The organism is Saccharicrinis sp. 156, assembly GCF_050589685.1.
Classification (GTDB): domain Bacteria; phylum Bacteroidota; class Bacteroidia; order Bacteroidales; family Marinilabiliaceae; genus Saccharicrinis.
This window is the reverse complement of sequence record NZ_JBNGOS010000027.1, coordinates 57,672-99,868: the sequence shown is the minus strand read 5'-3', so window position 1 is coordinate 99,868 and position 42,197 is coordinate 57,672. Positions and strand designations below refer to the sequence as shown.

At 39.1% G+C, this 42,197-nt stretch carries 23 protein-coding genes (1 of these 23 only partly in view); 10 read left to right on the top strand and 13 right to left on the bottom strand.

Features of this window, described 5'->3' with window-relative positions:
- Nucleotides 1–484: 484 nt before the first annotated feature.
- The 5 genes from ACRD64_RS16910 to ACRD64_RS16890 all read right to left on the bottom strand — a co-directional run bounded on the left by ACRD64_RS16910 (nt 485) and on the right by ACRD64_RS16890 (nt 8,902).
- Nucleotides 485–601, bottom strand: a complete 117-nt coding sequence (locus ACRD64_RS16910; RefSeq protein ID WP_430934635.1) for a hypothetical protein — start codon at nt 599–601, stop codon at nt 485–487.
- A 40-nt stretch (nt 602–641) separates the two neighbouring features.
- Complete coding sequence (locus tag ACRD64_RS16905) at nt 642–830, bottom strand: hypothetical protein (RefSeq protein WP_430934634.1); 189 nt, start codon at nt 828–830, stop codon at nt 642–644.
- Nucleotides 831–915: 85 nt separating this feature from the next.
- A complete protein-coding gene (locus ACRD64_RS16900) occupies nt 916–2,460 on the bottom strand; it encodes a sulfatase family protein (protein ID WP_430934633.1) in 1,545 nt (514 codons plus the stop codon).
- Between the two features lie 941 nt (nt 2,461–3,401).
- A complete protein-coding gene (locus ACRD64_RS16895; RefSeq protein WP_430934632.1) occupies nt 3,402–7,331 on the bottom strand; it encodes a T9SS type A sorting domain-containing protein in 3,930 nt (1,309 codons plus the stop codon).
- A gap of 287 nt (nt 7,332–7,618) precedes the next feature.
- A complete protein-coding gene (locus ACRD64_RS16890; RefSeq protein WP_430934631.1) occupies nt 7,619–8,902 on the bottom strand; it encodes a serine dehydratase subunit alpha family protein in 1,284 nt (427 codons plus the stop codon).
- A gap of 478 nt (nt 8,903–9,380) precedes the next feature.
- On the opposite strand from ACRD64_RS16890, the gene ACRD64_RS16885 reads away from it, so the two are divergent.
- A complete protein-coding gene (locus tag ACRD64_RS16885) occupies nt 9,381–9,530 on the top strand; it encodes a PspC domain-containing protein (RefSeq protein WP_430934630.1) in 150 nt (49 codons plus the stop codon).
- A 127-nt stretch (nt 9,531–9,657) separates the two neighbouring features.
- On the opposite strand, the gene ACRD64_RS16880 is transcribed toward ACRD64_RS16885, so the two are convergent.
- On the bottom strand, nt 9,658–12,120 hold the full coding sequence (locus ACRD64_RS16880; RefSeq protein ID WP_430934629.1) for a hypothetical protein: 2,463 nt from the start codon (nt 12,118–12,120) through the stop codon (nt 9,658–9,660).
- Nucleotides 12,121–12,238: 118 nt separating this feature from the next.
- Between ACRD64_RS16880 and ACRD64_RS16875 the strand changes: the two genes are divergently transcribed.
- Nucleotides 12,239–12,424: a hypothetical protein gene (locus ACRD64_RS16875; RefSeq protein WP_430934636.1), complete on the top strand. Its 186-nt coding sequence runs from the start codon at nt 12,239–12,241 to the stop codon at nt 12,422–12,424.
- A gap of 352 nt (nt 12,425–12,776) precedes the next feature.
- Here the strand turns inward: ACRD64_RS16875 and ACRD64_RS16870 are convergent, their stop codons facing one another.
- The 7 genes from ACRD64_RS16870 to ACRD64_RS16840 all read right to left on the bottom strand — a co-directional run bounded on the left by ACRD64_RS16870 (nt 12,777) and on the right by ACRD64_RS16840 (nt 25,648).
- A complete protein-coding gene (locus ACRD64_RS16870; protein ID WP_430934628.1) occupies nt 12,777–13,580 on the bottom strand; it encodes an HD domain-containing protein in 804 nt (267 codons plus the stop codon).
- Nucleotides 13,581–13,659: 79 nt separating this feature from the next.
- The gene (locus tag ACRD64_RS16865; protein WP_430934627.1) at nt 13,660–14,757 is read right to left on the bottom strand and encodes an aldose epimerase family protein; all 1,098 of its coding nucleotides are present in this window, start codon (nt 14,755–14,757) and stop codon (nt 13,660–13,662) included.
- 272 nt (nt 14,758–15,029) lie between these two features.
- Nucleotides 15,030–16,538, bottom strand: coding sequence for an alpha-L-fucosidase (locus ACRD64_RS16860; RefSeq protein WP_430934626.1), 1,509 nt, complete (start codon nt 16,536–16,538; stop codon nt 15,030–15,032).
- A 3-nt stretch (nt 16,539–16,541) separates the two neighbouring features.
- A complete protein-coding gene (locus tag ACRD64_RS16855) occupies nt 16,542–18,065 on the bottom strand; it encodes an alpha-L-fucosidase (RefSeq protein WP_430934625.1) in 1,524 nt (507 codons plus the stop codon).
- 29 nt (nt 18,066–18,094) lie between these two features.
- A complete protein-coding gene (locus ACRD64_RS16850) occupies nt 18,095–19,591 on the bottom strand; it encodes an alkaline phosphatase D family protein (RefSeq protein WP_430934624.1) in 1,497 nt (498 codons plus the stop codon).
- A gap of 892 nt (nt 19,592–20,483) precedes the next feature.
- Entirely contained in the window at nt 20,484–22,067 is a 1,584-nt protein-coding gene (locus tag ACRD64_RS16845; protein ID WP_430934623.1) for a sulfatase family protein, read from the bottom strand.
- Between the two features lie 11 nt (nt 22,068–22,078).
- Nucleotides 22,079–25,648, bottom strand: coding sequence for a VPS10 domain-containing protein (locus tag ACRD64_RS16840; protein WP_430934622.1), 3,570 nt, complete (start codon nt 25,646–25,648; stop codon nt 22,079–22,081).
- Between the two features lie 186 nt (nt 25,649–25,834).
- Here ACRD64_RS16840 and ACRD64_RS16835 point away from each other — a divergent pair, with 186 nt between their 5' ends.
- From ACRD64_RS16835 to ACRD64_RS16800, 8 genes are all read left to right on the top strand, one after another.
- Nucleotides 25,835–29,998: a hybrid sensor histidine kinase/response regulator transcription factor gene (locus ACRD64_RS16835; protein WP_430934621.1), complete on the top strand. Its 4,164-nt coding sequence runs from the start codon at nt 25,835–25,837 to the stop codon at nt 29,996–29,998.
- 217 nt (nt 29,999–30,215) lie between these two features.
- Nucleotides 30,216–31,715, top strand: coding sequence for a sulfatase family protein (locus ACRD64_RS16830; RefSeq protein WP_430934620.1), 1,500 nt, complete (start codon nt 30,216–30,218; stop codon nt 31,713–31,715).
- A gap of 237 nt (nt 31,716–31,952) precedes the next feature.
- Nucleotides 31,953–34,406: a beta-galactosidase GalB gene (gene galB, locus ACRD64_RS16825; protein WP_430934619.1), complete on the top strand. Its 2,454-nt coding sequence runs from the start codon at nt 31,953–31,955 to the stop codon at nt 34,404–34,406.
- A gap of 645 nt (nt 34,407–35,051) precedes the next feature.
- Nucleotides 35,052–36,593 (top strand): alpha-L-fucosidase, encoded by a 1,542-nt coding sequence (locus ACRD64_RS16820; protein ID WP_430934618.1) that lies wholly within the window; start codon nt 35,052–35,054, stop codon nt 36,591–36,593.
- The gene (locus tag ACRD64_RS16815; protein WP_430934617.1) at nt 36,593–38,176 is read left to right on the top strand and encodes a sulfatase family protein; all 1,584 of its coding nucleotides are present in this window, start codon (nt 36,593–36,595) and stop codon (nt 38,174–38,176) included. Before ACRD64_RS16820 ends, ACRD64_RS16815 begins: the two co-directional genes overlap by 1 nt.
- 293 nt (nt 38,177–38,469) lie before the next feature.
- Nucleotides 38,470–39,600, top strand: coding sequence for a permease (locus ACRD64_RS16810; RefSeq protein WP_430934616.1), 1,131 nt, complete (start codon nt 38,470–38,472; stop codon nt 39,598–39,600).
- Between the two features lie 79 nt (nt 39,601–39,679).
- A complete protein-coding gene (locus tag ACRD64_RS16805) occupies nt 39,680–40,510 on the top strand; it encodes a cytochrome c3 family protein (RefSeq protein WP_430934615.1) in 831 nt (276 codons plus the stop codon).
- Nucleotides 40,511–40,787: 277 nt separating this feature from the next.
- On the top strand, nt 40,788–42,197 hold the 5' portion of the coding sequence (locus ACRD64_RS16800; RefSeq protein ID WP_430934614.1) for an alpha-L-fucosidase. Its footprint extends 114 nt past the window's final position; 1,410 of the gene's 1,524 nt are visible here — the first part of the coding sequence; it begins with the start codon at nt 40,788–40,790; its stop codon lies off the right edge, out of view.

Below are 42,197 nucleotides of genomic sequence, written 5' to 3'. Positions count from 1 at the left end.
TTGAAGTGATGCAACGAAGTGTCTTGTTTTAAAGTAATTTCAATGGGTAATAGAATTTCTAATGCATATTGCGGGTTAAAGATCAATAGCCTTGAATAGCTCCTGCTTCACCTACGGCAAAAAGCCAAGTTAAAATAACTGTTTACACATTTTAAGATATGACTAACAACATATAGTCTTTGGTTAATGATTATTTGTCCCTTTACCATTACAACAATAAATCAGTTGCCATTCTTAAATATAAGGATATAAAACAGATGTATTGTCTCTGCTATACCCAGTATTTCTCAGTGTTAAATTTAACCTTCTCTCAGTTCAATCGGATCTCCCATGTTGAATAATGAGCGTTTAATTTTTGATGCGCTAATTGTCCGGCTTCTGGCAGATATTTACAGTTAAACTAAAAGAGAGTTACGAAGTAATTTCTATCTATTCAATCGTAATTCTTAATTTGTATTGTCACTATACATCAACAAACACCCTTTTATATGGAGGGGCTATACGAATAAGCAAAGGTAGCATAGGAATTTATAGTCTTTGTTAAAATCAGATTCGCTTTTTTGCCCTTGGCGATACTGCCAACTATATCCTCCACACCCATGGCATAGACTTCATTAATTGTAGCTGCATCGATGGCTTCTTCATAGGTTCATTTTCATTTTAATACAAGCTGTAGCCACCACCAAATTCATATTTCCTGAAGGGGTGGGGCCTGGATTGTAACCCCTGGCCAAGTCATCGGCCAGCACCACAATTACGTTCGGCTGCTTTTGCGCAAATACATTGGCTATGGCCAAAAATAAAGTTAGCAGTAAGTTAGTTTTCTTCATCTTTCTATATATTATTTCTTTAGGAGCTGAGTAATTGTGTGTTGATATTCACAAAAAAACAAACACTGGTCATACATACTTCTTTTTACTTTGCTTTTTTCCGGGCCTCCTTCATTTCATCGTAAGTACCCGTCAGGTATGGCTTTTTATCTACAGCATTTGCACTTCTATCAAAGAGTATGGAATACTTTTTATAATCATGCTCGTCGATCACTTCCTTTTTTAAAAGTTTAAGATCAGCATCATATCTTTTTCGCATTTTCTTGAGCTGAGCGGCATATTCTGGGTTATTGATGACATTTTTCATCTCTAACCGATCTTTACCAACATTAAAAAGTTCTTCGGTAGGTTTCATTCTTTCATCAGCATACTGCCAGTAAATGTATTTCCATTCTTTAGAAACAATAGCCATCTCCTGAATTTCATCATTGCCCCACATATTTAAAAGGGTGATTGTTTTTCTTTTAATTCCGTTTTTCTTTTTCATTAAAGGAATCAAATTTTCACCATCCATATTATCCGGAATGGCTTCTCCTGCATAACTTAAAATGGTTGGCGCCATATCAATATTACCCGCTACTCGTTCCCTGACAACACCTTTTTGTTCTTTTGGTGCCCGAGGATCATAAATAATTAAAGGTGATTTTGAAGCTTCTTCGTATGGTAATACTTTACCTGCCAGGCTATGAGCCCCACAACTATAACCATTATCCGAGGTAAAAATAATAATGGTATTATCAGCTACTCCTAATTCATCCAATGACTTCCGAATCATACCCAAAGCGTAATCCACTCCATGAATCAGTTGATTGTATCCGCGGATTGCCTTTTGATAACTTTCTTCTGATTCTCTCCAAAAATCATACTCCTTATACTGACGTCCACTTTTAGCCTGAGGTGAAAGGTGCTCGCCATCTTCTACTCCATAATTATCAGGTTTCTGATATGTCTTGCCTTTATAAACTGCATCAAAATATACATCAGGTGTAAATGGAAGGTGAGGTGCTTTAAAACTGATAGACATACAAAATGGTTTACCACTAACTTTAGCATCTTTGATAAAATCATGTGCCCAGGCACCATACGCTCTGCTGCTATGTGGATACTTATCCGCATATTGAGCGATATACTTGTTTTTTTCAGTTTTATAGTTGGTCTGACCTAATCCGCCACCCCATTTGTCAAAAGCGTCTATCGGAAGTACATCCCAGTTTTTATCATCCCAACTTTGACCATCGGAAACTGCGAATCCAAATTTACCAGCAAATCCAGTGAAGTAACCAGCTTCTTTTAAAAGGACAGGATAGGACTTTTGAAACTTTTCAGTTTTTAAAGGACCGTGCATAAAATTACAACCCGTTTTATACTCGTACATCCCTGTCATAATAATGGCGCGGCTGGCCATACATATGGAAGTGGTATTGTAATAATTGGCAAAACGAACACCTTCTTTTGCCAATTGGTCCATATTGGGAGTTACGACCTGGTCGTTTCCATAACATCCGGTAGCGATTGCTGTTTGGTCATCGGTTAACAGAAAGATAATATTTGGTCTGTCTTGACCTGTGAGTTTAACACAGAACAATATTAAAAGACCAATTAAACCTTTTTTAAGTGAGTAATTCATCATTCTATTTTTTTAATTTGAAAATTAACATTAACTAACTGATTTATAAATAAATAATATTACACAAATACTTTTACACCCGTTAATTAAAGCTATTTAAGCTGTTTTTTTTACGCCCGACTCGCCCAAAGCAAATTCCCTTAAGCGTTTTAATTCCATTTCAAACTAGTTATTCCCTTTTTCTTGAGAAAAGGGGAAAACCTGCATCTATATCCGTAGGGAAAGGGTTTCAGTATGTTTCTGTATCTTTAAAAGTCCCCATCCCTCCGCTTACCGAGGAGTACTTCCCCCGGCCCAAAGCCAGGGGAAGAGCCATTATATATTGTAAATTATTAATGATGATAACCTAACCTTTATATTTAGTTGTTAACCAGAGATATAAGCTAATGTCATTTATCACGTAACTTATAAAAAAAGAATAACCTATAACCTCTGCTACGGCAAAAAATTATTCAATAAATTTACCAAGAATCCGGGTCTCCTTTCTTGTCTAAATTAATACCCGGAACCTAAATTAGCATTTGTACATGGCAACCTTTCTGACCATCCGGTTTCTTTTTACCATTTACTGAACCAGCCAGCGGAAGATAAACGGCAATTAGTAAGAAATGATTTTTTCATTTCATTTTAGTCGAATTTGAGTTTTACCTGCCTGTTACCCGTCTGTAGGAACGGACAGGGCAGAATATAGCCGTCAGGCTAAGGAATACTGTCATAATTAAAGCCAACAATATTACAGCTAATTTCTCAAACAACACACAGTCAAATATTTACTAAAAAATAACGAGATGTTGTTAATTGCAACCAAGCTTATTTTACATTATCTCATAAACTTACTATAAAATGAAGTGAAGAAGAATTTATAATTGGGGTATAACGGTAACAAGTTATACTAAAAAACGGTTCTGATTGATAATAAACCAGAACCGTATCAACTGGGAAATCTACTTTTTAATGAATTTATGATATGTTGTTAAGTCTTCTGTTTCGATTCGCAATAAGTAACAGCCATCTACTAATGAAGAGAGATCAATTCTAGTATCATTGGTTGTCAACATAGGATCTCCAGCCGAAGTAACAAGGGAATAATTGGCTTCTTCATTAATGCCTTTAACAAATAAAACTGATTCTGCCGGATTAGGATATATTACCAAACCATCCCGCCTTGGATATTTTACAGCCGTATCGATCTTTTTGACGGTTACTTGTACTGCAATCTCATCGCTACCCAAGCCGTTACCTACGTTTAATGTAAAAGTCATTACGGAATCGTTCTGAACATTAGGTGCTGTAAAGGTGACTTTGTATTTATTGATTTCAGCATCGGTCACCTCGGAAGGAACTGTCCAATCATACTCCAGTTGTGAACCGATTGAACCATGGGCATATAATGTAATTTCTTCACCCATGTTTACGGTAGCATCAGCACAAACAGCTTTCACCTCATCTGTTTTAATAATTCCCTTGTACCAGCCCGATCCCCATGCGGCGCTGTAAATAATATTTTCATTATAAGGGTCAAATTCAATGTCCACCATTTTATCGGGTTGGCCAAGGCCTTTGTTAATTCTTACCCATGTTTCACCATCATCTTGCGAGAGGTAAAAACCCGGATTTTTAAAAGTGCCTCCTACCTGACCGGCTGCATTTACCAATATAATATCCGAATTTACAGGAGAGGTTTCCACATGCCAAACATAAGGTGCCTCAAAGAAAAGTTCCCAGGTTTCTCCCTCGTCTTTACTTCTATAAACTCCTCCTGCACCAAAATCTCCAGTCCTGGCTCCGCATGAGATATACATATATTTTGTGTTTGGATCGATGTAGATGTTGTTTACGGATCTGATTGGAGAAGGAATAGTCATTTTACTCCAGTTTACAGCTTTGTCGGTTGATTTATACAAACCATAAGGGTCGTTGTTGCTCCATTGGTTTAAGGCAGCAAAAAGAGTCTCAGGGTTATCCGGGTGTAAAATAATCCTATTTACACTGCCTCCCGCAGGTATCCAATCGTTACTTGCTGTCCATGTGTTACCGCCATCTGTTGATCTATAAACGCCATATTCACCCATAGTAAGATCTTCGCCGGGACCTGAGTTTGTACCACAGGATATTGGTTTATATATGGCCGTGAAGTACATATTTTCAGGATTTACCGGATCAATTTTCAGACAATACTGACTGGCTGTGGCTTCCCACGAACCATTATCAGTATCAAATATCTGAACTACATTGTGCCATGTTTTGCCCCCATCCGTACTTTTTCTTAACCATCCTCTGTGTTCCTGGCGCCAGGCCAATATAAAAATAGTATTCGGGTCGTTAGGGTGTACTGCAACTGTGGAAACTGAGTGTGCTCCGTGGTTTCCGTTGATATCATGAACTTGTCCTTCTATTTGAGTAACAGCCACCGCATCTTTATCTGCATAATCTTCAATGTCGGCAGTTTGCCAAAGGCCGTGCTCGCCACTGCAAAGCAACATACGATCAGGAATACCGGTTTTTGACAGAATAAATCGTCCCGGTAGGTTACTGTCGCCCCGACCAATCCACGCACCACTTCCGGGTGAAGTTTCAATATCGTCTATTTGCTGCCAGCTATCTCCGCCATCAATTGAACGCTGTGTTTGCTGATTGATGCCAATAAACACATCACCATTAACATTAATGGCAAGGTGTCTGCAAGCCGATGATGATTCGAGCGATTCATCCAGTGAAGCTTGTAAGTGTGCAAAATCCACATTAGGTGTAGTTGTCATTCCTTTACCGGACCAATATCCCGCATCAGAACCGGCATGCCAATAGGTGCCATGTTTAGTTACTATTTTCCAGCTTTGTCCTCCGTCAGCGCTTTTCCAAATATCACCGGGGCCAAATGATTTATCATGCCTTTGGTTGGCAAAAAGGTAAATTTCGTTTTTGTTTTTAGGGTTTACCACCAAACGGCGAAAAACCTGTAAGGTGTTTGTTGGGAAATCTTTGGCAGCTATAATACTTTTATCTACACCTAACCAGTAAGCAATAAGCTTGTTGTAATTGTCTCTAAACGTACCGTTTGTAATTTGGTTGAAGTCCAGGCCTAAGTCTCCGGTAATGTTTGTCCAGTTTTCACCGCCATCGGTACTTTTAAATACACCTCCTTTTGTGGCTATGGTATTGCCACTTTGGGTATACACAGATTGTTCAACTGTGTAAAGAATATATTCTCCGGTTGAAGGGTCGTAATATTCATCTAAATCTTTTGGGAGATTATTGGGTAAACCTGTGTTGCTGGGATTCCAGGTGGTTCCGCCATCGGTACTTAAAAACATTCCCTGTCCGGTTGCAATCAATATCCTGTTCGAATTTTCAGGGTGAACCCTGATTCTTCCCACATCTAACATATCATCAATCCCGGTAGCTATTTTTTTGAATGTGGACCCTCCATCTGTGGTTTTAAGAATATAACCATAAGCAGAGATAGGCCGGTGTGTTCCCTGTGGATTAGCTGCTGACCTCCAATTTCCTTTCACATCCCAAAACCCTCCAGCACCAATATACCAGGTATTGTCATCGTTCGGGTCAATAACAACCCTGGAGTGTGCATTGTACCATGGGCTTTCAGCGGCGTGCGGAATGTAATAAATCTGTTTCCAGTTTCTTCCCATATCATTGGTAATAAACACCTTCCCTCGTCTTTCGATGGCTACCCCAAAATCAGGATTTGATTTTGAAAAGGTAAGGTCGTTAACCCGTTCCAGGTCCAAACCGTCACCATCAGAGTCTTTTAAGGTTTGCCATGTTTCCCCATTGTCCCAGCTACCATAGGCAACGTGCATATCAGGTCCCATAAACATCACCTCAGCTTCTGTTGGGTGGCACCAAAATTCTTCATTATAACCAGACATACCCGGGCCAAACTGTTTCCACTCCACTAAATCGCTTGATTCAACTCTTTCTTTTTGCAGTTTCTCCCAAAAGGTTAGTTCAGGTTCAGGGAAAGTATTTTTGAGCACCGCATAACCATTTGCAGTGTTCATTTCCCACACCAGGTCGAAATCAAAAGTGGGGTAATTGCTTTGCACCAACAAGGCAGCTGCATCCAGAGATGTCGCATCTGTTTCTGTGCCTCCTGAAGTAGAAGAATATACCGAATTAGTAGGTGATATGCCACCTTTCTCTGGATGAACAGATACGGTAGCATAATCGGTATTGGTTGAGCCATAAAAAGCAATGCGATTTATTTTATGCTCCCCCCTTGTGCAACCGACTACACCAGCGCTTCTCCAACTCGCAGAAACAGTAGAGGTACTGTAACAGTCTTCTACTGTGTTAGTGCCGCCTTCCCATAAAACACCGATTAATCCGCCGGTCCAACCACCGTTACAATTTATATTACCTCCTAAACTGTAACATTTTGAAACGATACCCCCATCTAATTGTCCTACAAGCGCACCTACTTTAGAACTATTCGTCCATGCTGTTACTGTAATGGAGGGATTGATAAGCCCTAGTTTCTCCAGTGTACCATTGAATGCGCCAAAAAGTCCTGTTCCATTTCTAACCACATCATATCCATCAGGTTCGCTGAAAACGGGAACGGGCGTTACGGTTAGGTTTGAGATGGTTTTAGCATTACCATTAAAATTACCTGTAAAGATAGAAGCCATTGAACCAATTGGGGTAAAACTTTTACCATTCATATCGATATTTTCGGTAAGGATAAAGCTTTTACCACTCCAATGCGCAGGTGTATTGGCTAATGTTACCAGCTGATCCGCCGTTGCAATTTGATATGGGTCATCCGATGTCCCGCTTCCTCCATCATAATTTTGGGCTTTTAGTCCCAACGATAGTGCTAATAACACTCCAATAAATAGTAAAGATATTTTCATTACAATCTCCTTTTAAGTCAACTTTCTATTTTAATTCTTTACAAAGTTGTAAGTTTCTTAACTAATGTTAAAGGAATAATTTGTTCTAAAAGGAGGTATATATGAGTTTTAAACCAAATTTTACCCCATATTTGGTTGGTGTTTAGTTGCAGTCGAGTTGGATTGTTTAGTATAAAGCAAACTATTTATCAACAAAAAGATAACTCTTCGATAATTTTAAGATTATATTTTATCTGTTCAAATAAATATTAAAAGAGAAAGATGATTGGAATAAAGAAGGGGACCATTTACTTCCCCAACATCATCTTAATAATCTCCTTATCTGTTTCTTTCATGCCTACACTACCTAGTCGGCCAATATTTTTAATCGTGTTTTCTACGCCCTTTTGAATAATACCGTCGCCACCATAAAATTGCTGACCGTTTTTATACATATGGTAACCCAATATCCCTGCTTCCACGGCTGAGGCAATTTTTCCTGCACAAGAAGGCTTGGCGCCATCACATACAATCCCCGAAACAATGGCCAGAGCGTTAACTATGGTATGCGCCACCTCTTTAAATCCGCCACCGCAAATCCATGTTATTCCTGCCCCCGCTCCTACTCCTGCCGAAACAGCACCGCAATAAGCCGACAAACGACCAATGCCTGTTTTCTGGTGGATAGTTACCAGATTGGATACTACCAAAGCACGGTATAAAGTTTCCTGTTCAACTTTAAGTTCCTTAGCATACTCAATAACGGGCACCGAAGTAGCCAATCCCTGATTGCCACTTCCGGAAACAATGACCACAGGCAGTTCACAGCCACTCATCCTGGCATCGGATCCGGCCGCCGCCAATGCTTTGGCACGTACTTTAATATCATCACTTCCCCAAGTGTCAAGCAATACAGAACCCACATTAGCTCCCCATTTACCTATAATACCTTCGTTTGCTATGGCCATATTATACTCTATCTGGCGCTGCAAAACATCTTTTACTTCCGCTATATCAACAGATTCGGCAAAATCTAAAATGTCCTCTACGTTCATGATAGAGCGGTCTGTTTTATGTGACGGACTTACATCGTCACAAGGGAGTGTGTTATGAACCGTTTCATCGTTTTTAGTGATACGAACAATATTGGTATGATAATGTGAAATTTGAACGGCAGCGCATGAATCTTCGGAGAACGCTTTAACAACTATATCGAAAATTAGCCCGCTTTTAGATGCTTTTACCGTTACTTCTTTAGAATCCAGAAATTCTTTAATGGCCTTTCTTTGGTTATCGCTAACCTTAGAAATTACCTCCAATGCCTTATTGGCATCACCTGCAATTATTCCGGCAATGGCAGCAGCTTCAATACCTTTTAAATTACCGGTATTGGGAACAACAACGCTCTTTACGTTTTTTATAATGTTATCACTTGCCTCTATCTCCACGCGTTGTGGTGTTTCTCCTAATATTTTTTTAGCTGCTGCTGCCGCATATGCGATAGCAATAGGTTCGGTACAGCCCATGGCAGGCATTAATTCTTCGCGCAAAATGTTAAGGTAAGCCGAATATCGTAAGTCTGTTCTTTCCATGCTAAATCATAAATTCATTATTATATCTATACTTGAAACCTATTTCACGGTCTCACTTATTAAGACATTCAAATACCGGAAAAGGGTGAATAAAAGGATGAAAATAACAGATGACTTTTGACAGGCTTTTAAATCTTAATAGATCGTTAATCCCTTTTCCCGAATATCCTGGCAAAAAATGGCAGAATATTGGATAAGGCACGCAAACAACTTACCCAAACTAAAAACTTTTTTTGGTTTTGGCTTGTCCTGGTTGAGCTAAGTCATTCTAACTTTCTTCATTTGTCACGTCGCTATAGCCGCGGGCTAATTAGATTTCTATTAGAATTTCATACAATAAATCGGAATTATTTTTTACTTTTAATCCATTTCTTTCAAATGGAATTAATTTTTAAAAAAAGCTTGGTATAAAAGAGTGCATGCCAACATTGGTGCATTATAAATGCAAATGAACTAATATTAATTTAAAAAGAAGATTATGATTTTAGGAGTATCACAATGGCTGAGCGACAAGTTAGGTTGGAACGTAACCACCATACGAATTGCTTTTGTTGTTTTAGTTTTAGCCTTTGGTACAGGTTTAGGTCTATACCTTATCTTATGGTTAGTTAAATTATTATCGAAATAGGTAACAGTTAAGACTAAAAATATAACATTTCATGCCCATTTAGGGCAATCATATCTAAAGCCAAAAATGAAGACCCTCCAACATAAATGCCTGAGCTAATAGTATTTGATGCAAGAAATCGTATTACTTACTGTCTTGTCAGTTTTGAATAGCCAATAATCAATTCATCAGTTTTTGTCTTTCCCAATAATTTACAAGTAAAGTTTTTATCAGTTATTCCATTTCCCTTTCCATCAAACTCAATAATTAGATCATTACCTTTTTTTCTGGTTTTGTTAACTTGGCAACCTCTTCCATAGTCCACCTGTTCGCATGCTCCCAAACGAAGACTTTCAATTTCTATATCTTTTTGGGCATTAAAACCTTTCTCTGAAAGGATTAGAATTTTAATCTTTTTCGTATCACCATTAACCTTATTCTTATTCAGCATTTTAATCCGCTTATGCACCACTAATGGCATAATGATGTTTTTAGAACTATGCTTGTCTCTGGCCAAATCATCTTGTTTGGGTACATCGATAACAGCTAAAGATAAATGTGTTGCCCTGCCATACTCATCTGTTAATAAATGCGGGCGTTCGAGTTTATACCAATGGGTTTGCGTTCCGTCTGTGTATGAAGTATTGTTAGGGGTATAGGCTGTACCAGGGCTAAATTTCCAGTTAATGCCATCAGGGGAGCGAAGATAAATTGCCCGGTATTCGATAAAAGCATTAATCATCATATGATATTGAACTTCATCTTTCCATAGCACGGGATCTTCAAAGTTGGAGTTTCTATACTTTTCAGGTATAATCGAGTTGCCCTGCAATGGTTTTGTCAATACTTTATACGGTCCTAAAGGATCTTTTCCTTCACTCATCATCATAGCTCCTCCTTTGGTGACAAACAAAAAACGACCGTCGTGCAAATGAACCCCGGATAGGTTTCTTTCAAAGCGATAAAAACGTTCCGGTTTCTCTAGTTCCGTATTTTTATCAACTGTCATCACGCCTAACCTCTTCCATAAACCAGCCATCGATTTAGAAGTAAATAAAGTGGGCTCCCAGTTAATCAAAGAATACATCATGTAGGTGCCGTCGTTTAATAGGACAATATCAGGATTATGACCTAATCCATCAGCATGATCATATGCAATATCTTTTTTTACTTTATACGGCCCCGTTGGTTCATCTGCTACAGCATATGCTACGGTGGAGCGAGGCCATTCCCAATGCCCTTTTGTAGCATTGGCAGGCCAGCGTGTAACATTCATATGGTATTTACCATCCTTATCTTTTACCGGACGTCCTCCCCAATAACTCCATTCTGGTTCTTCTATACCGTTATGTATATCCCGAGGTAACACGCCATCGGCACCCCAAGAATTTGAAGTCAGCTCTGTATGAATTGGCATAGGAAGAATCAAATCGCTAAATGATGCCCCTTTAACCATTTTAACTTTTGCTTGTAAAACCTTTGAAGGTTCACTCATATTTCCGCTGTGATCATGGGCATAAACCACATAGGTATTCCGAATATCTTTGGTAGGTGTAAAATCCAGATAGTTATTTTTAACTATATTATGTGCGATTTCCTGTAGATTGTTTCCGTCAGCATTGCCCCTATATACCGAGTAATTCGCCACATCTTTATCTTTACTTTTAGTCCATGATATTTTTATTTCAGAGTCAAATGTTTCAGCTTTCAAATTTGTGGGGGCAGCAGGAGCTACATGATCTTTTTTCGCAATAAGAACCTTGTTGGATGCGCCAGATTCCCTTGAGCTGAAACGGGTTACCACATAGGTATAATTTACCCCGTTGATTAATGTTGTATCCAGAAAGGATTTACCCGATGTTTCACCAAGCTTTTTGTAAACTTCTTTATCGCTAAATTGACGATATACATAGAAGGTAGCATTCTCATCTGCCCAGTCATCCTTCCAGCTTAACTTAATTCCTTCGGGAACAACTCCGGCTGATAGTTCCGGCCCGATAAAACCCTTATCCACCACACTTACATTTACATAGTGCAAGAATACTTTAATCTCATCTTCCGAATAAAACGTTGCCCGAACAAAAGGAAAACCCGCTTTAGCGTCGTCATCGTTTAATGTATATGTTCCGCTAAAATGTTCTACTATTTTATCGGAACCCTTCAATTTCACTTTGTTTGCAACAATTCGCTCGTGCTCCCCAAATACAAGGGCTAATGAAATACTTCCACTGCTGATATATTCCAAATCAGCACCAAAGCTCCAGTTCATAATATCACCTCCCCTGGTTTTTTGATAATCCGGGTTGGTATTTAACAACCTCGATTCAGCAACACCCAAATCATTGCTACTATACATGGTTCCATAATGAATCCCCATTTTGTACTCGCCAAGTCCTTCAATATTATACGTTTTCCAGAATGGCGATTGTTTGGATTGACGCCAATAGCCTCGTACCAACTCAAAGTCGCCATCGTTAACATTGCTGTGAGGGGCGTTATCACCTAAAAGCACAATTTGGCCTTCTATTGATGAAGCAGTAAATAAAACAGCAAATAGAGTGAAATAAAGTTGCTTTAAATTGGGACTGCTGAAATGTAAATGTAGCCACATGATAACTTGATTTATAATTTTTTTGATCCAGCCAAACATACTTAATCATTATCAAAAGATAAATAAATAATGCTTATTTTAGGTTATTTAGCGGTTAAATGATAGGTTAAATTTCTTTATCCCTTCAGCCTCGGGTCAGAAAATGGTTTCAATGCCAGTAATGGTTCCTCTGGCCGATGTATTGGAAATTACACGACAAACAGCTGTTTTGGCATTTAATACAGGCTACGAATTTTCAAACATGATGATACCTGCGAAAAGGGGTACTTATGGCGATCGTTGGTATAGTTCAGGTATCGTTTGAAAATAGGTTCAACCCGCAATATGCATTAGAACTTCGTCGTGAACATTGAAAGTGCAATAAAACCAGGCTTTACTGAAACGAGGCATAACTTGTCCCGATTACTTTAGGGAGCATCGTTATGGTGAGTTGAAGTGAAGCAGCGGAGTGTCTTGTTTTGAAACAATTTCAATGTGTAATAGATTTTCTAATGCATATGGCGGGTTCAAATATATTTTCCCACTTTTTATCAGCATGGCGGTCATAGCTGGCGTTATTATGATGCTAGCGGTGACAATAAACTATTGATGCAATACCTCACACGGCAATATTGAGGTATCCTGTGCAACGGGGGTACCAACAAATCGGTGCAAGGTTATTGAAGACCAAAATGTGTTTGCATCAATTCGGGAAAAGGATTTTTCAAATAGTCCCGTACCTTCATATAAATCTGCGAAGTAGTCTCGTTTTGCGGCATGGTGTTATAAATCATTTCCAGGTATCCTTTTTCCTGCAGAATCTGCAGAGAAGGCTTAAAATTGAAGTCAAACACCCACGATAGCTGCATGACCTTAATGTCTACCTGATTTCTAAGGTTCTCCCGGGCAATCTGTTCTTTTGCCAAAATTTGATCCAAAACCCGATCAGAAACATTTTCTCCTTCAGGCATTTCCCAGGTAAGCGTATGGTTTCGCTCATTTTCGCAAGTTGTGTAATAATCTGTTATTACTTTAAGAATATCCAACTTATCGGCATCGCGGATAAGCTGGGCGAAAAAAAGGTTTTCTCCAGAAAGATCTTCGGGTAGCTTTAGTTTGTTATGGTGACGAATTGCAACCAACAGTTTTTCAGCCTCTTCAAATCCTTCAAGAAATTTATCTTCTTGTAAAACCTCAACTGAATATTTTGCATGGTCGACAGAAACAGCATCGTTAAAGGTATTGAATTCAACCAATTGTTTGAACCGACCAATGTCGTGAAACAAACCTATGGTAACAGCGAGGTTCCTCGAATTGGGATCAAGTTTTAACTTGTCTGCCAATTGCCCACAAATTTCGGAAACCCGATAAGAGTGTTCATGTTTAATTTTAAAATTTCGTTTCTGATCTTCACTAAGTATGTTAAAAGAAGAATAGTAAATGTCGAAATTTAGCCGTGCATGCTTAATCCAGTTTTCCATAAGAACCAATATTATTAGCGCAAATGTAGAAAATAAATTCACCTCGAAAACTTAAATTTTGTTATCTAATCCTGTAGTTTTATTTCACGCCAAAATCATAAATCACCACTTCTTCGTATTTCTCTCCAGGCCTGATTAAAGTTGGGGGGAAATTAGGACAATTAGGTGTATTCGGATAATGTTGAGTTTCCAGGCAAAATGCCATATGTTTACCATATTGAGTTCCTTTTCCAATAAGTTGGTCACTTATTGCGTTTCCTGAATAAAACTGAACTCCAGGTTGGGTGGTACTAACTTCCAAAGTTCTGCCTGAAGCCGGTTCATATACATCTATTACCTTTTTAAATTCGCCAATTGGTTTATTAAAGCAATAATTGAAATGATAACCTCCATGGTTCAACTTATGGATATTCTCACCAATAGGGGTTGGAGAAGTTAAGTCCCAGTCCGTACCTTTTACCGTTGAGATACTGCCGGTCGGCACAATATCTGCATCAATCTCAGTATAATTATCTGCATCTAATGTAATGATATGTTTATAGATGGGTTCTTTGCATCCGGTCAAATTAAAATAACTATGTAGGGTCATGTTAATATGGGTAGCTTTATCCGTCACGGCTTCAAATTTAACATGGATAGCATCATCATCAGTCAAGTTATAGGTCACATACGCATCAACGTTACCAGGAAATCCTTTGGTGCCATCAGGTGAGAAATAGTGCATTTTTATTCCTTTACCCAGTTCGTTTTCTATTATTTCACTTTCCCAAACTGTTTTATCAAATTCATTAGCCCCATGTGAGCAATGTTTGTTGTTATTTGCATCCAGATGATAGGTGACAGAATCAATCGCAAACTCTGCATTTCTAATCCTGTTAGCTACGCGACCTATTACTGCACCAAAACAAGGATGCGGTTCGGTATATTGTTGTAAGTTATCGAAACCCAATACCACATCGTCCATATTACCATTTTTATCTGGAACAACAACTGAAGTGATAATTCCTCCAAGGTTGGTTATTTTAACCACCATTCCTTTGGAATTAGTTAAGGTGTAAAGCGTAATTTTTTCGGAATCAATATTGCCCCAATGTTGTTCGGTGATAGCAGTTTTTTGCGCTTTACAGGATAATACTGTAATGGACAATGCTAATAAAATAAGATGTTGGTTTTTCATTGTTTGATAATGGTAAGATAAATAGAGAACTAATATCAATATAATTTTTGAGTTTTATGCAGAATTATGTGAATGAAACCGACATAGCCGAAGCAAATAATTGAGTACACAATCTTGCTAAATCGGGAGGGGAAGGACAGACAACAGCCCTGATTATATATATGCTTTGCCATTTTTACAAACAAATAAATTTTAATTTCTAGTAATACCTTTTCCAGAGTTTAAACTTTGGAAAAGAATTCATTTATTAAGTCATCGCTAAAAATAAATTGCTAATTCCTTTCTATTTTAACGACATAAGCAAAGTCGCAGGGCTTTTCCTTAGGCATTGTTACTTTAAGGCCATCTATGGTTTGCTCCCACTTTAGATCTTCTTTAGATCCCAATATGCATACAGACTTAATATCACCAGGAAACAGTTTCCCCATAGAACCAAGTGTACGAATAATCAATTCTTCGCCTGGCCAATCCAATACAATTGCATACAAGTTTTTGCCATTTTGTGTAAAGCGGATGTCTTTGGCAGTATACTTCGGGATTAGGTTACCTTTATCTTTTCCTTGCCCATGGTGTCCCGGATTAGTAACCTCTGTTGGACCTTCACCAAAGAAAACCCAAGGTATGGTGCTATAAATAGCCTCACCATTAATTTTTAACCAAGAACCCATTGCATACAGCTCTTTCGTAATTTCAGGAGCAAAAGTTCCATCAGCCTTCGGAGGAACGTTTAACAACATACGGCCGTTTTTACTGGTCATATCCACCAGCATGTCTACCAAAGTTCCCGCATCTTTAGGTTTGTTTACCGGGTTATAAAACCAGGTAGATTTCCATTCGAAGTGGCGTTGCATGTTGACATCAGCCATCCAAGGGTCATATTGAAGGCCGATCAGATTTCCGTCCTCAATATCCCGCATACCTATTCCAACAGGAACATCATGTGATTTATAGATAAATTCTACCTCTTTATTCCATTCCAGTCCCTTATTAAAATAATGGGCAATCAGTTTTTGCTGATATCTTTCCGGCGTACCGCCAATATTATAAGTTTCGTTAGGCAATAACCTGCCTCTATCCGCATAACCTTTAAGTTCGGCACCTACAGTTCCTCCAAATCCGGTATCGAACCAGATCATATCCGGTTGGTATTTATCAACAGCTTCGGTGATTCGGTCATACCAGGCATCAAAAATTACTTCGCCCACTCTGCCATCATTCATGGTCGCGTATTTTGAATTATCTTGACGTGGATCCAAATATGTACTATCCTTTAACGATAAAGTTCCCCACATCCTACTCCAAAAATCACCTGTATGAAAGGAAGATACAATGGGCATATTTCTTTTACGAAGCTCTTTGGCCAATTCTCCATAGATATCAATTTTAGGCCCATGGTTAACCGAATTCCAATCTGTTAAATCACTATCCCAATTCAATAATCCGCTTCCATGCCAGGCAACGGGTCCTCCAAATTGAGCACCAGCTTCCTGAAACAGGTCAACCCATTCTTTAGCATTAAATTTTTCTCCTTTCCATTTTTCAATGGCTTCCAGTTTTGTTATTTCATCTTTCTCATAAAGCCTCTGAACTGTTTGCGGTCCCCAATGACAATAAATACCGAATTTCATTCCATCCAACCATTCAGGAGTAGTATGTTTTCGTAAAGATGACCAGCTTGCTTCATACTGTTCGTGTTTTGTTTCAGAGTGCGATTTTTCTTTGGTTGCTGAATTGCAACTTAACAAAACTACAACTAAAATTATTGGAAATATATTTTTCATTTTTTATAGCTTGTTTCTTTCAATTTTAAGTACATAGGCAAAATCACATGGTTTTTCTTTCGGAAACTGAACGCTTAAACTTTTGGCATTTTGAGTCCATTTCAATTTTGTATTACTCCCTATTAAGCTGATGCTTTTAATTTCGTTTGGATATAATTTTCCGTTGTAACCCAACGCCTTGAAATCAAGCTTCTCTTCAGGCCAGTCCAATACAATGGCAAATATGTTTCCATCTTTTTGCGTATAGCGAATATCTTTTGAAGTATATTGAGGAATCTCTGTTCCTTTGTTTTTTCCTTGTCCGTGATGCCCGGGGTTTTTAATATAGGCGGGGCCTTCTCCGTATATGGTCCAAGGTGTAGTGCCGTATATTGCTTCACCGTTTAATTGAAGCCAGTCACCAATTTTGTATAACTCCTGCTTTACATTTTCGGCAAACGAACCATCGGCCATGGGAGGAACATTCAAAAGGATTCTACCATTTTTTGAAGTGATATCTGCCAGCATATCTACAATGATATTGGCATCTTTAATCACATTTTTAGGATTATAAAACCAAACCGTTGGCCAAGTTATGTGCTGCTGCAAGTTAATGTCGGCCATCCAAGGATCAAACTGCAAGCCATCCAGGTTACCGTTTTCAATATCGCGCATAGCCACACCTGGAGGTATATCGAAACTTTTGTAAATTAGCTCTACTTCTTTACCCCAGTCCATAGCTGCATTAAAATAACTGCTGATGTATTCCTTTTGAATATCTTCGCGAATGCCATCAATGGCAAACTCATGTTTCGACTTTACATCTGTTATTTTACCGCCTACCAATTGCTTTCGTAATTCAGGACCAACAGTTCCCCCAAAACCTACATCAACCCAAACCATATCGGGTTGATATAGTTCATAACCTTCTTTCATACGATCTAGCCAGCCTTGTAAGTATTCATTCGTATACCTCCCTTCAGGACCATGCACTTTCGGTGTATTTCCATTTCGGGCATAATCACCTTCTGGGCTTAAATAACTATTGTCTGCTTTGCTCATTGGCCCCCACAATGTTGAACTATGGAACGACGCCATCAGTTTCATGTCAGTTTTGCCGATTTCTTTGGCCAACTCTCCATAGATGTCAATTTTTGGCCCTTTTTGGGCAGAGTTCCAGTCTGTAATCTGGCTGTTCCAGTTTAAGCAGCCGTTTACGTGCCAGGCTACCGGACCGGCAAATTGGGCGCCAGCCTTTTGAAATAGATCTACCCATTCGGTCGCGTTGAATTTTTCACCTTTCCAATGCGCGATAGCTTCAGAATCGGGCATATTGTTTTTGCCTAACTCCAATTTTACCGATTGCACTCCCCAATGACAGTAAATACCAAACTTGGCATCCAGCAACCATTGTGGTGTTTCATGTTTTTGTAAAGAAGACCAATTAGTCTTGTATTTTTCTTGTGCCTGTGTTTTTTCTTCTTTAGGCTTGGATGTGCATCCAAATAGTATTACAAAAACAAGCGGTAATAATAGATTCTTTTTCATGATTATTTTAATATGGTTGTTCTTATTGTTTATTGCGGTGTCAACATTTTATAGGATAATTTATGCTCTTCCATGATATTCCCAAATTCATCAATTAATCTGAAAGTAACTTGAGGTTCTCTTTTTTGCGTGTTAAAAGTGAACTCACCAAAAGCTTTTAACCCTAGTCCTTTATAACCAAACAATTGATTTGTTGGATCTTTTGCCATCGCATCGGGGCCGGGAACACCACCTAATGAAGCAGCTTCAAATTCATACAACTTAAATCCAGATTCTCTGGGAATGGTAAAACCTCGTGCACCATGTCGGTCACCACTAATCAGTAGTACCCCGGGAATGTTTTCTTTTTCTATCAGGCTAAATACCTCCTCCCTTGCCTGCTTATCCCAGGTTCCCCAAGAGTCTTTACCGTTTGATATATCATCGCTCCACATGGTACCGCTTGAGATTATTTTGAAAGGTGCATCAGAGTTTTTTAAAGCTTTTTTTAACCATTCAAGCTGCTCTTCTCCCAAATATGAAGCATACTTATCCCTTTCCTGGACCTTACGGCACGACCTGGTGTCGAGCATTATTAATTCAACCTGACCTATTCGAGTTTTGAAATAAACTCCTTCTGCATTTCTTGGAGGGTTGTTCCAATTATGACGCCATATTTTACGTATCTCTTCCCTGTCTTTGGCTGTAAACTTTCCGGAAACGCCACTAAGGTCATTATTCCTATAATCGTGGTCATCCCAACTGGTATATAAGGGCGTATTTGCTGCGAGTTTTTGCCAGGGTCGTGATATATCCCTTAGCTGATAATCGGAACGGTGCATGCCAAAATTTTTGTTCCTGTCATCTACTGCGATATCTCCCAATAACATCATGGCATGAGGTTCTCTTTTTAAAACGGTGTTGATAAGGTTGGGGTTATGAAGCCCAATCTTATGAAAACAAGAGCCAAAAACCAACCTCACCTGCCCTTTATTGTTGCTCTTCGGTGCCGTTTTAAAAGCTCCTGTTGCAATAATTGTGTTATTAGATAAAACATGATAATCATAGTCTATATTGGGCGTTAACCCGTCAATTACAACACGTTGCTCCTTTCCTGCAACAACGGGATTCAATACAAACGTTTTTTCCTTTTTACAACCTGTTTTAACTACCTTAATCAGCAGCATATTGTCACTTGAAGGACGAATCCATATACTAACTCCATCGGATTTTAAATCTCCCAGCATCGGCCCACCCATTAAGCTCACGCCATTGTTTACTGCAGCCTCAACAATTTGCTTATTGGTAAAATCAACCATGTTGTTCTGAAAAATGCGTCTAGCGTCAAGGTAAAATTGTTTAATATTTGGTGGAACAGAGGCATAGCTATTGAGCAACATGGTGTCTATGTGCAGACTTCCCTTGTGCGCATCTTTTAAAGTGACATTAAATGTTAGCGAAACTTTGTCAACAATTTGAGAAAGGCAATTGCTTGTACAAAAAACTGTAAAAAACAGTAACGGATATGTTAATTTGTAAGATTGCATCGCTTGTGTTTTTTTCATTATAAAATTAAACAAAGCTAATATTTGGCGGGTGAAAAATAATGCTCGTTTAAGGGTGTTTAAGTAAAACTTAATAGGGTATAGAGCAAGGTATGGTTAAATATTGGGGTAAAATTGAATTACTATTCGCTTTGGTGTCAAGTTAAGTTTACGACTTCGGTTGTTTCATTAGCGCCGTTTTTCCAACCGGCTGTCCATAGCCCTCAAACTATGGGCTAAAGTCAATGGTAAAGCAGAAGAACAGGCAGGTATATCTCCACCTTAAAAGGCAGGGGTGTAGGATATAATTTTCAACACGATTAATATAATAACAAATTTAATCCTACCTTTTGTGGCAGGGCATATAAGCTTTAATCTTATTTATTGGCTATGCCATGACCGTATTCCTTAATTTGAATTCTATGACATACTGACAAACAGTTTAATTCTTTTTTTCAATTAATTGGTCAAGGTCTCCGTTAGCTTTTATTTTCTTTAACTTAACATATCCTGTATTAATCAAATGAACTCCGGAACCAGCTTCGGGCTAAATATCTAAGTGTATATTTTCAAACATTACTGACCGACTAAGTATTGTTTAGTCTATCGTATTGATTCAAATAGCAAGAGTTTTAAACTAATAAGCATTCTGTATGGGTAATCAATCCGCCTTCAAGCAAAAGCGATAAGAAAGAAAAGCACTTATTTTTAGCTTTTCCAAGTCAGCGGTGGCTTCTTTGTTTTCGATTTTGCAGCTGTAAGCAAAAATGAAAAGCCCGTCGTCTTGAGACAAATATGGGGATTTTTTAATACTTGGCTAAACGCTTATTTCGCTAAACCCAAACCAATTAATAATAAAGCTCAATTTATTATTTAAGTGGTATAAGATGACTTTTCATCGATCCCAATTAGTTTCCAAGATTTTTTCCAGCAGCGGAAAACCATGATCTGTCTCGTTCAGTACAATCCTTTGTTTTTTTAGTTCTTCTTTCAAGGATGTGATTACATCTGCATAAGCCGAATCATTATATTTATTGTACATTTCCCGGGGATCTTTCTTTAAATCGTAAAATTCCCAGGCTACAGGCCATTCCTTTTCTAATAAATCGCCATAGCTTTTATTCCAGTAAAATTTTCCAAATTCTTCCTTTGGCAGATAATGATGACTGTAATAAAAAATAAGCTTATACTCTTTTGTTCTGATACCCAAATGCGCAGGCACATAATGATGTATCATATGCATCCAATAGCGGTAATAAGTAGCCTGTCGCCAATCATGCTCTTTCCTGCCTTGCAAGGTATTCACAAAACTCTTACCTTGCATATAGTCAGGGGTCTGCCCTCCTGCCAATTCAATTAGTGTAGGAGCAAAATCTGTATTGTTTACCAGTAGATCAGAAACTGCTTCCTCATCCATCATTTTAGGATAGCGGACTATAAGAGGCATACGCATCGATTCATCGTACATCCAACGTTTATCTATAAAGTCGTGGGCGCCCAACATAAATCCCTGATCAGCAGTATAAACTATGATGGTATTATTCCAAAGCCCTTCTGCTTTAAGATAGTCAAAAAGTCTTCCTAAGTTATCGTCAATACCTTTTACACAACGTAAATAGTGCTTTAAATAAGTTTGGTATGCAGCAGAGGTCGCATCTTTCCCTCGCAATGTAGAGTCCTTAACATATGTGTTGACATAGTTGGCTCGCGAATGTCTCGACGAAACAGAAGAACCTATTATATTAGTCAGGTTGTTGTTTGAGCCTTTGATGGCCTCTGAGCCAAAATAAGGTTGGTTGTATAGGTTAGAGGGTTCTGGAATTTTTATATTTTCTAAATAATCGGCATAACGTGTTGCAAACTCGAACTTCCCATGTGGTGCTTTATAGTGATGCATCAGGAAAAAAGGCTTTGATTTATCCAATCCTTTTAAATAATCAATAGTGGAATTTGTAATTACATCCGTAGAATGCCCTCTGGAATTACTCAGGTTATTAGGCCACTCTCCCCTGCCCTTTTCTTTAAATACGGGATTGAAATATTTCCCTTGGCCGGGTAACACCTTGTAATAATCAAAGTTTGCCGGTTCATTTTTCAAATGCCATTTGCCAATAATAGCGGTTGAATACCCCAACTTTTTGAGCTCTTTGGGTAAAAATTGTTTGGCCGTATCCAAGGCTGCATCTAAATCCAATACCCCATTGGTTTGTGGGTATTGCCCGGTTATAATTGAAGCCCTGCTCGGGGTGCATATCGAATTATTACAAAAAACGTTTTCAAACCGCATCCCATCAGATGCTAGTTGATCAATATTTGGTGTGGGATTAAGACTACTGTATAAACCCTGATATGCTCCAATGGCATGTGCGGCATGATCATCGGACATAATAAAAAGGATATTGGGTTGCTTAGGTCTGCTTTTTGCCGAACATCCTAACAATGATAAACTGATAAATATGAATGAGATATATTTAATCATAGAAAGGGGTATTAAATTTTAATAAAATTGGTAAGCATAGATTTTTCTTTGGTCGTGATGACCAAAAAATAATAACCTTTTGTCAGTTGCGCTATTGATATCTGATTATTCATCTGTTCTTCAATTACTTTCGACAATACCTTCTTGCCCGAAACACTAAAAACATCAACCACGGCTTCTGAAGTATTAGTTGTTGCTGACTTTATGGTAATATGGGTTTTGGCCGGATTTGGAAATACATGCAATTCTTCGTACCCCACGATGCCTACCGAAACGTTTTTAGGTTCTACGGTAACCGATACATCGGAGCTAATATTTGTATTGACTAACCGAACACTTATAGTCACGGTTCCTTGTTTAACGCCTGTTACCTCACCAATAGCGTTAACGGTTGCTATACGCTCGTCACTAGAACTCCAAATGCCATTTTTAATATAAGCCTCAGATGGAGATACGGTAAATGACAGACTTTTTATTTCACCTTCAAGAATGGAAAGTGAAGATTGATACGTACTAACCCGGGTAGGAGAAACAGCTTCATTTGGGTTAGGATCGATAGCTGTGTACCATCCACTTCCATACGTAGACGCGTAATACTTACCTGGTACATAATTGTCGATAGCTATATCATTAATTCTATCAGACTGTCCGTTTCCTTTGTTGATTTTAATCCAGTTCTCGCCACCATCTTTTGATAGGAAGGTTCCTGCATTTCGGCCTTCAATTTTGGTATTGGCTAAAGTAGATAACAAAATGGTTTTAGGATCATACATGGCGGTTTCAATTCGGTTTGTCCACGGATAGTCAAATATCTTTGCCCAGGTTTCCATATGATCATCACTTACCCATACTCCTCCGTCATTGGCGTTTCCGTTTTTGCTTCCTGCCGTAATATATACCTTTCCATCCTCCGAAAAATGAATATCGTTAATTCCTTGGTCTCCCGAAATATTCTTGGTTGATTCTACTTCAGCCCAGTTTTCACCTTTGTCTGTCGATTTAAAAAGTCCTCCATTGTAGTTTTGTATAGTAACGTATAAGGTATTGTGCTCGTTGGGATCTATCGCAATCATGGTAGCATCCAGCGATTCAGGCAATCCAACATTGGTCTCCGTCCAGGTGGCACCGCCATCGCTCGATTTATGCACGCCCCAATGTATTTCCGAATCTCCAACAAATTCCAGACTTCTGGCTTTTTTAGGTACCACAAAGTACATGTTGTCAGGATTAACCGGATCGAATGTTAAGTGAATTTGATGTACGGACTGATCACCTGAATGACTGTTGATATCCCAATATGGAACCGCCTCGCCATGTTCACTCCATGTTTCTCCGCTATCTGTCGATCGCATCAACTTACCCTTTTTAGCTTGTCGGAAAAATAAAGCATAATGCATGGTGGTATCGTGCGGGTGAACAGCATACCAGCTTAAAGAGTTTTCTTCAGGCAGTAGCTTGTTGAATGTAGCCGCCTGTGCTCCCGAACGTACCTTATCGCCTTCATTGTTAGTTGTCCACAAACTATTTTCTCCGGCAAAGCAGAAAACCTTGTTGGCCATAAGTGGATGTTGAGAGAATCCATGCCCCGGAACATTACTGTTTCCTGCACCAACATACCGCTCCTCTCCTTTAGCTGTATATTCATCATCAATATCAACCCAACTTTCGCCTTTGTCGTAAGACATTAATGATATCTTAGCCATTTGGGTATGAAGAACAGAACCATCCGCATTGAACTTTACGAAGTTACATCCTTTTCGCTCATAAAAATCGCGGTTTATCCATTCCTTTTTATATTTGAGCGAGATATTGGTTTCCATTGGGTTAGTGCGGCTGGTCCAATAACTATAATCATCTGAACCTGCTTTCCAGGCCTTCCCGTTTCTTAAACATACATGCCAATTTTGCCCTCCATCGGTACTACGCCAAACCTGACCTGGTTTAAAGTTATTGCGTGAAGCGTTTGAATATTCATTATTGAGGTAAATATTATTTACATCATTCGGGTCAATCTCAATCGTATTGTAACGAATTGTTATTGCAGATGGCAAATTGGGGTAGGCTGCTTCAAATTCCTCATCGCTCATATCAAAAACATAAGCTGCACAATGGAAAAAACTCTTTTTAATATCCGAATTACCTTGAAATTGACGCATATCCAAAGCCAGGTTTCCAGCAATCTTTTGCCAGCTCTCACCTCGGTCTGTACTTTTAAACAAACCTCCTTTGTCGTCGGTAATGGTATTTCCATCTGATTTCCACATTGGGTTGCTGATGACAATCATAGTCAGGATATCATCTTTCGGGTTATAATGATAATCCATGGCGCGGAGCATATCGTAATCCATGCCTGAATCCTTTTTAACCCATAAGTTTCCTCCGTCCATACTCTTGTAAAACCCTGTGCTGGTTGAGGCATAAACTATATCAGAGTTTACTGGGTCAACCAACAAAGTTTCTATCCCGGTTTCAGGTTCCAGTCCATTAATTTTTAAGGTCCAGGATTGCCCCTTATCTGTACTTTTCCAAATTTTATTGAGACTGGCAGGATCGGCTAATATTCCTTTAGGTTGAGAGTACGGATAAAGGTTACTACCCAGATTTCTAAGGCGCCCTCCTCCTGCATACCAGATATTATCATCCTTTGGATCAACGGCAACAGCATCTACATATTTACCATCAAAGGTTGTTACTGCTAGCCTTGTCCATTTGTGGCCCCTGTTTTCCGTGTAATAGATACCTTGGTTTCTTTCGTCGGTGCACATTCCAAAATCGGCGTCCTGACGCGAAAAATCCAGGCTCGTTAGCTCAATTGGCCCTCGATATCCACGTCTGAAATCTGTCTCATCTTCGTTAAGAATGGATTCGTAAGTAAAGCCTTTGTCCCAGGTTCCATAGGAGTTGCCCATATTGGGGCCAATAAACAATACATTAGGGTCGGTGGGATGCCAAAATGCCGATTTACAGTTCCCGCTCATGCCCGGACCAAACTGGGTCCATTGAATACTTGGGTCTGATTCTACCATTTTAGTTTTTAAATCATTGAAAAAACTTGGTTCATCAATAACCTGTTCTATCTTAAAGTCGTCCAGGAAATATTGCGCGTTCCCGGCACTGTTCGATCTGAAACTAAATAATACATAACCATTATTGTAATTGCCATCAGGGGTGAATTCGGTAACATATTGAGCCCAATCGCTACTAGTCCAGGAATTAATATTGATTTGCGCCAGCTTATTATCGGCATGATCGAACAGTTTTATATTGGTTTCGTTATTATCGCTAGGTGATATTGCCTTATACCAAAACGAAAGTTTGTAAGTAATCCCTTCCTCCCAGTTAATACTTTTAGTTGTGGTTAGGTTTCCTTTCTGAGTTGACGTATTAAACGTCATTTGATAACCGTAAGAGCCCGAGCGGGTTGCCTGTTCACTTCGTTCAAACGTTGTCAACCTTGTTCCTAAGGTAGAGCTCCAATCTGTTATAATTTCATTTTCAAAACCGCTTTCAAAAACGGTTTCGTTACTCCAAGAATTGATACAAAACAAAAAACAAAGAGATAGTAGCACATTTTTTTTCATACTGTAGAATTTTTCCATACATCAAATATCTGATGAAATAATATAAATGATAGGTTGATAATGATACTGAAAATGGGGTACAAACAGGACTAGGTACACATTGATATTAAAAACTTGTGGATTATCGCATGAATTGATATAATATTGTATTTATTGTTTTTGGAGATATACTACTAATTATTTGCCATGCGAAAAAGAATCTACGTTTTATTGTTCACATGCGTGATGACGCTTATGTTAAACGCCAGCAAATTCAGGCATCTTACAACTTTAGAAGGTCTTTCGCAGAACGATGTAAATTGCATTTTCCAGGATAGCCGGGGCTTTATATGGATAGGTACAAACGATGGATTGAACCGGTACGATGGGTATCAATTTAAGATATACAGAAAACAGCCCAGGCAGAAAAACGGGCTTGTTGGGAACATTATTCAATCTATTACCGAAGATAACGAGGGCAACCTATGGATTGGAACCAGTGATAATGGCGTGTGTAAGTTTAACGTTACCAACAATCAATTCACCTCTTTCTCTAATACCGTAGAAAATCCAAACCTTTTACATACTAATCGAATTGTTAGGGTAAAGGCTGATCAATACCAAAATATTTGGGTGCTTACCCATAGGGGACTAAATGTCATTAAAGTAACTAATAACAAAATAGTTACCGTTCCATTTAAGAGTATCACACACAATAATAAGGTAGCAAAAGATGGATATATAAAAGATATTTGTGCAGATTCGCAGGGTAATATTTGGTTAGGGACTTTATATGGTATCAGAAAAATAGATCCTGTTACTTATAAAATTGAAAAATCGTTTGTTAGTGGTCAAGGCGCCAGGTCAGCTTCAAAAATTTATGAAAGAAATAATAAGATTTTTGTTCTGAATACCAGAGGGGTTCAACTATTTAATAAAAAAGACAAGGTATTTAACTTTGTATTGGAATATAAGGGTGCAAACCAATTTGAATTCGACAACGAAGGCAATTTGTGGTTAGGAACATACAACGGTGTAGTTTATGCAAAAAGAATAAGTACGGATTCGCTGCGTTATAAAGTGGAAAAAGTATATACAAGTGGTGTTGAAGATGGTAGCTTAAGTAAAGATATAATAGTAGATTTATTTAAAGATAAGTCCGGTTTAATTTGGGTGGGAACCAACGGTGGAGGTCTTAATATTTATAATGCAAAGAAAAAACTATTTAATCACTATCAAAAGAGCAGAACGGCAAGCAGTATTTCGTACAATAAAATACGAAGCATATGCGAAGATGAATATAGCGGCTTATGGATTGGCACCGATGGTGGCGGCATAAACTATCGGCCTTCTAACAACAATTCTGATTATTCTGAAGGTTTCGTTCATATTAAAGCAGGAGATGGAAGGACTGCAGGAAGAGGGTATGCCTTGGCTGAAGACACCATAAATAATGTAATGTGGATTGGAACTGCCTATTCATCAAAAGTTTTAGCATTTGATACCAGAACCGGGAAGGAAATAAATATTGACAAATGGAATCTAGACATTAAAAGGGCTGTATTTTCGGCAATGATCGACCGCCATGGTTATGTGTGGCTTGGTACCTATGGAGGAGGTCTGTGGAGGTTGAAACCGGATGGGAAAGGAGGATATCAACAGGATAACTTTATAAAGCAAGAAAAGAGTTATTCCTTACCTTCCGATCTAATTCGAAGCCTTTTAGAGGATAGGAATGGAAATATTTGGGTGGGCACTGCGGATGGATTGGCGAAAATAAAAGAAAAGCATAAGTACAATGCCAACCCCAAATTTTTTACCTATAGGAACATTGCCAACGAACCCAACAGCTTGAGCCATGATTATATCTTACCTATATTCCAAAGTTCCGAAGGGGATATATGGATCGGAACTTTGGGTGGAGGGCTGAATCGTTACCGTGAAACCAAGGACGGCATAGGTTACTTTGAAACCTTAACTACCGATGATGGACTGCCCAACAATGTGATTAAAGGTATTTTGCAGGACGAAGAAGGGCACCTTTGGATTTCGTCAAATGCAGGCTTGACCAAATTCAACGTTAAAAGTAATGAAATGACTAATTACGATGTTGATGATGGCTTGCAGGATTACGAATTTTCGGAGTTGGCTTGTTTTAAACGTAGGAATGGAGAAATGATTTTTGGAGGGGTAAACGGTTTTAACAGCTTTTTTCCAAAACAAATAACTGAAGACAAATCCTTGAGTCAGGTTGTATTTACTCAACTCGACATTTTAAATCAGCGGGTTGAAATTGGAGAGGAAATTCATGGCCGTTCACTACTAACAACAGATTTGAATGATACCAAAGAGCTTCAGCTAAAATATTCCGAAAATAGTTTTACGGTTTATTATGCAGGATTACATTTTGCTGCTCCCCGTAAAAACCAATATAAATATATGTTAGAAGGTTTCGATGAGGATTGGATTACCACATCCTCCGAAGCAAGGTTCGCAAAGTATACCAACCTGCGACCAGGCACATATCAGCTTAAAGTATTGGCTTCCAACAGCGATGGCATTTGGGGAACTGAGCCCAAAACAATAGACATTACAGTAATTGCGCCTTGGTGGCTATCCGGTTACGCGCTGTTTATTTATACGGTTGCCATTGTTATTTTGCTGTTGTTTTTCCGTAGATTCTCGATTATTGGCGTACAGCAAAAAAACCAATTGTTGATGGAGCGCTTCGAGAAAGAAAAGGTGGAGGAACTTTCCCAAATGAAACTCAGGTTTTTCACCAATATCTCACATGAGTTCCGGACTCCCCTGACTTTAATTATAGGTCCGATAGAAAAGTTGATCAAGGATAAATCTCTGATGTCAGAAGAGAAAATGGACAATATCCACAATATTATCCACCGTAATGCCACGGTCTTGCTCAGATTGATCAACCAGCTGATGGACTTCCGTAAATTTGAGCAAGGCAAAATGAAACTGAGAGCCAGCCAGGGTGATATCGTGAAATTCATCAAGGATGTATATGCTTCCTTTGAGGTTTATGCCGAGCAAAAGAAAATAGAATTCTTAATGTCTTTTACTTCCCATAAAATACCCATGTATTTCGATGCCGAGAAACTGGAGAAAGTAATATATAATCTTCTATCTAATGCTTTTAAGTTTACCCCTGAGGGTGGCAAAATAAGTATTGACGTTAACGAAGATAAATATATGACCTATATAACCGTGGAAGATACCGGGGTAGGAATGGATAAAACCATGCAGAAACATGTTTTTGAACGCTTCTATCAATCCGACAAAATAGAGAATAAAAAATATGGTAGTACCGGCATTGGACTGGCTTATTCAAAAGGTTTGGTTGAAATGCATAAAGGTGTAATAGATGTAAGCAGCGAAGAAAACAAAGGAACAAAATTTATGGTGTCCTTACTGAAAGGTAAAGATCATTTTAGTAAGAAAGAGGTGGATGAAACAGGAATATACCAGCCGATAGAAGATGTGGTTTGGGTAAATACAAAAAAAACTTTAGCGCATCCCGAAAACAAAAATAATGAAACCTCGGTAGATACCGCTGACAAAAAAACTTTGCTTATTGTCGAGGACAACAATGAGCTGCGTAGTTTTATAAAAGAAAGCTTGAGCGATGAATACATTGTGATAGAAGCCGAAAACGGTGAAGAAGGATTAGAAAAATGTAAACAAGATAATCCTGATTTAATAGTAAGCGATGTGATGATGCCTAAAATGGATGGCTTTGAAATGTGCAAAACTATCAAGGAGGATGTGGACGTCAGTCATACCCCAATTATATTATTGACGGCCAAAACCTCAAGCGAGCACCGTGTGAAAGGTTATAGCCTGGGTGCCGATGCTTATGTTTCCAAACCTTTTGATTTGGAAGTACTGAAGGTTCGTATAGAAAACCTTCTGAAAAAAAGAGAAGAAGCCAGAAAAAACTTCAGCCAAAAAGTAGAAGTAACACCTACGGAAGTTGCAACCACCTCGATGGATGAAAGATTCCTGGCTAAAATACTAAGGATTATTGAATCCAAAATTGGCGATTCGGAACTTACCGTGGAAGAATTGGCTTCGGAATATGGAATTTCAAAGGTGATTTTAAATAGGAAACTAAAGGCACTAACCGGAATGACGGCGAAGGTATTTATCCGATCTATTCGCATAAAACGTGCAGCCCAATTACTTACTACAGGTAGGTATTCTGTTGCGGATGTTACCTACGAAGTCGGTTTTTCCGATTTAAAATATTTCAGAACCTGCTTTAAAAACGAAATAGGTCTATCCCCATCAGACTATAAAAGGGAACATGCAAATGATGGAGAAGAAAATGACGAAAATGAGGATACAAAGTAAATTCTTATACCCATGGCCTCATATTATGGGTGTAAGAATATTTTAAAACAAATGGATTCCGTATCGTGCATTTCTCAAATGTTAAAACTCATTTAACCTGTTAATTAACCGATAAAAAGTTAAAACCACCTCCTAAACCCGCTATTTATACCCCGTACATCCTTATCTTATTATGTATTTTCACATATTGAAAAAATGCAACTAAAAATCTGCAAACATGATAAGGTCAAGTATTCTAATACTGTTATCTCTAGCTGTACTTACAGGATTAAAAGCACAAATCAAGCCCAATGTAATTGTAGTGTTGGCCGATGATATTGGCACGGGTGATTTATCGTATTACAGAAAAATGCATTCCGATAATATTGTGTTGGAAACGCCCAACCTGGATAAATTAGCCAATACTGGTATGGCTTTTACCAACGCCCACTCCCCTGCCGCGCTTTGTGCCCCTTCACGGTATGGAATCATGACCGGGAACAGTTGTTTTAGAAGTGATTTTCCCTGGGGTGTTTGGGGAGCATATGAAAAGTCGCCAATTAAAAAGGATCAACTTACCTTAGGTAAACTAATGCAAAAGGCGGGTTACAACACAGCTTTCTTTGGCAAATGGCACCTGGGTGGCGATTGGTACAGAAAGGATGAGCAAGCAACCATATACCGAGGCCCCCGCAACAAACCAGAGTTGGATGTGGATATCTCGAAATATATTGGTGGCGGCCCTAAGGATCAAGGATTTGACTATGACTTTACTTTCCCTGCCGGAATCCAGGACGTTCCCTATGCTTGTTACGAAAATGAACTGTGGTATCCGTTGGCCAAGGATTCCAAATTTGATTTTATCACCCAAAAAAAGATGGACAAACTCAATTTTAAGTTGGATAAAAGTGAAGGATTAGGCGATTCTAACTGGGATCCGCATAAAATGGGACCACTACTTATTTCTAAAGCAGTTGATTACATTAATGGTAATGCACAAAAGAAAAAACCATTCTTTTTGTATTATTGCGCTTTAGCCGTACATCTGCCACATACCCCTTGCGATGAACTGGACGGGGTTAAAATTAAAGGAACAACTCCATGTGCCCATATGGATATGATCAAGGAACTGGATGTTCAGATGGGAATGCTGATAAAAGCACTTAAAAAACAAGGTATATACGATAATACTTTAATTATTTTCACATCTGACAACGGAGGTTTAACCAGAAGGGAAACCTTGGCTACAGGGCATCAACCCAGCAGTATCTATCGGGGTGGAAAAAATAGAATTTTCGAAGGGGGACATCGGGTTCCCTTTATTGCATCCTGGCCCAAAAACATAAAAACCGGTACAAGTGACAAACCCATACTGGGATTAGATATCATGGCGACCTTAGCAGATCTGACCAATCATAAAATTGCAGAAGGTCAAGCCATGGATTCCAAAAACATTTGGCCCTATTTAAAAAACAAGGAAGCAACAATACATCCCGAATTAATGCTGCAAGGTGGAACACAAAAAACTGTGGCCATCTCTGAAGATAACTGGAAACTGATCATCCAAATTGATAAAAAGGACAAAACAGATAAAATCAGAGAACCTATTGCTCTTTTCAACCTTAAAAATAATATCTCTGAAGATGAAAATAAAAACCTGATCCATTCACCGGAGCATAAATCAGTGGTAAATAGCTTGTTTCAGAAGTATAATAAGTTAAGGGACAGTAGTCAGTGATCGGTGGTCAGTAAACAATGGTCACTTGTTAATTAAGGATAGTAAAGTTCCCCAAAGGGACAATAGCAATAACCAAGCATAACACCCTTAGTATAATCATGTAAATCAAACCAACGCATTACAAACTATATTTAATATACTTAGGAAATCTGCGCCGGAAACTATGTGAAACAAGAAATACCTCTGCGAAACGCTGCGAGAAACATTAGAATGAATTTTAAACAATCAAATAAAATCATGAAGCAAACAGTAATTGTATTAATGCTTGTTTTTCTGGCCATAGGAAATACACTGACGGCACAGGATCAAAGTTTTAACAAGTCCTGGCTTTTTTTTAACGATAAAGCCGAAGGTGCCGAAATGGCAGATTTTGACGATTCCGCATGGAGAAAACTGGATTTACCGCACGACTGGGCTATCGAAGGTCCTTTCGACAATAAGTACAACGCCCGTTGCGGGGGTCTTCCATTCCACGGAACAGGTTGGTATCGGAAGCACTTTAACATGCCTGATACCGCAAAAGGCAAAGTGGTTCGTGTTGAATTCGAAGGAGCCATGTATGACGCCTATGTGTGGGTAAACGGAAAATTGGTTGGCAACCACCCCTATGGTTACATCGGTTTTGAATTCGATATCAGCAATTACCTCAAGTATGGGTCTGAGAATGTAATAGCAGTACGTCTGACTCCACAGGATTTATCATCACGCTGGTATCCGGGTGCAGGAATCTATCGTAACACCTGGTTAAAAATTGATGAACCTGTTCATGTGGCGCAATGGGGCACCTACGTAACCACCCCCACCGTAACTGACGTGAAAGCTTCTGTTCAAAACGAAACAACAGTTGAAAACAAAAGCAACAAGGCCGCTAAAATAAAAGTAACACAAGAATATTTCTCACCTGATGGCAAATCAGTTGCCGAAGCGGAAGAAACGATGACAATTCCCCCTAATTCGGCTAAAGTTTCCGGTACATGGTGTTACATAAAAAATCCGAAACGTTGGGATTTAGAAACACCTCACCTGTACAATGCAGTTACTACGATCACTCAAAACGGTAAAGTACTGGATACTTACCATACCCGTTTTGGTATCCGCCATATCAGCTACGATAAGGATGGCTTTTATCTGAACGGTCGTAAGGTTCGCTTTAACGGGGTCTGTCTGCACCACGACAACGGTGCCTTGGGTGCTGCAATTTACAGAAGAGCGGACGAACGCAAACTTCAAATTATGAAGGATATGGGTGTAAATGCTATCCGCACCAGTCATAACCCACCATCAAGAGAGCTTTTAGAGCTATGTGATGAGATGGGCTTGTTGGTTCAGGACGAAGCTTTTGATGTTTGGAAAATGCCTAAGGTTCCTAACGGATATAATGTATTCTTTGAGGAATGGGCAGAGCGCGACATAAAAGCTATGGTTAAAAGAGACCGTAATCACCCATCTATTGTGATGTGGAGTATTGGAAACGAAATTATTGAACAAAAAGACAAGAAGGATGGTTGGAGATCAGCTAAAATGTTGAATGATTATGTCAAGGAAATGGACATGACCCGTCCTACTACCGCGGGTTTCAACCACTACTCAGGTCCGTACGACAACAATATGGCACAACAGGTGGATATTGCCGGAGCCAACTACAAACCCACTAAATACGGTGAGATTCACGAAAACTACCCTGACCTGCCTATTTATGGTTCAGAGACTTCGAGTTGTACCAGTAGCCGCGGTGTTTACCACCTGCCAATCGAGAAATACAAAACACATGAATCGTTACACGTAAGCAGTTACGACTTGATAGGACCACCCTGGGCGTATCCTCCCGATATTGAATTCCACTTTCAAGAGAAATATCCGCATAGCATGGGTGAATTTATCTGGACTGGTTTCGATTACCTGGGTGAACCAACACCATACGGAGGTAAGGACAACTCGACCAATGGTTATTGGAATGGCGACTGGCCGGTACACAGTTCGTACTTTGGTGCAGTTGACTTATGCGGGTTCCCGAAAGACAGATTTTTCCTTTATCAAAGTCAGTGGACAACAGAGCCTATGATACACCTTTTACCACATTGGAACTGGAAAGGCATGGAAGGAAGAGAAATTCCTGTGTTCTGTTATACCAACTGCGACGAGGCTGAGCTTTTCTTAAATGGAAAATCGCTGGGCAAAAGAGTAAAAGGTAAAGATTTAACCGAGATTAAAGTAGACTTCCTGCGTTACAAACCAAAGACATTTATGTCGAAATACCGTTTATCGTGGAATGTGCCTTATCAGGCTGGAGAACTTAAAGTGGTAGGCTATAAAGATGGTAAAGCCATTCAGGAAGAAATCATCAATACCGCAGGAAAACCTGCCAAAGTTTCTCTTTCTGTGGATAGAAAAACCATTGAGGCCAGCGGAACAGATTTGGCTTATGTGACCGTTCGCATCGAGGACAAAAACGGTAACCTTTGTCCAATGGCCGACAACCAGGTATTCTTTAAGGTAAAAGGAGCAGGCTCATTGATAGCTGTGGACAATGGAAATCAAGCTTCATTGGAATCGTTTCAGGCCAACCACCGCAAAGCATTTAGCGGCATGGCATTAGCTATTCTTAAATCTTCAGAGGCAGCCGAAACTATCCAATTAACGGCTACCTCAAAAGGTTTGAAATCAGCAAAAGTGGTGGTAACTACTAAGTAAGATTTTTTATTTGTGGATTTAATATTTGACCGAGGGTTTCGTTTTTAGCGGAGCCCTCGGTTTGTTCTAACCCGGATGTATTAGAAGATCCTCATGAACATTGAAAGCACAATAACATTAGGCTTTGCTGAAGTGAGGCATAGCCTAGTTTTAGTGAATAAAAGCAATCCAACGAAGTGACTTGTTTTGAAGTGATTTCAGCGAGCAATAGGTTTTCTAATGCATATTGCGGGTAAACCATCTCTGATTTTTAACTTTACACAATCACCCTGCCAAACCCCTATTATTAAGACTGTATATTTAACGCTGTCAGGTCCGAAGGACGATGTAAGGTTCCAGCATTGTTAAACCCATCAGCATACCTGTACCTGAAGGCTTTTCAACAGATATAGTTTAACTTAATGACATTGCGGTAAAAATCATTTACTTTCCCTTAACGTCATAGTTCAAACAATTGTCGGATATGTACAATAAAGCACCAGCAATCCACCTTAACTTTGCATATCTACAAATCAGTATATTAATTCTTCTTATCATGAAACCGAAGAGCTGCCGGGCTATCGCAAGCTGGGAGCAATTAATTAGATCACGTTGTCGGATAATTGAAAATTACGCTGACTATCAGGTTTCACTAATTTTAATACAATGAAAAATTATCTGATACTTTTATTGTTAATAGTTTTAATGGGTTGCCAGACTAAAACGACCGTTGAAAACTCTTCTCAAAAATACAAAGCCGACTGGGAATCGTTAAAACAACACAAAACACCGGAATGGTTTAAAGATGCCAAATTTGGTATTTACTTCCATTGGGGTGTTTATTCTTACATGGGAAAAGGCGAATGGTACTCGCGCCAAATGTATGAAGATAAAGACACAGGATGGAACCACTGGCTACGGGAACATCATCTGGATACTTATGGTGATTCGGTTCATTACCACGATTTTATTCCCAAGTTCACTGCAGAACACTTTGATGCCAGCGACTGGGCTGAGCTCTTCAAAAAATCAGGTGCCCAATTCGCTGGCCCTGTTGCCGAACATTGTGATAACTTTTCGAACTGGGACAGCAAGGTTAACAAATACAATACGGTTAACTATGGCCCTAAGCGCGACCTGGTCGGAGAGTTGGAAAAAGCCATCAAAAGTCAGGATTTAAAGTTTGTGACCACCTTTCACCACAGCTGGGAATGGGGATGGTATAACCGTTGGAGCGGACTTATTGATACTTCAGACGTTGAGTTCGATGAATTTTATGGCGAATGGACTGCTCCCGAAACCTTTGATAGCTTTAGAGGTGGACATGCAGCAAGCGGGCAATTTAAGGGTAAGGTTAACCCTAAGTATGCTCCTTCCCGCAAATTTGCAAACACCTGGAAAGAAAAAATTTACGAAGTGGTAGATAAATATCAGCCGGATTTATTGTGGTTCGATAGTCGTGTTTTTCTTTTACCAGAAAAAGACCGACAAGAAATGGTGGCACACTACTATAACAAAGGATTGGAATGGAACAAAGATATTGTGTTGACCTATAAAAACGAAGACCTGGAAAAAGGTGTCGGCGTATTGGATTTGGAAAAAGGCAGGTTCGATGAGAAAACCGATTTCCCTTGGTTGACCGATGATTCCTATGCATGGCACGGATGGAGCTGGCGCGAGGATTTAAACTTAAAGACATCCGACGTAATTATAGATGAATTAATAGACATTACCAGTAAAAATGGATGTCTCTTGCTAAACATCACACCTACTCATGATGGCCTCATCCCTCAGGAACAGCGTGATGGCCTCCTTGAAATCGGAAAATGGCTTGAAACCAATGGTGAGGCGATATTCAACACCCGTCCGTTTGTCACTTTTGGCGAAGGAGTTACCCAACTCAAAAAGAACCACTTTGGTGGTGTACAGGGTTTTGGTGTTACATATCAGCCCGAAGATTTTAGGTTCACTCAAAATGGTTCTAATTTGTACATATCGCAGTTGGCTCTTCCTGCGGCAGGTAAGGAATATCTGCTAAAGAGTTTTGCAAAAGACGGTTTGGCCGGAACATTCAAAATAGCATCCATTAACTTACTTGGAAGCCAGGAAGAAATTAAGTGGAAACAAAACGATAAAGGTCTTTATATTACAGCTCCGCTAAAAGCGCCTAACAATAAAACCATTGTGTATAAAGTAAAACTAAAATAATGCGTAAATATTTCTATCTTTTATTACTCGGTTTGGCTTCATTTACAAATGCTCAAACCCTCAAAAAACCCAATATTATTTATATCATGAGCGACGATCATGCCGCCCATGCCATTGGAAAATATGGCGGTAGATTGGCTTTTTTAAACCCCACGCCTAATCTTGATCAATTGGCTAGTGAAGGCATGGTTTTCGAAAATTGCTTTGTGACTAATTCCATCTGCACTCCCAGTCGTGCAACCATTCTGACGGGGCAATACAGTCAAACCAATAACATACTGGATTTCAGCCGACCCTTAAAAACGGAGCAACAATACCTTCCTCAAGAAATAAAGAAACAAGGGTACGAAACTGCGGTAATCGGCAAATGGCATGTCATGTGTGAACCCACGGCCTTTGATTTTTATAGCGTACTAAAAGGTCAGGGTAAATATTTCAACCCAACCTTTTACGAAAAAGGGAATGGTGTTTATCCCAATAATATAGTTAAATCTACTGGTCATTCCTCCGATGTAATTACCGAAAAAGCTATCAACTGGGTAAAAAACCGAGACAATAAGGACAAACCATTTTTTTTGATGTACCATTTTAAAGCACCACATGATTGGTTTGAATATGCCCCACGATACGAAGGTTACCTGGCCGATACCAAAGTTCCTGAACCTGAAAACCTGTATTCTCAACCCAACTGGGGATCAGAAGGAACCCGTGGAAAAAATGACAGCCTGATTCATGAGATTGGGACATCGGTATCTCGGAGACACCCTATCAACGGTTATGTGAACTATTATAAAATCGATGAAAGCATACCGGATAAAGAAGTAACATCCATGGCTTATCAGAAATACCTTAAATCGTATTTGCGTTGTGTTAAAGGAGTTGATGACAACCTGGGTAAGTTCTTCCAGTTTTTAAAAAACAATGGTCTGTATGAAAACACCATTATAATCTATTCCGCCGACCAAGGAATGATGTTGGGCGAACACGATATGGTGGATAAAAGATGGATGTACGAAGAGTCAATGCGTATGCCTTTTATCGTGCATTATCCCAAACAAATAAAAGCGGGTACCAGAAATGATATGATTATTAATAATACTGACTTTGCTCCAACCCTGATTGATCTGGCAGGTGGTATTGTTCCCCAAAAAATGCAGGGAAAAAGCATAAAACCATTGTTGAAAGGGAAAAAACCAAGGAACTGGCGTATGGCCACCTATAACCGTTATTGGCTGCACCTTACACACCATGATATTCCCGGACATTTTGGAATACGTACCCAGGATTACAAGTTGATTTTCTTCTACGGCAGGCATTGGGATTTAAATGAAACCGGGAAACTTTCCAGAGCCTGGCTTACGCCTGACAAATCATTTGTAGTACGTCCTACTCCCCCATCCTGGGAACTCTACGATTTAAACAAGGATCCCCATGAGGTCAATAATGTATATGATAATCCTGCGTATGCCCATATTATAACGAAACTAAAGAAAGAACTTAAACGCCAACGCAAAATGTACAACGAAACTGACGATGCTTACCCACATATTCAAAAAATAGTGGATGAGTATTGGGATAAGTAATTTTGCTTTGATTTACCCAAATTAATTTTCAAAAAAAAGACATTTTTTTGCTGTACTTTAAAAAATCAATTATATTTGTTCGCAATATTACGAACATCATGGTGGACAAAAATAAAATCATAGATAAACAGCATGCTGTACCAAGCTACGCTAATGCAATACAGCATCATATAGGTAGATACATTCTGGATCTGCATGCAAACAATAAATGCTGGTAAAAAAATTTATTTTGGAAGTTCGTTTTTCTGCGAACTACGAACGCATTGCCAAAAATATGACTTAAATAATATCCAATGAATAAATTAAATTTATTATCAAAAGATCAGGAAGAAGGAAAGAGCATGGCTTGTGCCATTGAGAGTCCCGAACAGTTGAATAACCCGGAAAATAAGAAAAGGGCAGGTTTATTAGTTGCAATTGCCATAGTTTTACCGGCTTTGATTTTATTGTATCATTATCTCCCTACTTTGGTTGATTATTTAACCTTCGATTTATTTCATCTAAGTTCCGAATCACATATAGGTGAAGCATTGAATTTCTTTTTTTACGATACCATTAAAATACTTATCCTACTTTTCCTTATCAGTAGTTTAATGGGAGTAATTAATGCTTATTTCCCGGTGGATCGTTTAAGAATTTACCTGACCACAAAAAAACTGTATGGCCTGGAGTATTTTTTCGCTTCTTTTTTTGGGGCAGTTACACCTTTTTGTTCCTGTTCCTCTATCCCTTTGTTTATTGGTTTTGTAAAAGGGGGTATCCCGCTTGGCGTTACCTTTGCTTACCTAATAACTTCTCCACTGGTTAACGAAGTCGCAGTAGCGATGTTTTTGGGTCTATTTGGTTTGAAAGCAACTCTTATTTATGCCAGCAGCGGTATTATTATGGGGATGGTAGGCGGCTATATTCTTGGAAAATTGAAACTCGACAAATATCTGAGCGATTGGGTACGACAGGTTCAGGAAAATGCCATACAAGAAAATGAAGAGTGGGAAGATGAGAAAACGCCTTTTATAGACCGTTTGCCATCTATTATAAGAGATGGATGGGATATCGTTCGAAAGGTGCTGTTGTATGTACTTATCGGCATTGCCATTGGCGCTGCCATGCATGGCTACGTTCCAGAAAATTTCTTTACGGAGTTTTTATCTGCTGACAAATGGTATGCGGTGCCGTTGGCTGTCATCCTGGCTGTGCCCATGTATGCAAATGCTGCAGGAATAGTGCCCGTTATTCAGGTATTTGTGGCAAAAGGTGTTCCTCTTGGCACTGCCATCGTGTTTATGATGGCTGTAGTTGGACTTTCATTGCCAGAAGCGACCTTACTCAAGAAGGTCATGAAATGGAAACTCATTGGTATTTTCTTTGGCACCATAACTTTGTTTATAATTGCTCTGGGATATCTTTTCAACATGATTCTTTAATGACTTAAAGTAACCTTGTTCAGAAGATAAATAGAGGATAACAAAGCATTTAACTGTTTATTATACTACAAAATTAACTATGGACAGACGTAAAGCAATAAAAATAGCGGCTGGAGCTTTAGCCGCAGGAACCGCAAGTGTTGCCGCATTAACCACCGCATTTAAGCCGAAAGAAATTCCAGCTCCTTCACCGGAAAAAATAGAACTGGAAAAAACAGAATCGTCATGGAAATATAGCCCATTAGATCCGGCTTCCACATCTCAACTGGCTTATCAGGATTATAACGTGGGCAGTTGTATGTATGGTGTTTTTAGCAGTATCATAGCTCAACTAGCCAACAAGATAGGTGAACCCTATACTTCCTTTCCTGTTCATATGATGAAATATGGTCATGGTGGTATTGGAGGTGCAGGAACTATTTGCGGCACTTTAAACGGGGCTGCAGCGGTTATGGGCTTACTAATAGATAACAAGAAAGTTAGAGATGTTCTTACTTCTGAGTTATTTTACTGGTACGAGAATAATGCATTTCCTTTGTTCAAACCGAATGAACCTGTTCTGGATTTCACCCCGCCAACATCCGTGTCAACATCTGTTCTTTGCCATGCTTCTACAACAAGATGGGGGGAAAAAACCGGATTTAGAATAGACAGCAAGCAGCGAAAAGAACGCTGCCGACGTTTAACTGCCGATGTCGCTTCCCGAACAGTTGAAATTCTAAACTCATATTTCAACGATACTTATATTACAAACCAGTACGATAATAAAACAGTCAACAACTGTATGACATGTCACGGAAGCCATGGAAAATTAGGAAACACAACGGGTAAGATGAGTTGTACCTCGTGCCACGACAAATCAGTAGGACACGAGCTGTTTGGCGATATCCATTATAAGTTGATGGACTAAAAGTAAATGAACGTGCATTGATTCTTAAATTCCGCTCATTATACCATAACATTGCCTTTTTGTAACTATTTCTGGACCAAACATATTAGGAATCTAGAAGGAGGGAGCCCAAAAATGATAATTTGTAAATTAAACTTATTTTTTGTTTTCGGACACCCTCTCTTTGACTATAAAACTTTTCCAAATTGTCCAATTACCCCCTATTATTGATACAATCATTCCTGACAATATCATTTCCTATCTAGTAAATTGCATGATCAATTTATTATTTAAAGTCATGTTAAGAAAAATCTTTTTCACAGCAATTATCACGCTTTCTTTGCAATTCTCCTTTGCACAAGAAAAATACAAACCTGAATGGGAAAACCTTAAAAAACACAAAGCCGTTCCCGAATGGTTTGCGGATGCCAAACTAGGCATTTATTTTCATTGGGGTGTTTATTCCGTGCCGGCCACTGACGGCGAGTGGTATCCCCGATGGATGTACGTACCCGACAGGGAACCTAACCTTTGGGGAGGGAAAGTATATAAAAAGCATCGAGAAACCTATGGCGAGGATTTTCACTACCACGATTTTATCCCGGGTTGGAAAGCGCCTAATTTCAACGCCAAAGAATGGGTAGATATGTTTGAAGGTATGGGTGCCAAATTTATTGGCTCCATTGCCGAACATCACGATGGTTTCTCACTATGGGACAGCGAGGTGAATGAATGGAATTCGGTTGACATGGGACCCGGGGTTGATATGGTGGCTTCCATTGCCGAAGAAACTAAAAAACGGAACCTCAAATTTATGGCCACCTTTCATCACGGTTTCCACAACCTGTTTTATCCTAAACAAGACCAGGCCGTAATGCGACCAGTTACACCCAATAAATACAACTATGTGTACGAAAATTGCGAAGTACCACAGGATCCTAAATACCGCAAATTGTATTGTAATATGGATTACGACGAAGCGCAAGATTTGTGGTTGGGTAAATTAAACGAGGTAATTGACGCACATTGCCCGGATTATATTTGGATGGACTTTGGACAGCGTTTTATCACAGAAAAGTACCGCAAACAGTTTTTAAGCAACTACTTTAATAAGGCGGCCGAAGAAGGAAAAGAAGTGGTGGTAAATACCAAAGGTGACTTCTTCCCTACCGAGTTATCGGTGGTAAACGTGGAAAGGGCTACCATGGAAGATATCACTCCGGAAGTCTGGATTACTGATTTTATATTAGGGAGCTCGTGGTGTTACAACAAAGAGAAACGTACAGCTATCGATCCTGCTAAAGCAATCCGAATGCTGGCCGAAGTAGTAAGCAAGAATGGTATTATGCTGCTTTCAGCAGGCCCCATGGCCGACGGTACCATGCCCGAAGAACAGGTGAAAGCTATGGAGGGCATCGGAGCCTGGATGAAACTATATGGGGAAGCGATTTATAACACCCGTCCGTTTGTTGTTTTTGGTGAGGGAACCACAGAACTTAAACGGGATCCCAAAGATGCCTGGAACGAATATGGTGCTATCAAAAAAGGATTGAATAATTTAAATGCGGCGGATATTCGCTATACACAAAAAGGGAAAACAGTATATGCTATTCAATTAGGATGGAACACTAAAACCCCCGAAAGAACACTCTCCACATTTGCTGATGAGGCTAAAAATATTCAAATAAAATCGATTAAAGTACTCGGA

What these genes read in the sequence shown, in the direction of transcription:
- ACRD64_RS16910 (WP_430934635.1), bottom strand. Translation starts at nt 601, where the DNA reads ATGGGTGTGGAGGATATAGTTGGCAGTATCGCCAAGGGCAAAAAAGCG.
- ACRD64_RS16905 (WP_430934634.1), bottom strand. Translation starts at nt 830, where the DNA reads ATGAAGAAAACTAACTTACTGCTAACTTTATTTTTGGCCATAGCCAAT.
- ACRD64_RS16900 (WP_430934633.1), bottom strand. Translation starts at nt 2,460, where the DNA reads ATGATGAATTACTCACTTAAAAAAGGTTTAATTGGTCTTTTAATATTG.
- ACRD64_RS16895 (WP_430934632.1), bottom strand. Translation starts at nt 7,331, where the DNA reads ATGAAAATATCTTTACTATTTATTGGAGTGTTATTAGCACTATCGTTG.
- ACRD64_RS16890 (WP_430934631.1), bottom strand. Translation starts at nt 8,902, where the DNA reads ATGGAAAGAACAGACTTACGATATTCGGCTTACCTTAACATTTTGCGC.
- ACRD64_RS16885 (WP_430934630.1), top strand. Translation starts at nt 9,381, where the DNA reads ATGATTTTAGGAGTATCACAATGGCTGAGCGACAAGTTAGGTTGGAAC.
- ACRD64_RS16880 (WP_430934629.1), bottom strand. Translation starts at nt 12,120, where the DNA reads ATGTGGCTACATTTACATTTCAGCAGTCCCAATTTAAAGCAACTTTAT.
- ACRD64_RS16870 (WP_430934628.1), bottom strand. Translation starts at nt 13,580, where the DNA reads ATGGAAAACTGGATTAAGCATGCACGGCTAAATTTCGACATTTACTAT.
- ACRD64_RS16865 (WP_430934627.1), bottom strand. Translation starts at nt 14,757, where the DNA reads ATGAAAAACCAACATCTTATTTTATTAGCATTGTCCATTACAGTATTA.
- ACRD64_RS16860 (WP_430934626.1), bottom strand. Translation starts at nt 16,538, where the DNA reads ATGAAAAATATATTTCCAATAATTTTAGTTGTAGTTTTGTTAAGTTGC.
- ACRD64_RS16855 (WP_430934625.1), bottom strand. Translation starts at nt 18,065, where the DNA reads ATGAAAAAGAATCTATTATTACCGCTTGTTTTTGTAATACTATTTGGA.
- ACRD64_RS16850 (WP_430934624.1), bottom strand. Translation starts at nt 19,591, where the DNA reads ATGCAATCTTACAAATTAACATATCCGTTACTGTTTTTTACAGTTTTT.
- ACRD64_RS16845 (WP_430934623.1), bottom strand. Translation starts at nt 22,067, where the DNA reads ATGATTAAATATATCTCATTCATATTTATCAGTTTATCATTGTTAGGA.
- ACRD64_RS16840 (WP_430934622.1), bottom strand. Translation starts at nt 25,648, where the DNA reads ATGAAAAAAAATGTGCTACTATCTCTTTGTTTTTTGTTTTGTATCAAT.
- ACRD64_RS16835 (WP_430934621.1), top strand. Translation starts at nt 25,835, where the DNA reads ATGCGAAAAAGAATCTACGTTTTATTGTTCACATGCGTGATGACGCTT.
- ACRD64_RS16830 (WP_430934620.1), top strand. Translation starts at nt 30,216, where the DNA reads ATGATAAGGTCAAGTATTCTAATACTGTTATCTCTAGCTGTACTTACA.
- galB (WP_430934619.1), top strand. Translation starts at nt 31,953, where the DNA reads ATGAAGCAAACAGTAATTGTATTAATGCTTGTTTTTCTGGCCATAGGA.
- ACRD64_RS16820 (WP_430934618.1), top strand. Translation starts at nt 35,052, where the DNA reads ATGAAAAATTATCTGATACTTTTATTGTTAATAGTTTTAATGGGTTGC.
- ACRD64_RS16815 (WP_430934617.1), top strand. Translation starts at nt 36,593, where the DNA reads ATGCGTAAATATTTCTATCTTTTATTACTCGGTTTGGCTTCATTTACA.
- ACRD64_RS16810 (WP_430934616.1), top strand. Translation starts at nt 38,470, where the DNA reads ATGAATAAATTAAATTTATTATCAAAAGATCAGGAAGAAGGAAAGAGC.
- ACRD64_RS16805 (WP_430934615.1), top strand. Translation starts at nt 39,680, where the DNA reads ATGGACAGACGTAAAGCAATAAAAATAGCGGCTGGAGCTTTAGCCGCA.